Source organism: Streptomyces piniterrae (assembly GCF_005048155.1).
GTDB lineage: Bacteria > Actinomycetota > Actinomycetes > Streptomycetales > Streptomycetaceae > Streptomyces > Streptomyces piniterrae.
Map to the genome: position 1 here is coordinate 517,541 of NZ_SUMB01000001.1, position 57,150 is coordinate 574,690.

The 57,150-nt window shown below is 70.1% G+C and carries 49 protein-coding genes and 1 pseudogene (2 of these 50 only partly in view); 16 read left to right on the plus strand and 34 right to left on the minus strand.

Annotation, left to right across the window (positions count from 1 at the left end; all coding sequences use genetic code 11):
* Positions 1–222 carry the 5' portion of a universal stress protein gene (locus FCH28_RS02170; RefSeq protein ID WP_246102275.1) on the minus strand. It extends 657 nt beyond the left edge of the window, so the window shows 222 of its 879 coding nt (coding positions 1–222); it begins with the start codon at positions 220–222; the stop codon falls past the left edge of the window.
* A 451-nt stretch (positions 223–673) separates the two neighbouring features.
* Between FCH28_RS02170 and FCH28_RS02175 the strand changes: the two genes are divergently transcribed.
* The gene (locus FCH28_RS02175; RefSeq protein ID WP_136737929.1) at positions 674–2,638 is read left to right on the plus strand and encodes an APC family permease; all 1,965 of its coding nucleotides are present in this window, start codon (positions 674–676) and stop codon (positions 2,636–2,638) included.
* Positions 2,639–2,655: 17 nt separating this feature from the next.
* Here the strand turns inward: FCH28_RS02175 and kdpB are convergent, their stop codons facing one another.
* Positions 2,656–4,839, minus strand: a complete 2,184-nt coding sequence (kdpB, locus tag FCH28_RS02180; RefSeq protein WP_136737930.1) for a potassium-transporting ATPase subunit KdpB — start codon at positions 4,837–4,839, stop codon at positions 2,656–2,658.
* A gap of 338 nt (positions 4,840–5,177) precedes the next feature.
* On the opposite strand from kdpB, the gene FCH28_RS02185 reads away from it, so the two are divergent.
* Complete coding sequence (locus tag FCH28_RS02185; protein ID WP_187363754.1) at positions 5,178–5,951, plus strand: VOC family protein; 774 nt, start codon at positions 5,178–5,180, stop codon at positions 5,949–5,951.
* Here the strand turns inward: FCH28_RS02185 and FCH28_RS02190 are convergent.
* On the minus strand, positions 5,929–6,390 hold the full coding sequence (locus FCH28_RS02190) for a DUF5709 domain-containing protein (RefSeq protein ID WP_136737932.1): 462 nt from the start codon (positions 6,388–6,390) through the stop codon (positions 5,929–5,931). The two genes, FCH28_RS02185 and FCH28_RS02190, sit on opposite strands and share 23 nt — an antisense overlap.
* 229 nt (positions 6,391–6,619) lie before the next feature.
* Positions 6,620–7,030 (minus strand): DUF2795 domain-containing protein, encoded by a 411-nt coding sequence (locus FCH28_RS02195; RefSeq protein WP_246102277.1) that lies wholly within the window; start codon positions 7,028–7,030, stop codon positions 6,620–6,622.
* Positions 7,031–7,227: 197 nt separating this feature from the next.
* Here FCH28_RS02195 and crcB (FCH28_RS02200) point away from each other — a divergent pair, with 197 nt between their 5' ends.
* From crcB (FCH28_RS02200) to FCH28_RS02215, 4 genes are all read left to right on the plus strand, one after another.
* The gene (gene crcB / locus FCH28_RS02200) at positions 7,228–7,731 is read left to right on the plus strand and encodes a fluoride efflux transporter CrcB (RefSeq protein ID WP_425471859.1); all 504 of its coding nucleotides are present in this window, start codon (positions 7,228–7,230) and stop codon (positions 7,729–7,731) included.
* Positions 7,728–8,084 (plus strand): DUF190 domain-containing protein, encoded by a 357-nt coding sequence (locus tag FCH28_RS02205; protein WP_136737934.1) that lies wholly within the window; start codon positions 7,728–7,730, stop codon positions 8,082–8,084. The genes crcB (FCH28_RS02200) and FCH28_RS02205 overlap by 4 nt, the downstream gene beginning before the upstream one ends.
* Positions 8,081–8,455 (plus strand): fluoride efflux transporter CrcB, encoded by a 375-nt coding sequence (crcB, locus tag FCH28_RS02210; protein ID WP_136737935.1) that lies wholly within the window; start codon positions 8,081–8,083, stop codon positions 8,453–8,455. Before FCH28_RS02205 ends, crcB (FCH28_RS02210) begins: the two co-directional genes overlap by 4 nt.
* A gap of 217 nt (positions 8,456–8,672) precedes the next feature.
* A complete protein-coding gene (locus tag FCH28_RS02215) occupies positions 8,673–9,281 on the plus strand; it encodes a hypothetical protein (protein ID WP_136737936.1) in 609 nt (202 codons plus the stop codon).
* 54 nt (positions 9,282–9,335) lie between these two features.
* Here FCH28_RS02215 and aspA read toward each other — a convergent pair whose 3' ends face one another.
* The 12 genes from aspA to FCH28_RS02275 all read right to left on the minus strand — a co-directional run bounded on the left by aspA (position 9,336) and on the right by FCH28_RS02275 (position 23,435).
* The gene (gene aspA / locus FCH28_RS02220; RefSeq protein WP_136737937.1) at positions 9,336–10,754 is read right to left on the minus strand and encodes an aspartate ammonia-lyase; all 1,419 of its coding nucleotides are present in this window, start codon (positions 10,752–10,754) and stop codon (positions 9,336–9,338) included.
* Between the two features lie 63 nt (positions 10,755–10,817).
* Positions 10,818–11,831 (minus strand): asparaginase, encoded by a 1,014-nt coding sequence (locus FCH28_RS02225; protein WP_136737938.1) that lies wholly within the window; start codon positions 11,829–11,831, stop codon positions 10,818–10,820.
* Positions 11,832–11,868: 37 nt separating this feature from the next.
* Positions 11,869–13,242 (minus strand): amino acid permease, encoded by a 1,374-nt coding sequence (locus FCH28_RS02230; protein ID WP_425471869.1) that lies wholly within the window; start codon positions 13,240–13,242, stop codon positions 11,869–11,871.
* Positions 13,243–13,373: 131 nt separating this feature from the next.
* Positions 13,374–14,111, minus strand: a complete 738-nt coding sequence (locus FCH28_RS02235) for a FadR/GntR family transcriptional regulator (protein WP_136737939.1) — start codon at positions 14,109–14,111, stop codon at positions 13,374–13,376.
* A gap of 93 nt (positions 14,112–14,204) precedes the next feature.
* Positions 14,205–14,717 carry a mycothiol transferase gene (locus FCH28_RS02240; RefSeq protein ID WP_136737940.1) on the minus strand — a complete coding sequence of 171 codons (513 nt, stop codon included), beginning with the start codon at positions 14,715–14,717 and terminating at the stop codon, positions 14,205–14,207.
* 57 nt (positions 14,718–14,774) lie between these two features.
* Positions 14,775–14,966 carry a DUF6381 family protein gene (locus FCH28_RS02245; RefSeq protein ID WP_169314022.1) on the minus strand — a complete coding sequence of 64 codons (192 nt, stop codon included), beginning with the start codon at positions 14,964–14,966 and terminating at the stop codon, positions 14,775–14,777.
* A 288-nt stretch (positions 14,967–15,254) separates the two neighbouring features.
* Complete coding sequence (locus FCH28_RS02250; protein ID WP_136737941.1) at positions 15,255–16,493, minus strand: sugar ABC transporter permease; 1,239 nt, start codon at positions 16,491–16,493, stop codon at positions 15,255–15,257.
* The gene (locus tag FCH28_RS02255) at positions 16,490–17,269 is read right to left on the minus strand and encodes an ATP-binding cassette domain-containing protein (RefSeq protein WP_136737942.1); all 780 of its coding nucleotides are present in this window, start codon (positions 17,267–17,269) and stop codon (positions 16,490–16,492) included. The genes FCH28_RS02250 and FCH28_RS02255 overlap by 4 nt, the downstream gene beginning before the upstream one ends.
* 11 nt (positions 17,270–17,280) lie before the next feature.
* On the minus strand, positions 17,281–18,381 hold the full coding sequence (locus FCH28_RS02260) for a substrate-binding domain-containing protein (RefSeq protein ID WP_136737943.1): 1,101 nt from the start codon (positions 18,379–18,381) through the stop codon (positions 17,281–17,283).
* A 1-nt stretch (position 18,382) separates the two neighbouring features.
* A complete protein-coding gene (locus FCH28_RS02265) occupies positions 18,383–20,857 on the minus strand; it encodes a SpoIIE family protein phosphatase (protein WP_136738334.1) in 2,475 nt (824 codons plus the stop codon).
* A 242-nt stretch (positions 20,858–21,099) separates the two neighbouring features.
* Complete coding sequence (locus FCH28_RS02270; protein WP_136737944.1) at positions 21,100–21,792, minus strand: response regulator; 693 nt, start codon at positions 21,790–21,792, stop codon at positions 21,100–21,102.
* Entirely contained in the window at positions 21,789–23,435 is a 1,647-nt protein-coding gene (locus tag FCH28_RS02275) for an ATP-binding protein (protein WP_136737945.1), read from the minus strand. The genes FCH28_RS02270 and FCH28_RS02275 overlap by 4 nt, the downstream gene beginning before the upstream one ends.
* 243 nt (positions 23,436–23,678) lie before the next feature.
* Here FCH28_RS02275 and FCH28_RS02280 point away from each other — a divergent pair, with 243 nt between their 5' ends.
* From FCH28_RS02280 to FCH28_RS02290, 3 genes are all read left to right on the plus strand, one after another.
* Positions 23,679–24,494, plus strand: a complete 816-nt coding sequence (locus FCH28_RS02280; protein WP_136737946.1) for an ABC transporter ATP-binding protein — start codon at positions 23,679–23,681, stop codon at positions 24,492–24,494.
* The gene (locus FCH28_RS02285) at positions 24,484–25,365 is read left to right on the plus strand and encodes an ABC transporter permease (RefSeq protein WP_136737947.1); all 882 of its coding nucleotides are present in this window, start codon (positions 24,484–24,486) and stop codon (positions 25,363–25,365) included. The genes FCH28_RS02280 and FCH28_RS02285 overlap by 11 nt, the downstream gene beginning before the upstream one ends.
* A 67-nt stretch (positions 25,366–25,432) precedes the next feature.
* Positions 25,433–26,470, plus strand: coding sequence for an ABC transporter substrate-binding protein (locus FCH28_RS02290; protein WP_136737948.1), 1,038 nt, complete (start codon positions 25,433–25,435; stop codon positions 26,468–26,470).
* Positions 26,471–26,587: 117 nt separating this feature from the next.
* Here FCH28_RS02290 and FCH28_RS02295 read toward each other — a convergent pair whose 3' ends face one another.
* On the minus strand, positions 26,588–28,618 hold the full coding sequence (locus tag FCH28_RS02295) for a M3 family metallopeptidase (protein WP_246102375.1): 2,031 nt from the start codon (positions 28,616–28,618) through the stop codon (positions 26,588–26,590).
* Positions 28,619–28,816: 198 nt separating this feature from the next.
* On the opposite strand from FCH28_RS02295, the pseudogene FCH28_RS02300 reads away from it, so the two are divergent.
* The 3 genes and pseudogenes from FCH28_RS02300 to FCH28_RS02310 all read left to right on the plus strand — a co-directional run bounded on the left by FCH28_RS02300 (position 28,817) and on the right by FCH28_RS02310 (position 30,788).
* Positions 28,817–29,478 (plus strand): annotated as a pseudogene (locus FCH28_RS02300) (DNA polymerase ligase N-terminal domain-containing protein).
* Between the two features lie 13 nt (positions 29,479–29,491).
* Complete coding sequence (locus tag FCH28_RS02305; protein ID WP_136737950.1) at positions 29,492–30,007, plus strand: DUF6328 family protein; 516 nt, start codon at positions 29,492–29,494, stop codon at positions 30,005–30,007.
* Positions 30,000–30,788, plus strand: a complete 789-nt coding sequence (locus FCH28_RS02310; protein ID WP_136737951.1) for an Fpg/Nei family DNA glycosylase — start codon at positions 30,000–30,002, stop codon at positions 30,786–30,788. The genes FCH28_RS02305 and FCH28_RS02310 overlap by 8 nt, the downstream gene beginning before the upstream one ends.
* A 38-nt stretch (positions 30,789–30,826) precedes the next feature.
* Here the strand turns inward: FCH28_RS02310 and FCH28_RS02315 are convergent, their stop codons facing one another.
* From FCH28_RS02315 to FCH28_RS02335, 5 genes are all read right to left on the minus strand, one after another.
* The gene (locus FCH28_RS02315) at positions 30,827–31,633 is read right to left on the minus strand and encodes a uracil-DNA glycosylase (protein ID WP_136737952.1); all 807 of its coding nucleotides are present in this window, start codon (positions 31,631–31,633) and stop codon (positions 30,827–30,829) included.
* Between the two features lie 92 nt (positions 31,634–31,725).
* Positions 31,726–32,157, minus strand: a complete 432-nt coding sequence (locus tag FCH28_RS02320; RefSeq protein ID WP_136737953.1) for an SRPBCC family protein — start codon at positions 32,155–32,157, stop codon at positions 31,726–31,728.
* Between the two features lie 155 nt (positions 32,158–32,312).
* Positions 32,313–34,031 (minus strand): FAD-binding oxidoreductase, encoded by a 1,719-nt coding sequence (locus FCH28_RS02325; protein WP_136737954.1) that lies wholly within the window; start codon positions 34,029–34,031, stop codon positions 32,313–32,315.
* A 264-nt stretch (positions 34,032–34,295) separates the two neighbouring features.
* The gene (locus FCH28_RS02330; RefSeq protein ID WP_136737955.1) at positions 34,296–35,576 is read right to left on the minus strand and encodes an acyl-CoA dehydrogenase family protein; all 1,281 of its coding nucleotides are present in this window, start codon (positions 35,574–35,576) and stop codon (positions 34,296–34,298) included.
* Between the two features lie 431 nt (positions 35,577–36,007).
* The gene (locus tag FCH28_RS02335; protein WP_136737956.1) at positions 36,008–36,466 is read right to left on the minus strand and encodes an RrF2 family transcriptional regulator; all 459 of its coding nucleotides are present in this window, start codon (positions 36,464–36,466) and stop codon (positions 36,008–36,010) included.
* Between the two features lie 454 nt (positions 36,467–36,920).
* Here FCH28_RS02335 and FCH28_RS02340 point away from each other — a divergent pair, with 454 nt between their 5' ends.
* Positions 36,921–37,796: a glutathione S-transferase C-terminal domain-containing protein gene (locus FCH28_RS02340; RefSeq protein ID WP_136737957.1), complete on the plus strand. Its 876-nt coding sequence runs from the start codon at positions 36,921–36,923 to the stop codon at positions 37,794–37,796.
* Between the two features lie 241 nt (positions 37,797–38,037).
* Positions 38,038–38,994 carry an SMP-30/gluconolactonase/LRE family protein gene (locus FCH28_RS02345; RefSeq protein WP_136737958.1) on the plus strand — a complete coding sequence of 319 codons (957 nt, stop codon included), beginning with the start codon at positions 38,038–38,040 and terminating at the stop codon, positions 38,992–38,994.
* A 47-nt stretch (positions 38,995–39,041) separates the two neighbouring features.
* Here FCH28_RS02345 and FCH28_RS02350 read toward each other — a convergent pair whose 3' ends face one another.
* On the minus strand, positions 39,042–40,688 hold the full coding sequence (locus FCH28_RS02350; protein WP_136737959.1) for a glycosyltransferase family 39 protein: 1,647 nt from the start codon (positions 40,686–40,688) through the stop codon (positions 39,042–39,044).
* Positions 40,689–40,886: 198 nt separating this feature from the next.
* On the opposite strand from FCH28_RS02350, the gene FCH28_RS02355 reads away from it, so the two are divergent.
* Positions 40,887–42,953 carry a SpoIIE family protein phosphatase gene (locus FCH28_RS02355; RefSeq protein ID WP_136737960.1) on the plus strand — a complete coding sequence of 689 codons (2,067 nt, stop codon included), beginning with the start codon at positions 40,887–40,889 and terminating at the stop codon, positions 42,951–42,953.
* A gap of 44 nt (positions 42,954–42,997) precedes the next feature.
* Here FCH28_RS02355 and FCH28_RS02360 read toward each other — a convergent pair whose 3' ends face one another.
* The 10 genes from FCH28_RS02360 to FCH28_RS02405 form a co-directional block, all read right to left on the minus strand.
* Positions 42,998–44,071, minus strand: a complete 1,074-nt coding sequence (locus tag FCH28_RS02360; protein ID WP_136737961.1) for a hypothetical protein — start codon at positions 44,069–44,071, stop codon at positions 42,998–43,000.
* Positions 44,072–44,129: 58 nt separating this feature from the next.
* Complete coding sequence (locus tag FCH28_RS02365) at positions 44,130–45,398, minus strand: MFS transporter (RefSeq protein WP_136737962.1); 1,269 nt, start codon at positions 45,396–45,398, stop codon at positions 44,130–44,132.
* A 49-nt stretch (positions 45,399–45,447) separates the two neighbouring features.
* A complete protein-coding gene (locus tag FCH28_RS02370) occupies positions 45,448–46,623 on the minus strand; it encodes an ATP-grasp domain-containing protein (protein WP_169314023.1) in 1,176 nt (391 codons plus the stop codon).
* Positions 46,616–47,782 (minus strand): ATP-grasp domain-containing protein, encoded by a 1,167-nt coding sequence (locus FCH28_RS02375; protein ID WP_136737964.1) that lies wholly within the window; start codon positions 47,780–47,782, stop codon positions 46,616–46,618. The genes FCH28_RS02370 and FCH28_RS02375 overlap by 8 nt, the downstream gene beginning before the upstream one ends.
* Positions 47,770–48,279 carry a GNAT family N-acetyltransferase gene (locus FCH28_RS02380; protein WP_136737965.1) on the minus strand — a complete coding sequence of 170 codons (510 nt, stop codon included), beginning with the start codon at positions 48,277–48,279 and terminating at the stop codon, positions 47,770–47,772. Before FCH28_RS02380 ends, FCH28_RS02375 begins: the two co-directional genes overlap by 13 nt.
* Complete coding sequence (locus tag FCH28_RS02385; RefSeq protein ID WP_136737966.1) at positions 48,276–49,046, minus strand: class I SAM-dependent methyltransferase; 771 nt, start codon at positions 49,044–49,046, stop codon at positions 48,276–48,278. The genes FCH28_RS02380 and FCH28_RS02385 overlap by 4 nt, the downstream gene beginning before the upstream one ends.
* Before the next feature lie 5 nt (positions 49,047–49,051).
* Positions 49,052–50,404 carry an LLM class flavin-dependent oxidoreductase gene (locus FCH28_RS02390; RefSeq protein WP_136737967.1) on the minus strand — a complete coding sequence of 451 codons (1,353 nt, stop codon included), beginning with the start codon at positions 50,402–50,404 and terminating at the stop codon, positions 49,052–49,054.
* 46 nt (positions 50,405–50,450) lie between these two features.
* On the minus strand, positions 50,451–51,284 hold the full coding sequence (locus FCH28_RS02395; RefSeq protein WP_136737968.1) for an isocitrate lyase/phosphoenolpyruvate mutase family protein: 834 nt from the start codon (positions 51,282–51,284) through the stop codon (positions 50,451–50,453).
* Positions 51,285–51,336: 52 nt separating this feature from the next.
* Positions 51,337–54,024, minus strand: a complete 2,688-nt coding sequence (gene acnA / locus FCH28_RS02400) for an aconitate hydratase AcnA (protein WP_136737969.1) — start codon at positions 54,022–54,024, stop codon at positions 51,337–51,339.
* A 105-nt stretch (positions 54,025–54,129) separates the two neighbouring features.
* Positions 54,130–55,269: a homocitrate synthase/isopropylmalate synthase family protein gene (locus tag FCH28_RS02405; RefSeq protein WP_136737970.1), complete on the minus strand. Its 1,140-nt coding sequence runs from the start codon at positions 55,267–55,269 to the stop codon at positions 54,130–54,132.
* 515 nt (positions 55,270–55,784) lie between these two features.
* On the opposite strand from FCH28_RS02405, the gene FCH28_RS02410 reads away from it, so the two are divergent.
* Positions 55,785–56,405, plus strand: a complete 621-nt coding sequence (locus FCH28_RS02410; protein ID WP_136737971.1) for an L-threonylcarbamoyladenylate synthase — start codon at positions 55,785–55,787, stop codon at positions 56,403–56,405.
* A 34-nt stretch (positions 56,406–56,439) separates the two neighbouring features.
* On the opposite strand, the gene FCH28_RS02415 is transcribed toward FCH28_RS02410, so the two are convergent.
* Positions 56,440–57,150, minus strand: partial view of an ABC transporter family substrate-binding protein gene (locus tag FCH28_RS02415; RefSeq protein ID WP_136737972.1) — the final stretch only. The gene runs 1,023 nt beyond the window's last position; the window shows 711 of its 1,734 coding nt (coding positions 1,024–1,734); its start codon lies off the right edge, out of view; it ends in the stop codon at positions 56,440–56,442.

The following is a 57,150-nucleotide window of genomic DNA, read 5'->3' on the forward strand; positions in this document are numbered from 1 at the left end:
GACGGTCTCACGGGCCTGGTTCATGATCCGGTGCGGCCAGTAGTTCTGGTCCTGGTCGTCGGGACGGTGCGCGTCCTCGGGGGCGAGCATCACCCACGCGTGCAGCAGCCGCAGCCGGGCCTGCCGCAACTCGGCCTCGCGCGCCGCCCACAGGACGGCGGACATCGACTCGGGGGAGCCGTCCAGACCGACCGTGATGACGTCCTTCAGGGCCTCGCTCATGGCGTCGCTCCGTTTCTCCCGGCGGCCGTCGCGCAACGGGGAACCTCGGGCGTGCCGGCCTCGGCGGCCACGGGCAGTCGTTTCACATTCTCCCCCGGTGGCAGGCGGGCCGCCTGCCACCGGCACCGCACGGCCCGAGCCATGACGAACGAAGAGTGACGAACACCTCCCGCGGAACCCGCCGCCACCCCTGGTCCGCTACGCCGTGGCAGCCCCTCGCGCCGAGCTCTTAACGCCGCCCCTACGGCCACAGGTCACTTCTTAACGCTTTCTTGACGCCGGCCGGGGCCGAGCGCGACCGAGCGGTCCGAGCGCCTCCGCCGGGTGCTGCCGATCGTCCGACGCCGGGCGGAGCCACAGGCACCCTCCCGCCCTACCGGCGGCCGGAAGTGATGCATACTCGCTCCTCGTTGCCCGAACTCATGACCGACGATTGGCAGGAACCATCCGCATGACCGGCACCACGGCGGACCCCACTCCCGCGCCCCCGACCCGCTCGTGGCGGCGGTGGCTGCTGGGCGGGCTGAGTGAGCACGGCGCACGCCACCCGGGGCCGCACGGCACCCCGCCGGCCGAGCACAAGGGCAACTCCTGGTGGCGCGTGATGTGCCTGACCGGCGTCGACTACTTCTCGACGCTCGGCTACCAGCCGGGCATCGCCGCGCTCGCCGCCGGACTGCTCTCGCCGTTCGCCACGCTCGTCCTGATCGCGCTGACCCTCCTGGGCGCCCTGCCCGTCTACCGCCGCGTCGCCAAGGAGAGCCCGCACGGCGAGGGTTCGATCGCCATGCTGGAGCGTCTGCTGCCCTGGTGGGCCGGGAAACTGCTGGTCCTGGTGCTGCTGGGGTTCGCGGCCACCGACTTCGTCATCACCATGACGCTGTCGGCGGCGGACGCCTCGGCGCACGTGGTGGAGAACCCGTTCGCCCCGGAGCTGCTGCACGGCGCCAACCTGTGGATCACGCTGGTGCTGCTCGCCGCCCTGGGCGCCGTGTTCCTCAAGGGCTTCCGTGAGGCGATCGGCATAGCGGTGGTCCTCGTCGGTGTCTATCTCGTGCTCAACGTCGTCGTCCTGGCCAGCTCCGCCTGGCAGGTGCTGGCCCACCCGGTGGTGGTCGGCGACTGGTGGCAGGCGATGACCGCCCAGCACTCCTCGCCACTGGCGGTCGTCGCCGTGGCGCTGCTGGTCTTCCCCAAGCTGGCGCTGGGCATGTCCGGCTTCGAGACCGGCGTCGCCGTCATGCCGCAGCAGCGCGGCGATGCCACCGACACCTTCGCCAAGCCGACCGGCCGGATCCGCGACACCCGCCGGCTGCTCACCACCGCCGCGCTCATCATGAGCGGCTTCCTGCTGCTGTCCAGCCTGGCGACGTCCCTGCTGATCCCGCAGAAGGAGTTCGAGACCGGCGGCTCGGCCAACGGACGCGCCCTGGCCTACCTCGCCCACGAGCACCTCGGCGAGGCCTTCGGCACCGTCTACGACATCTCGACCATCGCCATCCTCTGGTTCGCCGGCGCCTCGGCGATGGCCGGACTCCTCAACCTCGTACCGCGCTATCTGCCGCGCTACGGCATGGCCCCGGAATGGACTCGTGCGGTGCGCCCGCTGGTGCTCCTCTTCATGGCCATCGCCTTCGCCATCACCGTCATCTTCAACGCCAGCGTGGACGACCAGAGCGGCGCCTACGCGACGGGTGTGCTGGTCCTGATGCTGTCGGCGTCCTTCGCGTCCACCGTCGCCGCCCGCCACCGCCGCCACCGGGGCGCCGCCATCGGCTTCGGCGCGATCACCCTGGTCTTCGCCTACACCCTGGTCGTCAACGTCATCGAGCGCCCGGACGGCCTGAAGATCGCCCTGCTGTTCATCCTCGGCATCCTGCTCACCTCGTTCGCCTCCCGCGTGCACCGCGCCTTCGAACTGCGCGCCGTGGACGTCGTCTTCGACGACACCGCACAGCGGCTGGTGGACACCGCGACGGCGGCCGGACCGCTGCGCGTCATCGCCAACGAACCGCATGAACGGGACGAGGCGGAGTACCGGGAGAAGGAGTACAGCCAGCGCGAGGAGACCCATATCCCCGACGGCCGCCCGGTGTTGTTCCTGGAGGTGACCGTCAAGGACTCCTCCGACTTCACCACGGAGCTGCACGTCCACGGCGAGGAGCGGTACGGCGCGAGCATTCTGCGGGTGGAGGGCGCGGTGGTGGCCAACACCATCGGCGCGGTGCTGATGGAACTGCGCGACCGCACCGGCGAGATCCCGCACGTCTACTTCAACTGGACCGAGGGCCACCCGCTGAGCCATCTGCTGCGCTTCCTGGTCTTCGGTGACGGCGAGGTCGCTCCGGTCACCCGGGAAGTCCTCCGCCGCGCCGAACCCGATCTGGGCCGCCGCCCGCGCGTCCACGTCGGCTGACGCCGGCCGGCCGCACCTCACCCCAGCCCCGGGATCCCCGAGATCAGCACATCGATGAGCTTGATGCCGACGAACGGGGCGATCAGACCGCCCAGTCCGTAGCGGGTGAGGTTGCGGCGCAGCAGGTCATGGGCGGACGACGGGGTGTAGCGCACTCCGCGGAGCGCCAGTGGGATCAGCGCGATGATGATCAGCGCGTTGAAGATGATCGCCGAGGTGATCGCCGAGGTCGGGCTGTGCAGGCCCATGATGTTGAGTGCGGAGAGGCCCGGATAGACGCCGGCGAACATCGCGGGGATGATCGCGAAGTACTTCGCGACGTCGTTGGTGATCGAGAAGGTGGTCAGCGCGCCCCGGGTGATCAGCAGCTGCTTGCCGATCTCGACGACCTCGATGAGCTTGGTCGGGTCGGAGTCCAGGTCCACCATGTTCCCGGCCTCCTTGGCGGCCGAGGTACCGGTGTTCATGGCCACGCCGACATCCGCCTGGGCGAGCGCCGGTGCGTCGTTGGTCCCGTCGCCCGTCATCGCGACCAGCTTGCCGCCCTCCTGCTCCTGCGTGATCAGGGCGAGTTTGTCCTCGGGGGTGGCCTCGGCGAGGTAGTCGTCCACCCCCGCCTCCTGCGCGATGGCCCTGGCCGTCAGCGGATTGTCACCGGTGATCATCACCGTACGGATGCCCATCCGCCGCAGTTCGGCGAAGCGTTCGTGGATGCCGTCCTTGACGACGTCCTTGAGATGGATGACGCCGAGCACCCGCGGCCCGTACCGGTCGTGCACCGCCACCAGCAGCGGGGTGCCGCCGGACGCCGCGATCGCATCGGTGAACAGCCGTGCCTCGGCCGGCACTTCACCCCCGTGCAGCGCCACCCAGTCGATGACCTGGGCGGCCGCGCCCTTGCGGATCGCGACCCCCGATCTGTCGGCCCAGCGCAGATCGACACCGCTCATCCGGGTCAGCGCGCTGAACTCGACATAGTCGGCGTGCTCCAGCTCCCCCTCGGCGGGCTGCCGCAGCCCGTACTTGTTCTTGGCGAGAACGACGACGGAGCGGCCCTCCGGCGTCTCGTCCGCCAGCGACGACAGCTGGGCGGCGTCCGCGAGTTGCAGTTCGTCGAGGCCGGGCAGCGGCACGAACGCCACCGCCTCCCGGTTGCCGAGGGTGATGGTGCCGGTCTTGTCGAGCATCAGGGTGTTGATGTCGCCGGCCGCCTCGACCGCACGGCCCGACATGGCCAGGACGTTGCGCTGCACGAGGCGGTCCATGCCGGCGATGCCGATGGCGGAGAGCAGCGCGCCGATCGTCGTCGGTATCAGCGTGACGAGCAGCGCCACCAGCACCGTCGTCGACTGGACCGCGCCGGCGTACGACGCCATCGGCTGCACCGTGACGACGACCAGGATGAAGACGATGGTGAGCGCGGCGAGCAGGATGTGCAGCGCGATCTCGTTCGGGGTCCGCTGCCGGGTCGCGCCCTCGACCAGCGCGATCATCCGGTCCAGGAAGGACTGCCCGGGGCGCGAGGTGACCCGTACGACCAGGCGGTCGGACAGCACCCGGGTGCCGCCGGTGACGCCGGACCGGTCGCCGCCAGACTCGCGGATGACCGGCGCGGATTCGCCGGTGACCGCCGACTCGTCGACCGCCGCCACCCCGTCGACCACATCGCCGTCCGCCGGGATCACCTCGCCCGCCTCGACCACCACGAAGTCGAAGGGCTGTAGATCAGCGGCGGGCAGCGTCTCGGTCTCGGCGCCGCGGAGGTCGATGCCGACCCGCCAGTTGTTGCGCAGCCGCCGGGCGACGGTGTCCGTACGCGTCCTGCGCAGCGTCTCGGCCTGCGCCCTGCCGCGGCCCTCGGCGACCGCCTCCGCGAGGTTGGCGAAGACCACCGTCAGCCAGAGCCAGCCACTGATCACCCAGGCGAAGACGGACGGGGTGAGGACGGCCGAGAGCGTGGTGAGGACCGCCCCGCAGGCGACGACGAACAGCACCGGCTTGGTGGCCAGCGCCCGCGGATGCAGTTTGCGCAGCGCCTCGGGGAACGACGTCAGCAGCGACTTCGGGTCGAAGAGCCCGCCGGGCCTGCTCCTTCGCCGTCCCCGGCCGCCGGGCGCCGGGGCGCCCCCGTAAGGCGTGGGCGCCGCCGGATCCGTCGAGGGCGTCGGCGCCGGGGAAGCGTGGGGCGGGGCGGGAAGCATGGGGAGACCTTCTGGGAGGGCGGCCGCCGGCCGGTGGGGGCGGCGGGATGGGACGGCGCAACGGAATCTATGACCTGGCAGAGCGGGGAGCGCCGTCCCGGGAGAGGTATTTGCGCGCCCCTTGCGCCTCTCTTGCGGGTCCCTTACGGGGCGCCGCACCCGCCCCGATCACCGGCGCCCGCCCCAGGCGGCCGCATGCGCGGATCCGCGGTCGCTGGCAAAGTGAAGAGGGGTGCGAGCTCAGGAGGCGCATTGCCATGTCGGCCACCGGTTCGGTCACTGCGGTACGCGGCACCGGCACCACTGCGGTACAAGGCGCGCCATGCTGGGTGACCTTGATGACGCACGATCTGCCGGCCGCACAGGCCTTCTACAGCGAGGTCCTCGGCTGGCGCTTCCGGCCCGGCACGCTGGGGGTGGAGTTCTCCATCGCGCTGGCCGACCGGCAGCCGGTCGCCGGGATCGGGGCGCTCTCACCGAGCTGGCGGGTGGCGGTGGCCTGGATGCCGTACTTCGCGGTGACCAGCGCGGACGAGACCGCCGCCCGGATCCTGGAGCGGGGCGCCACGGTCGCCGTCGGACCGCTGGAGGTGGGCGACGGGCGCGCCGCCATAGCCGCCGACCGCGATGGCGCGGTCTTCGGGCTGTGGCAGGGCCAGACCCTGTCCTGGGCCGTCGGGCAGGGTGCCGCGCCGGCCTGCCTGGAACTGCGTACGCGGGACGCCTTCGACGCCGCCATCTTCTACGCGGAGGTGCTGGGCTGGGCTTCCGGCTTGCCGGGCACCTGCGATGTCACCTACGAGCACGACGAGGTGATCGTCCGCGACGGCGAACAGACCGTGGCGGCGCTGCGCGGCGGCGGAGTCGAGACCGCACCGGACCCGCATATCCGGCCCCGCTGGCACGTCCACTTCCCGGTCACGGACATCGAGAGGGTCACCGCGACGGCTGTGGCGGCGGGCGGTGTGGTCATGCCGGTGACGCCGACGGCGGACAGCATGGGATGCCAGGCGGTCATCCGTGACCCGGACGGGGGACTGTTCACGGTCTCCACCCCGCAGGGGCCCGGACTGGTGACGGGCAGGGCCGTCAGTCACCCGGCTCCGGTGTGATGTGCACCGCGGCCTCTTCCGCGGATGCCGCACCGCCGTCGATTCCCACATCGCGCGCGACGATGTCATTGCTGTTGCCCAGCGGGAATCCCTGGTCCGAGCCCACGATCCGGCCGGCCCGCCGGTCGCCGACCTCCTCGTCCACGGGCTCGCCGTCACCGCCGGGCTGGTCGCCGATGCCGTCGCCGTCGGGCACCGCGATGTCCGGCAATTCCTTGGCCAGCCGCTGATCGAGGGTTTCGCCGTCGTGCTGCTCCTGTGCGGTGGTCCCCGGATGATTCACCACGAAGGGTCTCTCGGGTGGTGAGTAGCCTTCGTCCAGAATCTGATCGAGCCCCGGCTCGTCGAGGGCATTTTCCATATCCAGGTCGTCGGGGTAGTCCTGCGGATCGGATCTGGACGGCTGATATACCTCATCGCCCATCGCGTCGTCGGACATGGCCGCTCTCCTTCTGCGGATGTGGGCTCAGACGGTCTGCCGAGTCCGTGCGGAACGCTGAAGACTTCGCGTCCTTCACCTGGTCAACATTCTCGTCCACTTGCCCACCGCGCGGTAATCCGGAGAGCGGCGCGCCCGGCGGAACACGGCCGCGGCCGGTCGTGCCGCGGCGGGACGGCGTCGGCCGCACGGGTGGCGGCCGCGCCGGTCCGCCAGGAGCCCGGAGTCGTCAGCCGCGGCGCTCTTCGGTTCCGAGCCCGAGGGACTCGGCGATGCTCTGCACATTGCCGTAGCGCTCGTTCTTCGGGAGCCGCTCGGCCAGGGCGATCAATTCGTCCGGTGCGTTGTTGCGCCGGAGGGTGGCGATGATGGTGCTCCTGCCCGCCGGGTAGACGCTCCGGCCGAGGTGCTGGGCGAGCTCGGAACGCACACCGACATCCTGCGCGGTCATTCCGCGCGGCGCGGCACCCGTGAACACCGTGTCCGGATTCCAGGGTGTCACCAGCGGTTCTCCGCCCGCCGGTTGGAGATCCCGCTCTTCCTCCGCCCGCACGGACCGGTCTCCCGCGAGTTCTCCCCGCATCAGCTTTTTCAGCACGTCGTCCCGGGCGGGGCCGACCTTCTCCATACCGTGTTCCATGACCATTTCCGCCCTCCAGGGTTGTACGCCCCTACTAGGCCGGACACTCGTTGGGCCGGTCAGGTCGTCGGCCGAGACCGAGTGCCCCTGTATCCCTCTATCGTTCCGCAATAACAGCCGGCCAGCAGAGAATCAACGGCTGGTACCGGACACCGCACGGGCGCACACGGTACGTGACCGCGAAAAGGCCCGGCAGGGTGTCCCGGGCGGGAACCGGATATCGTGGATCACCGCGGTTTCCTGCGGAAAGGAAGAAATTGCTGCGGGGGCAGTGGCCGGTGCTGGGAGTCGTGGCGCTCGGCGGTGCGCTGGGCGCGTCCGCCCGCTACGGCGCGTCGCTGCTGTGGCCGACGGCCGCCGGGGCGTTCCCCTGGACCACCCTGATCGTCAACGCCACCGGGTGCGCCGTGATCGGCGTTTTCATGGTGGTGATCACCGATGTGTGGGCGGCCCACCGCCTGGTACGCCCCTTCTTCGGCACCGGCGTCCTCGGCGGCTTCACCACCTTCTCCACCTACGCGGCCGACATCCAGCAGCTGATGGCGGCGGGCCGGGCCGGGACCGGGCTGGCGTATCTGGCCCTCACCCTGGTCGCGGCGCTGGCGTCCGTGTGGATCGCGGCGTCGCTCACCCGCCGTGCCGTCGAGCGGCGCCGGCACACCGAGCCGCATCGGCACCTCGTCGAGTGGAGGCAGAAGTGAAGACCACCGGACCGGCCCTGCGCGCGACGATCTACGTCGGCGAGAACGACACCTGGCACCACAAGCCCCTGTTCTCCGAGATCGTGCACCGTGCGCACCAGGCCGGGCTGTCCGGGGCCTCGGTCTTCCGCGGCATCGAGGGATTCGGCGCCTCATCCGTGATTCACACCAGCCGGCTGCTCTCGCTGAGCGAGGACCTCCCGGTCGCCGTCGTCCTCGTCGACAGCGAGGAGCGGATCCGCGGCTTCCTCCCGCTGCTGGACGAACTGCTGGGGGACGGCCGGCGGGACGGCCTGGTGGTCCTCGACGCCTGCGAGACCATCCGGTACGGGCGCGACAAGGGGACGCGGTGAACTGGCTGTTGGTCATCGCCGGGGCGGCGGTCGGCGCGCCGCTGCGCTATCTCACCGACCGCGCCGTCCAGGCCCGGCACGACACGGTCTTCCCCTGGGGCACCTTCACCGTCAATGTCGTGGGGTGCCTGGTCCTCGGCCTGACAACCGGCGCGCTGACCTACGGGGCGGCCTCCTCGCACGTCCAACTGCTCCTGGGCACCGGCCTCTGCGGGGCCCTGACGACCTACTCCACCTTCTCGTACGAGACTCTCCGGCTGGCCGAGGACGGTGCGCGCTTCCTCGCCGCGGCGAATGTCGCCGCGAGCCTGGTGGCCGGGCTCGGCGCCGCCTTCGCGGGCGCGGCGCTGGCGGAAGCGGTGTGGGGATAGGCGGAAACGGTGTGGGGATAGGCGGACGCCGCATCGGGCGGGCCCCCGCCCACCCCCTCGGCCTCGCCGTCCGTATCGGCCTCACGTACCACCCGACTTCCGCCGCGCGGCGGAGCGCGACCGGCCTGAGGGGCGATGTGCCGGTGTGGTCGCGGACGGCACCGTGGTGAGCGGCCGGGGATCCCCGGCCACGACGCCACTTCCACTGGAGGAAGCCATGTCCCGGGTTCGCCTGCGCCGTCCCCTCGTCGCCGCCGCCACGGCCCTCACCGTCGGCGCGGCGGCCGCGCTGACCCTCGGTACGACGGGCGCGGCCACCGCGGCCGGAGCCGGCACCCAGGCCGCCCCGCACACCACCCCGCACACCGCCGACGGACCGCTGCTCAAGGGCTCCGCCAAGCTCGAGCGCCAGCCGGGCGACAACGTCCACTTCACGTTCGACGCCCATGGCTTCGCCGACAAGGCGCGCGGCACCTTCTACGTCAGCCACTACGTCGGCAAGAACTGGGGCGGCTACATGAAGGGCCGTATCGACTGCCTGCTGACGGGCGGCCCGGTCGCCGTCGCCACCGGCATCGTGACCGAGTCGCGCTTCAAGAACACACCCGGGATGCCGGAAGTCGGCGACCTCAAGGGCAAGCGGTTCGGCTTCACCGTGCTCGACGACGGCAAGAAGGACCGGCTGGGCTACAGCTGGGCCATGGACGGCCTGCCGACGGACAGCGTCGGCAAGTGCCTGGGCTCCGCCCCCATCGAGACGCTGGAGAAGGGGGACTACAAGGTGCACCACTGGATGCCGTCACGCGAGGCCGCCGTCAAGCACTGAGCCGAAGGCCCAGGGCCTGTCCGACGGGCCATGGCCGGACAGGCCCTGGTGGGCTCAGGCCTTGGTCATCTCGCCGCCCGTGCCCGCGATTTCCTCCGGCCGCAGCAGGGCGGCGAGCCGGTCGGCCGGCAACAGGCCCTGTTCCAGGACGAGTTCGGCGACGCCACGCCCGGTGGCCAGGGCTTCCTGGGCGATGGCGGTCGCGGCGGTGTAGCCGATGTGCGGGTTCAGGGCGGTGACCAGGCCGATGGAGTTCTCCACCGTCGCGCGGAGCGTCTCGGTGTTGGCGGTGATGCCGGAGACGCACCGTTCGGCGAGGGTGCGGCAGGCCGCCCCGAGGTGGGTGATGCTCTCCGAGAGGGAGTGCAGGATGACCGGCTCGAAGGCGTTCAGCTGGAGCTGGCCCGCCTCGGCGGCCATGGTGATGGTGACGTCGTTGCCGATCACCTCGAAGGCGACCTGGTTGACGACCTCGGGGATCACCGGGTTGACCTTGCCTGGCATGATGCTCGAACCCGCCTGCACCGGCGGCAGGTTGATCTCGGCGAGCCCGGCGCGCGGACCGGAGGACAGCAGCCGCAGGTCGTTGCAGCTCTTGGAGAGCTTGACGGCGATCCGCTTGAGCACGCCGGAGAGGTGGACGAAGGCCCCGCAGTCCTGGGTGGCCTCGACGAGGTTGGCTGCGGTCACCAGCGGGAGGCCGGTGATCGCGGCGAGATGGCGGCGGGCCGCTTCGGCGTAGCCCTTGGGGGCGTTGAGACCGGTGCCGATGGCGGTGGCGCCGAGGTTGATCTCGTGGATCAGTTCCATGGACTCGGCGAGCCGGCTGCGGTCCTCCTCCAGCATCACCGCATACGCCGAGAACTCCTGGCCGAGCGTCATCGGCACGGCGTCCTGGAGCTGCGTACGGCCCATCTTCAGTACATCGCGGAATTCGATGGCCTTGGCGGCGAAGGACTCCTGGAGCACGGCCATGGACTTCAGCAGCCCGTGCACCGCATAGACCGTGGCGATCTTGACGGCGGTCGGGTAGACGTCGTTCGTCGACTGGCTGAGGTTGACGTCCTCATTGGGGTGCAGCCGGCTGTAGTCGCCCTTGTCGTGGCCGAGGATCTCCAGCGCCCGATTGGCGATCACCTCGTTGGCGTTCATGTTCGTCGAGGTCCCGGCGCCGCCCTGGATGACATCGACCACGAACTGGTCGTGCAGCCGGCCGTCCTCGCGGATCTCCCGGCAGGCGGCGGCGATGGCGGCGGCCTTCTCGGGGGCGAGCAGCCCGAGGTCCTCGTTGGCGCGGGTGGCGGCTTCCTTGACCGCCGCCAGGGCGTTGATCAGATGCGGGTACGCCGATATCGGGGTTCCGGTGATGGGGAAGTTCTCCGTCGCGCGCAGGGTGTGGACGCCCCAGTACGCGTCGGCGGGGATGTCGCGGTCGCCGAGCAGGTCGTGTTCGCGGCGGTGGCCGGCAGTCATGACGCGGGTGTTCCTTTGTGAGGTGGTGCGTGGGTGGTGGTTCGTGGATCCGGGGAGGCGGTGTTACGTGGCGAGTGCGCCGGCCGCCCGCAGGGTGCCGACCGGCCGGCCGCCCCCGATGACCGGGGTGGTGGCGAACTCGGCGAGGAGCTGCGGATCGACTCCGCACCGGGCGAGGGCGGCCGCGGTCACCGGCATCCGGGCCCGGTCGGCGCCGTCGGCGATCTTCACGCCGACCGCCCGCCCGTCCGGCAGCGCCGCGATCTGCACGCCCTCGAAGCCGTCCTTGGCCACCAGGCCGGGCAGCGCCCGCACCAGCCGGGCGACATCGCGCCCGCTTCCGGAAACCATCTCCGGGTGCTTGCGCATCGCCTGCCCGACCCGGCCCTCCTCGGTGTCGGGGGCGGCCGTGGCGATCCGGGCGGCGGCTCGGGTCAGGCCGTGCAACGACACCGAGAACAGCGGCGCGCCGCAGCCGTCGACGGTCACCCGGGCGATGCCCTGGCCGGTGAGGTCCGCCACGGCGGCGGCTATCTCCCGCTGCAACGGGTGGTCGGGGTCGAGATAGTCGTCCAGGCTCCAGCCCCGGGCCCGAGCCGTCATCAACATGGCGGCGTGCTTGCCCGAACAGTTCTGGGCGAGCCGGCTCGGGCCGAGGCCGTGCCGCAGCCACTCCTCCCGTTCCGCGACGCCGTACGGCAGATCGGGGACATTGCGCAGATCGCGCTCGGCCAGCCCGGCGGTGTCCAGGATCCGCCGGGCCGTCGCCAGGTGCGGCGCCTCGCCGGAGTGGCTGGCCGCGACGAGCGCCAGCGCCGCGTCGTCCAGCGGCGGCAGGCCCGCGCGCAGCAGGCCCACCGCCTGGACCGGCTTGAGCGCCGAGCGCGGATAGCACGCGGCCTCGATGTCGCCGGCCTGGAACGCCACGCTGCCGTCCGCGGCCAGTACGACGACCGAGCCGTGGTGGACGCCCTCGACGACGCCTCCGCGCACGACATGGGCGACCGGCACATGGGCCGGTTCGCGGATGACGGGCGGCTCGCCCGGGACGCGGATCGGCAGAGTGGTGTGACTCATCTTCAACTTCCGGTTTTCTGCTGGGTGTTGCTCGGGTCTACTTGGTGGTGGTGCTGTCGGTGCCGTCGGCCCGGTCGTACGCCGCCGCGTCCCGCAGGACCCCCACCCGGCGCCGGACCACGAACCAGCCGCCGACCAGCGCGGCCACGATCGCCGGCAGGCACAGCACGGTCGTCCGGCCGGCCCCGCCGTCGGCCCACATCAGCACCAGCACCGAGGCGAGGAAGACCAGCGTCACGATCTCGGTCCACGGGGAGCCGGGGAGCCGGTAGCTCGGGCGGACCGCCAGACCGGCCTGCGTCTTCCGCCAGAACAGCAGATGACAGACCATGATCATGGCCCAGGTGCTGAGAATGCCGATCGCCGCGAAGTTCAGCACGATCTCGAACGCCTCGCTCGGCACGACGTAGTTGAGCCCCACGCCCAGCACACAGACGCCCGAGGTGAGCAGGATGCCGCCGTACGGGACCTGGCTGCGGCTCATCACGCCGGTGAACCGCGGCGCGGATCCGGACATCGCCATGGAGCGCAGGATCCGGCCGGTCGAGTAGAGGCCGGAGTTGAGGCTGGACATCGCGGCGGTCAGGACCACCAGGTTCATCACACCGCCGGCCGCGGGCACCCCGACGTTCGACAGCACGGTCACGAACGGCGACTGGTCGGCCGAGTACTCGTTCCAGGGCAGCAGCATCGCCAGCAGGACCACCGAACCGACGTAGAAGACGGCCACCCGCCACATGATGGAGTTGATCGCCTTGGGCATGATCTTCTCCGGCTCCGCGGTCTCGCCCGCGGTGACACCGACCAGCTCGACCGAGGCGTAGGCGAAGACCACGCCCTGGATGACCAGCAGCATCGCCAGCGTGCCGGTCGGGAAGACACCGCCGTTGTCGGTGATCAGCGACGGGCCGGGGGAGTGGCCGGCCACCGGGTGCTGGGTGACCAGCAGGAAGATGCCGATCAGCATGAAGACGACCAGCGCACCGACCTTGACGATCGCGAACCAGAACTCCAGCTCACCGAAGATCTTCACCGATATGAGGTTCACGGTCAGCACGACCGCCAGCGCGATCAGCGCGATCACCCACTGCGGGATGTCGGAGAACATGCCCCAGTAGTGCGTGTACGTCGCCACCGCCGTGATGTCCGCGATTCCGGTGGTCGCCCAGTTCAGGAAGTACATCCAGCCCGCGACGAACGCCCCCTTCTCGCCGAGGAACTCCCGCGCGTACGACACGAACGCCCCGGAGGACGGCCGGTGCAGCACCAGCTCGCCCAGCGCGCGGACCACGAGAAAGGCGAAGATGCCGCAGACCGCGTACGCCACCGCCAGCGACGGACCGGCGCCGGCGAGCCGGCCGCCCGCGCCGAGGAACAGCCCGGTGCCGATGGCCCCGCCGATCGCGATCATGTTGACGTGCCGGGACTTCAGGGACTTGCTGTAGCCGGCGTCCCCCGCGTCGACATGCCCCCCGGGCCGCTGTCCGTTCGGATGACCTTCCTGATCTTGATGACGCTCCGCCTGCTGGAGGGATCGCTCGCTCACGCTTGGTGCTCGCCTTCTTCGGAGGGGTCCGTGCGCGGTGCCGGCCGCACGATGGTGGTCAGCGTCGACTCGACGCGGGCCAGGTGGTGTGTCATGGCGTCGACCGCGTCCTGCTCGGAACGGTCGATCAGCGCCTCGACGATCGCCCGGTGTTCCCGGTTGGACTGCTCACGCCGTCCGCCCAGCTCATTGAGGAACGCCGACTGGCGGGCCAGTGCGTCGCGGATCTCCTCGATGACCCTGCGGAAGACCGGGTTCCGGGCCGCCTGCGCGACAGCCAGATGGAAGAGGGTGTCCATCGCCACCCATGCGGTGGTGTCGGTCTCCCGCTCCATCCGCTCCACCAGGTGGGTGAGGTGGTCGAGATCCTCGGGCGTACGGCGCAGTGCCGCGTACCCGGCCACCGGAATCTCCACATGCCGGCGGACCTCCAGGAGGTCGCTGGCCGCGTAGTCGCCGAAGGTCGGATCCTCGGACGGGCCCTGGGACACGACGAAGGTGCCCTTGCCGGTACGGGAGACCGTGAGCCCCATCGTCTGCAGGGCGCGCAGCGCCTCACGGAGCACCGGGCGGCTCACTTCGAGTCGGCGGCAGAGCTCCGCCTCCGAGGGCAGCTTGTCGCCGACCGCGTACTCGCCCCGCTCGATGGCGCCGCGCAGATGGGTCAGTACCGCTTCCATCGCACTGATCCGCCGGGGCATCTCACCAGCTGTCTGGCTGTCTGACAGGTTCACCCGGGGATAGTCAGCTGCCCGGGGGAGCGGTGTCAAGGGGTGCGACGCAGCGGAAACGCGTCGGGGGAGCCCAGGTAGGTGCGGCCGCAGCGCCTAGCCGCCCAGCAGCACGCCCCGGACGAAGGCGGCCTGCCCGGCGTGCTGGAGATCGTCGGCGATCACACTGACCAGCCGGACGCCCAGCGTCACCGGCGGCGTCCACGCCCGGTCGACGACGCGCTCCAGATCCTTGTCCTCGACCCCTGCGAGGTACTGCACGGTGTGGTCGTGCACGGCTTCGTGGTAGCCGGCCAGCAACTGCTCGCTCAGGTCCCGCACCGCCGCCACGTCCTCGGCGGAGTGGCCGTATCCGGTGTCGTCGTCCGGGAACGGCAGCCCGAACCGCTCGGACCAGTCCTGCGACGTCCAGATCTGCTCGGTGCCGGCCACTCCGGCGATGTGATCGTCCTGGATCCGGGTGAGATGCCAGACCAGCCAGCCGATCGAATTCACCTCGTCATCGATACGGGCGGCCAGCTCCTCGGGACCGAGCCCTTCGACCGCTTCCTCCACGGCCTCCCTGACCCGCCCGAAGGCATCGACGAGCAGGTCCCTTCCGGCGGTCATACGGGTTCCTTTTCGGGCGGTGGGGATGGACGACTAAAGGGATCCGCTGGGCGGTCCTCACAGCGTGGGATAGATGTCTCCGCTCCCCATGCCGCTCTCCTGCTCGCTCTGGCTCTGGAGTTTGCGTGCCTTTTCCTGGAGCCGCTTCTTCTCTTCGGGATTGTTGGTCCGCTCCGCCGCCTCTTTGAGCTGCTGGGCCTTTTCCCGCATCTGCTGGATTCGCTCGAGTGACTCGTCTTTCGGGCTCATGACCATTCATTCCTTCGAGGAGGGAGTGAGAGCTGGTCCCCTCAGCCAACCAGGCTCCCGCCCGCACGGCATCTTGAGCGGCAACGCTCTGTGACGGCTCATGCGAGACGACGGCAATCCGGGTCGCCGGCACGGCAGTTGATGCCTGGTGTCGTCATCGCGGCGACACGTATGGCCGACGGGGAATCGCGCTTTCCGTAAGAAATTCCCTCCGAGGGACAGGGGCCATTTCCGGCGGCCGCGAATCATGGCAACACCCGCTATGAGCCCTGTGGCGACGACCCCGGCCTACACCCGGCCGTGCGACTTCTGTGCGCGCCGCGACAGCGAGTCGATGACCACGGCGATGAGCAGGACACCGCCCGTGATCATGAACTGGACGGCGGTCTGGATGCCCATCAGTGCCACGCCGGAGGCGATCGACTGGATGACGAGGACGCCCAGCAGCGCGGACCAGGTCCGGCCCCGGCCGCCGAACATGCTGGTGCCGCCGATGACCGCCGCGGCGATGGCGTCCATCAGCAGGTTGCCGGAGCCCGAGGTCTGACTGGCCGAGGTGACCCGCGAGGCCAGGAACAGACCGCCCATCGCGGCCATCGTCCCGGACACCATGAAGACCGAGATCCGCACCAGATCCACGTTCAGACCGGTACGCCGGGCGGTCTCGACGCTGCCGCCCAGCGCGAAGATCATCCGCCCGTAGGAGGTGCGGCGCAGGACGAAGTCCAGGCCGACCAGGATGACGAGGAAGATCAGCAGGGCGAGCGGCAGCCCCAGGAACTGGTTGAGGACATAGGCCGCGGCCAGCGTGATCGCCGCCAGTACGGCGGTCCGGACGATGATCTCGCTCAGCGGCCGGGACGGCACCCCGGCGGCCCGGCGGCGCCGCGCGTCCTGGTAGGAGGCGAGGAAGTAGCCGGCCGTGCCGAGCGCCGCCAGCCCGTAGGCGGCGGCGACATCGTTGAAGTAGAAGTTGGTCAGGCCGGCGAGCAGGCCCTTGTCGTCGAGGTTGATGGTGCCGCTGGTACCCAGGATGTAGAGCATCAGACCGTTCCAGCCCAGCAGGCCGGCGAGGGTGACCACGAACGCGGGCACCCCGACCTTGGCGAAGAAGAATCCCTGTACCGCTCCGACCGCCGTGCCGCAGAGGATCGCGAGGAGGAGGGCGGGCCCTTCGGCCATGCCCTGGTTCACGTTCAGCACCGCGAATGCGGCCGCCGCGAGACCGCTCACCGAGCCGACCGAGAGATCGATCTCGCCCAGCAGCAGCACGAAGACGACGCCGATGGAGATCAGTCCGACGCCGACGATGTCCACGCTGAGGTTGGACAGATTGCGCGGCGACAGGAAGTTCTCGTTGAGGGACTCGAAGATCAGCCACACCACGACGAGGCCGAGGGCCACCGGGAGCGAACCGAGCTCACCGCCGCGGAACCGGCGTTTGAACGTGTCGAAATAGCTCTCCACGCCACCTCCGCCGGCCCGCTCGTCGGGGCGGGCCTTCTCGACGGCCGGCGGTCTGCTCACAGCTCCACCTCCCGCTCGTACGCCCTGCGGCGGGTCACGGCGTTGTCCGTGGCCCCGGTGATGGAGGAGATGATCTGTTCGTGGGACGTGGTCGTCACATCGAAGAAGCCGTTGTTGCGGCCCAGCCGCAGGACCGCGATCCAGTCCGCGACCGCCTTGACGTCACCCATGTTGTGGCTGATCAGCAGCACCCCGTGGCCGCGTTCCCGCAGCTGCTCCACGAGGTCGAGGACCTGGGCGGTCTGCTCGATGCCCAGCGCCGCGGTGGGCTCGTCGAGGAGCAGGAGTTTGGGCTCGCCGAGGAGCGAGCGGGAGATCGCCACGGTCTGCCGCTGGCCGCCGGACAGCGAGGCGACCGGCAGGCGCACACTGGGCATCCGGATGGCGAGGGTGTCGAGCAGCCCCAGGGTGAGCCGCTCCATCTCCACCTCGTCGAGGACCCCGAATCTGCGGATCTCCCGGCCGAGGAAGAGATTGCCGACCACGTCGAGGTTGTCGCACAGGGCGAGGTCCTGGAAGACGGTGGCGATTCCCAGGTCCCGCGCTTCGTGCGGACGGGTGATCTGGACGCTCCGGCCCTCCCACTCGACCGCGCCCGCGTCGGCCGGTGCGACCCCGGAGATCACCTTGACCAGCGTGGACTTGCCGGCGCCGTTGTCGCCCACCAGCGCGACGACCTCCCCGGCGTGTATCTCCAGCTCGACGTCCGCAAGCGCCTGGACCGCGCCGAACCGCTTGAAGATTCCGTGCAGCGCCAGCAAGGGAGGTGCCGACATATGAACCCGCCTTACCTGGTGAGCCCCGCCTTCTCGCAGGCGGACGCGAATTTCGGGGTGCAGATCTGGTCGATCGTGTACATGCCGTCCTTGACGACGGTGTTCTTGATGTTGCCGGCGGTCACCGAGATCGGGGTGAGCAGTACGGCGGGGATGTCGCGGGTGGTCGCGCTGTTGATCCGGTCCTTCGCTATGCCGTCGAGCCGCTCACCGCGCACCAGCGCCACGGCCATGGTCGCGGCCGTGTACGCCTCGGGTTTGAAGGGCTTGTAGACGCTCATGTACTGCTCACCCTTGACGATCCGCTGCATGGCCGCGAGTTCGGCGTCCTGCCCGGTGACCGGCGGCAGCGGTTCGATCTTGGCGGCCTTCAGGGCGGAGATGATGCCCGAGGCCAGGCCGTCGTTGGCGGAGTACACGCCGTCGATACGGTCCGCGCCGAGGGCCGCGATGGCGCCGGACATGTTGATGTTGGCGTTCGCCGGCCGCCAGCCCACGGTCTCGTAGGACTTCCCGATCCGCACCTTGCTCTTGAGCGCGGCCAGCGCGCCCTTCTCGAACCAAGCGGCGTTGGGGTCCGTGGAAGAGCCGTTCATCATGACGATCTGGCCGCCGTGCGCCTTGGCGCCGAGCGCCTTGAGCAGCGCCTCGCCCTGGAGCCTGCCGACCCGCTCGCCGTCGAACGAGACAAAGCCCGAGATCGGCCCCTCCGCGAGCCGGTCGTAGGCGATGACCTCGGTGCCCGCCCGTCGTGCGCTGTCGACCGAGGAGCGCAGCGACTTGGAGTCGACGGCGTCGAGGATCAGCACCTTGGCCCGCTTGGTGATCATCGCATCCATCTGCTGCTGTTGGGTGGCCACGTCATGCTGCGCGCTGACGGCCTCCACCGAGCAGCTGGGGCACAGCTCATGGATCTTCTTCTCGATCAGCGGCCGGTCGAAGTTGTAGAAGCGGGCGGTGCTGTCCGGGAGAAGTACGCCGATGTCCACGCCGTTGCCGGAGGCAGGACCGCCCGCCCGCTCCGCTTCCTTGGCCTTCCCGCATGCGGCCGACCCGGTGGCCACACACAGCGCGACCAGGAGGACGGCGGCTCCCTGAAGGCGGACGTTCATGTCAGGGGACCTCCTCGCCCCGTGCCCCGGGCTCCGCGTCCGCCGCCCGGAACCGCTCCCGCGGCGGCAGCGCGACCTCGCTCCACACCTGCTTGCCACCGCTCAGCGGCAGCGACCCCCAGGACGCCGACATCGCCTCGACGAGCAGCAGCCCGCGGCCGCCGGTCGACTCCCAGTCCACCGACGCCGGCTTGACGGGGGTGCGCGGCGAGGTGTCGTTGACGGCGATACGCAGATGTTCCGCGGTCAGCGTCAGATCCAGCCGCACCTCCCCCTGGGTGTGCACGATCGCGTTGGTGACCAGCTCCGACACCACCAGCAGCGCCACGTCCACCTCGTCCGTCACCTGCCACGCGCGCAGCTTCCGCGCGGTGAAGCGGCGGGCGTGCATCACCGCGTCGGGGAGCCGCCACACCGCCCAGCGGGCCCGGATCGGCTGCACCCGCATCCCGTCGTAGCGCAGCACCAGCACCGCGACATCGTCGTCCCGCCGGGTCGCGCTGCCGAGCAGATCGTCGGCCACCCGCCCGGCGTCGGCCGGATCGGTACGGGCCAGCACCTCGCGCACCCGGCGGATGCCGTCCTCCAGGGGCAGGTCGGCCGATTCGGCGAGGCCGTCCGTGAGCAGGGTGAGCACCGTGCCGGGGGCAAGACCGACCTCGGTCATCGGGAACTCCGCCTCCATGACCACGCCCAGCGGGGGCCCGCCCTCGACCGCCACCTCCTCGGTGCTGCCGTCGGGATGCCGCAGCAACGGCGGCAGATGCCCGGCCCGGACGAACCAGGCGATGCCTTCCACCATGTCCAGGTCGACATAGCAGCAGGTGGCGAAGAGATCGGTCTCCATGCCGACGAGCAGCCGGTTGGTGTGGGCGACCACGACGTCCGGCGGGTGGCCCTCCACCGCGTAGGCCCGGATGGCCGTGCGCATCTGCCCCATGATCGTGGCGGCTCCCGCGCTGTGCCCCTGCACATCGCCGATGACCAGCGCCACATGGCCTTCGGTGAGGGGAATGACGTCGTACCAGTCGCCGCCGACCTCCAGCCCCACCGTGGCCGGCAGATAGCGGGCGACGGCCACCCCGCCGGGCAGCTGAGGCAGCTTGCGGGGCAGCAGACTGCGCTGCAGCATCGTGGCCAGCTCGTGCCCGGCGTCCAGTGCGTGGGCGCGCACCAGGGCCTGTCCGACCAGACCGGCCGTCGCGGTCAGCAGGGAGCGTTCCTCAGGACCGAACCGGTGCTCCTGGTCCCATCCGACCAGGCACACCCCGACCATCCGGCCCTCGGCCGGCAGCGGCAGCACCGCGAGACCACCGGGGCCGATGCCCTCCAGTCCGGGCTCCAGCTCGGCCCCCGGAGGCCACAGGGCCACATGCCCGGCACGCAGCGCGCCCTCCAGGCTGGGCATGGTGTGGCAGGACGCGTCGGGCCACTCGGAACGCCACTCGGACCGCCACGCCGTGGGCCAGGCATCCGGTTCCGGGGGGTCGAGGACCGTGACCACGAACCGGTCGGCCTCGACCTCGGCGACCGCCACCCGGCTGGCGTCCAGCGGCACCCGCAGCGCGGCGACCACCACCCGGCTGACGTCCCGGATCGTCGTCGCGCCGGCCAGCGCGGCGGACAGCCGCTGCACGATGGAGACCTCGTCGGCGCTGGAACGCAGATACGAGGCGTCGGCGACCACGCCCAGGACGCGCTGCGGTGAGCCGTCGGCGGCCAGCTGCACCCGGCAGCGCAGGCTCAGCCAGCGCAGCGCGCCATCGGGCCGGCGGATACGGAACGCCAGCTCATGGCCGGTGGGGGCCAGCCGGCCCGGCTCCACGATCGACATCAGCGCGGGCACATCGTCCGGGACGGTGTGCTCCAGCAGGGTCTCCACCCGCTCGTCGAAGTCGTCGCGGCCGATCCCGAACAGGTCCAGGACCTGCGCTTCCGCCTCGATCCGCCCGGTGCGCAGCGCCAGCGTGAACCCGCCGCCCCGGAGGGTGTCCAGACCGGGCCCGAGCAGCATCCGCCGCTCCGCCCACCCCTCGCCCGGCCAGCCCTCCCGTTCCTCCGCCGGTTCACGAGCCGGACGCTTCTCCGGCGCGATGGTGCGCTCCGCGACGGCCTCAAGACCCGCGGCCACCTGGTCGGCATGCAGCTCCAGAAGGCTGCGGCGGTCGGCGTCGAAGGCGTTCGCCGACTCGTCCACGACGACCAGGCAGCCCAGCCGCTTGGTGTCGTCGCCCAGCGGCAGCACGCCCAGGGAGACATCGGCCGCGTGTTCCTCCGGGCTCAGCCACAGGGGCAGCCCGGTACGGAAGGCCGCCGCCACGGGGGAGTCGCCGGACAGGTCATAGCGCGTCGGCAGCCCGTAGGTGACGCCGGAACCGCCGACCATCTCGGCCAGCTGAAGCTCGCCGTCTGCTGCGGTCGGCACATAGACGGCGGTCAGCTCGGCCCCGGAAGATCCATGGACCCGCGCGGTCACTGCCTGCACCGCCTCCGTACGCGGGAAGCCGTCGTCGTAAGCCACGGTCGCCGTATCCGCCCTCGGTGCCGAGGCGTCCGCCCCGGCACCCCACTATCGGATATTTCGTCATTTAACGTCTCCACCCCATGATGCGGCATCCAGGGAGGCACGAGCCAGTCCGGCACCGGCCCGCCGGGCGGTGTGTGCGGCCGACCGGGTGACGGTGCCAGGGCTTGTCCGACGGGGGCAGGGCCTGGCGGTCAGTGCGCCGTGGCCCAGGCGTACCGGTGCTCGGGGCGGCCGGTGTCGCCGTATTTCAGCGTCAGGCTGATGTGCCCGGCCCGTTCGAGGTGCTTGAGGTAGCGCTGGGCCGTGGAGCGGCTGACGCCGGCGCGTTCGGCGACCTCATGGGCGGAGAGCGGGCGTTGGGCCTCGCCCAGGACACGCCGCATCAGGTCGACGGTCGCCGCGGAATGTCCCTTGGGGAGCTCCGAGTGCGGGGTGTCGGTGGTCCGGAACGCGCCGAAGATACGGTCCACCTGCTCCTGGCCCGCCTCGCCGCGCCCCCCGACGCCCTCGACGGTGCGGCGCAGCGCCGCATAGCCGTCGAGCCTGGCGCGCAGCCCGGCGAAGCCGAACGGCTTGACCAGGTACTGCAGCGCGCCGTACCGCATCGCGGCCTGCACGGTGGCGACATCGCGGGCCGCCGTCACCATGATCACGTCGGCGTGGTGGCCGAGCTGCCGCAGCCGCCGCACCAGCGTGAGACCGGTTTCGTCCGGCAGATAGTGGTCGAGCAGGACCAGGTCGACCGGGGTGCGTTCCAGAGTGGCCAGCGCCTGGGCCGCGGTGTGCGCGCGGGCGACGACGCGGAAGCCGGGCACCTGGGCCACATACGCGGCATTGATCTCGGCCACGCGGAAGTCGTCGTCCACCACCAGGACATCGATCATCTGGACCCTCCTGCGGCCGTGAGCCGGCGCTCGCGCGCGCCGTCCTCGGGGGCGAGTGCCTCGGGCAGTACGACGGTGAACACCGCGCCGCCGCCCGCGCGGGCGGTCACCCGGGCCATGCCGCCGTAACGCTCGGCGAGCCGGCGCACCAGGGCGAGACCGAGCCCCCGGCCGCGGCGCGCCGGCGCGCCCGTGGCGCCCTTGGTGGACCAGCCCTCGGCGAAGATCTGCCGGCGCCTCCCGGGCGGCACACCGGGCCCGGTGTCACAGACCCGCAGCACGGCGGTGGTGTGCTCGGCCCGCAGTTCCACCTCCACGAACGGCTCGTCGCAGCGGCGCTCCGCGACGGCGTCCAGCGCGTTGTCGATGAGATTGCCGAGCACGGTCACCAGGTCGCGCGGATCAACGACCGTGTCGGGCAGCAGCGTTGAGGCCGAAACCCGCAGCGCCACACCGCGCTCGGCCGCGACGGCCGCCTTCCCGACCAGAAGCGCGGAGAGCAGCGGATCACGCACCCGCTCGGAGATCTGTTCCGCCGACGCCCGGTGCGCGTCGGCCACTTCGGCGACGAACTCCACCGCCTTGTCGTGCAGGCCGAGTTCCAGCAGCCCGAGCACCGTGTGCAGCCGGTTGGCGTGTTCGTGGTCCTGGGCCCGCAACGCGTCCAAGAGGCCCTGGGTGCTGTCCAGTTCACGGCCGAGCAGCTCCAGTTCGGTACGGTCCCGCAGGGTCACCACGCCCCCGCCGTCCCGCGTGGGCAGCCGGTTGGCGACCAGCACCCGGCCCCCGCTGACGGTCAGCAGATCCGCCCCGTCCACCCGCCCCGCCAGCACGTCCGTCGTCCGCCCCGGGGGCAGCACCTCGTCCAGGGCGCGGCCTGCGGCATCCGGGCCGAGGCCGAGCAGCCGCCCGGCCTCGTCGTTGACGAGGCGGATCCGGCCGTCCCGGTCGAAGGCCACCACGCCCTCGCGGATCCCGTGCAGCATCGCCTCCCGCTCGTCGAGCAGCGCGGAGATATCGGCGAAGGCGACCCCGTGCGTACGCCGGCGGAGCCTGCGGGACAGCCCGATCGCGGCCAGTACGCCCACGAACAGCGCGGCGCCCGCGTACAGCAGCAGCTCGGGGATGGTGCTCAGCAGCCGCGCCCGGACGCTGTCGTAGGCGATGCCGACCGAGACCGCGCCGACGATCGCCCCGCGGCCGTCGCGCAGCGGCACCTTGGCGCGGGCGGAGGGCCCCAGCGTGCCGGTGTCGATCTGCCGGACCTCCCGGCCGGCGAGGGTCAGGCTCGGGTCGGTCGAGACATGCTGCCCGATTTCGACGGTATGCGTATGGGACCAGCGCACGCCCCGGGTGTCCATCACGACGACGTACAGCGCACCGGTGGCCCGGCGGATCCGCTCGGCGTCGCGTTGCACCGGCCCGCCCGCGCTGGGCCGGCTGGTGACCAGGTCCCGGGCCAGCCCCGGATCGGCCGCGGTGGTCTGTGCGATGGACAGCGCCCGGCGCATCGCCTGGTCGTCCAGCTCGGAGCTGAACGGGGCGAGGAACAGACTGGTGGCCAGGACCGTCACTCCGGTGGTGAGGGCCAGCTGCACGGCCAGGACCTGCGCGGAGACGCGCCGGGGCCAGCGGATCCGCATACCGCCTCCCTTGTCTCCGGCCGCCCGCAGCAAAACGGAAGCGGCACTTCTTTGTGATGTCGCAGCCATGTGACGTTGTGGTGCACGCAACGTAAGCGGCCGGGGCGGAATCGCCCAGCCCCGGGTCGTGCATGTGACGTTGTAGCGTGAGCAAAACGAGCACAACAGGGTTTGCGCGCAGAAAGGCAGCTTGCGCCCACAAGGCTGCCGCAGTGGCCCGGGTCACTCCTAGCCTCCCGGGTCATGAACAGCCAAACGAGCCCCGCCATCGAACTCCGGGGTACGAGCAAGGCATTCCGCACCCCGTCGGGGGCGCTGCACACCGCCGTCCGTGACCTGGACCTGACCGTCCGACGTGGCGAGTTCGTCGCCGTGGTCGGCCCCACCGGATGCGGAAAGTCCACCACCCTCACCCTGGTCAGCGGGCTGGAAGAGCCCACCGAAGGCGAGGTGCTGGTCGCCGGTGAGCCGGTCCGCGGCATCGGCGACAAGGTCGGCTTCGTCTTCCAGCAGGACGCCGTCTTCCCCTGGCGCACCGTGCTCTCGAACGTGATGGCCGGCCCCCGCTTCCGCGGCGTACCCAAGGCCGAGGCCAGGGAACGGGCCCGCGAATGGCTCGACCGGGTCGGACTCGCGTCCTTCGAGGACCGCTACCCGCACCAGCTGTCGGGCGGCCAGCGCAAGCGCGTCGCCCTCGCCGCGACCTTCGTCAACGACCCCGAGATCCTGCTCATGGACGAGCCGTTCTCCGCCCTCGACGTCCAGACCCGGGCACTGATGTCGGACGAGCTCCTCGAATTGTGGTCGGGGACCGGCGCCTCCGTCGTCTTCGTCACCCACGACCTGGAGGAGTCGATCGCCCTGGCCGACAAGGTCGTCGTCATGACGGCAGGCCCTGCGACCGTCAAGGAGGTCTTCGAAGTCGACCTGCCGCGGCCCCGCAAGGTGGAGTCGGTGCGGCTGGAGCCCCGGTTCATCGAGATCTACCGGGAGATCTGGTCCTCGCTCGGCGAAGAGGTCCGGATCACCCGCGAGAGGGGTGCCGCAGATGCCGCCTGAGACCACGACCACCACCGCGCCGGCCACGATGGCCAAGGCCGCCACCGCCGGGGCCCGTACGCAGGCCAGGGCACGGGCCGCCCGGAACCACAAGATCCTCGTCTACGGCACCCGGGTGCTGCTGCTCATCGGCCTGATCGGGCTGTGGGAAGGGCTGGCGCGGGCCGCCGTCATCGACCCCTTCAACTTCTCGATGCCCTCGAAGATCTGGGACCAGATGACCCAGTGGGCCCTCAACGGCACCCCGCAGGGCTCGCTGTGGGAGCAGATCTGGTACACGCTCTACGAGGCGCTCCTCGGCTGGGTCATCGGCGTCATCGGCGGTGTGGTGCTGGGCATCGCGCTCGGCCGGATCCGCTTCCTCGCCGATGTCCTCGGCCCGTACATCAAGGTCCTCAACGCGCTGCCGCGGATCGTCCTCGCCCCCATCTTCCTCATCTGGTTCGGCCTCGGACCGGCCTCGAAGGTCGCCTCGGCGGTCGTCCTGGTCTTCTTCCCGGTGTTCTTCAACGCCTTCCAGGGCGCACGGGAGGTGGACCGCAACCTGGTCGCCAACTCCCGCATCCTCGGCGCCAGCAGCCGCCAGGTCACCCTCCAGGTCGTGATCCCCTCCGCCACCTCATGGATCTTCACCAGCCTGCATGTCAGCTTCGGCTTCGCGCTGATCGGCGCGATCGTCGGCGAGTACATCGGCGCGACCAAGGGCCTCGGCCTGCTGGTCTCCGCCTCGCAGGGCACCTTCAACGCCGCCGGTGTGTACGCCGCGATGGTGATCCTCGCAGTCGTCGCACTGCTCGCCGAAGGGCTGCTGGCCTTTCTCGAAAAGCGGCTCTTCCGCTGGAAGCCGGCCGACGCCTCCGCCGACCGCTGAACCCCGCAGGGCCTGTACGGACAGGCCCTGGGCCCCTCCCCGCTCTCTCCTCACAAGGACGTGACCCATGCGCACCCCGCTCAAGATCTCGGCAGCCCTGGCCACCGCGACGCTCGCCCTCACCACCCTCACCGCCTGTGGCGGCAACTCCCCGGCCGCGGCCTCCGGTGACGACGACGGCAAGGTGAAGATCATGGTCGGCGGCCTCGACAAGGTCATCTACCTGCCCGCCAGACTCACCCAGCAACTCGGCTACTTCAAGGACGAGGGCGTCGACGTCACCCTGCTCACCGAACCGGCCGGTGTGCAGGCCACCACCTCGCTGGTCTCCGGCGACGTACAAGGAGTCGTCGGCTTCTACGACCACACCCTCGATCTTCAGGTCAAGGGCAAGCAGGTGGAGTCCGTCGTCCAGTTCTCGCACGCCCCCGGCGAGGTCGAAGTGGTCTCCAACAAGGCGGCGGGCGAGATCACTTCCCCCAAGGACTTCAAGGGCAAGAAGCTCGGCGTCACCGGCCTCGGCTCGTCCACCGACTTCCTCACCAAGTACCTCGCGGTCCACGACGGCGTGCAGACCAACGAGTTCACGCCGGTGGCGGTCGGCGCCGGCCAGACCTTCATCTCCGCCCTCCAACAGGGCTCGATCCAGGGCGGGATGACCACCGACCCGACCGTGGCGCAGATCGTGGACAAGAAGCTCGGCAAGGTCCTCATCGACATGCGGACCCCCGAGGGCTCGAAGAAGGCGCTCGGCGGCCCCTACCCCTCGTCCAGCCTCTACATGAACACCGACTGGGTGAACGGCCACAAGGAGACCGTGCAGAAACTGGCCAACGCCTTCGTGAAAACCCTCAAGTGGATGTCCACGCACACCCCCGAGGAGATCGCCGCGAAGATGCCCGCCGACTACGCCGAGGGCGGCAAGGAGCTCTACGCCCAGTCGATCAAGGACACCCTGCCGATGTTCACCGAGGACGGTGTGATGCCCGCCGACGGCCCGGCGACCGTCGAGCGCGTCCTGAAGGCCTTCAACCCCAACCTCAAGAACGCCACGCTGGACCTGAAGAAGACGTACACCACGGAGTTCGTGAACAAGGCGGGCTGACGGACCTCGCGAATCGCCCCTCGGGAATCGCTCGTCCCTCAGGAAATGCTCGTTCGTTGGCTGTTCCGCCGCCGGGTGCGAGGCCTTGACGGGCCCCGCACCCGGCCGGCGTCCGGCTCAGGGCTTGTCGAGGGCACGGCGGGCCAGCAGCGGCCCGATGTCCGGGTCACGCCCGACCACGGCGCGGAACGCCGCGGCCGGGTCGACGCTGTTGCCCTTGCTGAGCAGCTCCCGCCGGAAGATCTCGCCGCTCTCCCGAATGGTCTTCCCGTTCTCCCGGAACCAGCGCACGGTGTCCGCGTCCAGCACCTCCGACCAGCGGTAGCCGTAGTAGCCGGCCGCATAGCCGCCGGCGAAGACATGGGCGAAATAGCCGCTGCGGTAGCGCGGCGGGATCGCGGGCAGGGCCAGACCGTGCCGCTCCAGGGCGGCGGCCTCGAACGCCTCGGCACCGTCCGCGTCCGGCAGGTCGCCATCGGCGGAAAGGGTGTGCCAGGCCCAGTCGAGCACCGCAGCGGCCAGATGCTCCACGCTCCGGAAGCCCTCGCCGAAGCTCTCCGCCTCACGCAGCCGTGCCGGCAACTCGGCCGGCATCGGCTCGCCGGTGACATGGTGCCTGGCGTAGTGGGCCAGCACCTCGGGCCACTCGGCCCACATCTCGTTGACCTGGGACGGGAACTCGACGAAGTCGCGAGGCACCTGGGTGCCGGCCAGCGTCGGGTAGCGGACGTCGGAGAACAGTCCGTGCAGCGCGTGCCCGAACTCGTGGAACAGCGTGGTGACCTCGTCCCAGGTCAGCAGCACCGGCTCGCCCGCCGGCGGCTTGGCGATGTTCAGGTTGTTGACCACCACCGGCTGCTGGCCGAGCAGGCGCGACTGCACCACCAGATGGTTCATCCACGCCCCACCGCGCTTGGACCCGCGCGCGTGGAAGTCGCCGAGGTAGAGCCCGAGCGGGCTCCCGTCGGCATCGTGCACCTCGAAGACCCGGGCATCCGGGTGGTACGCGACCAGGTCGGGGCGCTCGGTGAAGGTGACCCCGTAGACCAGCCCGGCGGCGTGGAAGACACCGTCGCGCAGTACCGTCTCCAGCTCCAGATACGGCCGCAGCGCCGCCGCGTCGAGCTCGAACCGTTCCCTGCGGACCCGTTCGGAGTAGTACTGCCAGTCCGCCGCCCGCACCTCCGCGACACCGGCGGCCTCGGCCAGCGCCGCCCCCTCGCGCTCCGCGTGAGCCAGGGCAGGCCCGATCAGCCGGCCGAGCATGTCCTCGACGGCACCGGTGGAGCCGGCGGTCTGGTCGGCGACCGCCCAGGCGGCATGGCTGACATGGCCGAGCAGGGCGGCCCGCTCGGCGCGCAGGGTGGCCAGGGCGACCGCGATCGGGCCGTTGCTGTCGGCGCCGCGCCCGAGCGAGGCGGCGAGCAGACGCTCGCGCAGCGCCGGGTCCTCCAGCGCGGCGAGCTGGGTCTGGTTGGAGAAGTTCTTCAGGCCGAGCACATACCCGCCGTCGTGCCCGAGCGCCCTGGCCGTCTCGGCGGCCGCGGCGATCTCGTCCGCCGGCAGCCCCGCCAGCTCCTCGGCACGGTCCAGCACCAGCGCGGCGGAGGCGGTGGCGGTCCGCAGGTTCTGCTGGAACTCGGTGCACCGGGCGGCGATCTCGGCGTTCAGCTCGCGCAGGCGCCGCTGCTGCTCAGGGGCGAGCCGCGCACCGGCCCTTACCCGGCGGGTGTGATGCCGCTCCAGCAGTCTTAACTGCTCACTGTCCAGGGAGAGTTGGTCGCTCCGCTCGAACAGCGCGTCCAGCCGGGCGAACAGCGCGGTATCGAGCAGCAGCGCGTCCTCGTGGGCGGCCAGCCGCGGAGCGATCTCCGCCTCCAGCTCCTGGAACGCGGCATCGGTGTCCGAAGACGACTTGTTGTGGAACACGAGCCCCACCCGGCGCAGCAGCGCGCCGCTGCGCTCCAGCGCCTCCACGGTGTTCTCGAAGGTCGGGGGCGCGGCGCGGGCACCTATCTCCGCCACCTCGGCCAGCTGCTCGGACATTCCGCGCTCGAACGCGGGCAGAAAGTGCTCCTGCCGGATCCGCGCGAAAGGCGGCAGCTCGTACGGCAGATCGCTTGCCTTGAAGAAGGGGTTCGACGTCAGAGAAGTCACAGTGGCCGACCCTACGCCCGGGGGCGGCGCCCGGTCCGGGAGTTGTGAACTGCGGCCGAATCGGAGCTCCGCCGTCCGGCACCCACCAGCACGGCACTCACCCGAACGGCAGGACATACGAGGGCGGCCACCGGTTGAAGCCCGCCGCCCATCCCGTTTTGCTGGTCTTATGACTCTTCGTCGAGGGGAATGTCAGTGGCTGACGATGACCGGAACGGCCTGTCGGAGTACCGCCGCAAGCGGCATTTCGACCGCACCGACGAGCCCCGCGGCGCCGGGAACGCCGGCGGCGACGAGCCGTGCTTCGTCGTACAGATCCATGACGCGAGCACCCTGCACTTCGCCCCTCTTTTTCAGTCATGGGCCGGCTGGAGGTCGACGGCGTACTGAAGTCGTAGTCCGTGCCCAAAGGCCCATCCGACGACCCGCACGACAAACGGCTCGCCATGCCGACCGAGGACCACCCGCTGGAGTACCGGGAATTCGAAGGGGTCATCGCGCGGGGAGAGTACGGCGCGGGCACCGTGATCGTCTGGGACGAGGGCACCTACCGTCCTCTGCCCGGCAAGGGGAAGCGCCGGTCCGTCGGATTCGGCGAGGCCCTGGAGAACGGGCACGCCTCCTTCTGGCTGGACGGGAGCAAGCTGCACGGCGGCTATGCACTGACCCGGTTCCGCGGCGGCGGCGAGTCGGGCGAGCGGGAGTCCTGGCTGCTGGTGAAGGAGAACGACGCGCGTGCGTCCGGGCACGGCACCCCGGATCCGGTACGCGCCCGGTCGGTACGCAGCGGGCGCACCCTCAAGCAGGTGTCCGCCGAGGTGTCCGCCGAGGCGTCCGGCGAGGCGAGCTGACCAGGAGGTCGTGATGGAGGAGTCTTCGGATCCGCGTCCGTACGAGGGCGGCTCGCGGGGCCGTCACGAGACACCGGAGGAGCGTGCCGACCGCCGCTGGAACGAGCTGCTGCAAGAAGTGCGCGTCACCCAGACCGGCGTCCAGATCCTCTTCGGCTTTCTGCTGACCGTCGTCTTCACCCCCGTGTTCACCACCCTCTCCCATGCCGACAAGATCATCTACGTGATCACCGTCCTCCTCGGCGCTGCCACCACGGGCACGCTCATCGGGCCTGTCACCTTTCACCGGATGGTCACCGGCCGCCGGATCAAGCCGGAGACGGTCGTCTGGGCGTCCCGACTGACCTTCCTGGGGACCCTTCTGCTGCTGGCCACCGTCGCCTCCGTGCTGTTGCTCATCCTGCGCGTCGCGATGGACGACACCGTGGTGCCCTGGATCGTCGCCGGTGCCGTCGTGTGGTTCGCGCTCTGCTGGTTCGTGCTGCCGATCTGGGCCCGCCACCGTTACGGATCCAGACGCGATGCCTGAGCTGCCGGACGTCGAGGCGTTCCGGAAGGTCCTCGCCTCCTGCGCGCAGGGGCGGCGGATCCAGCGGGTCGAGGTGCGTGACGCCGGCGTCCTGCACGGGGTGAGCGCGGCGCGGCTGCGACGCGAACTTGCCGGACGGAGCTTCACCGCGGCCGAGCGGCACGGGAAATGGCTGCTCGCCCGCACCGACGACGGGCCCACGCTGATGATGCACTTCGGTATGACGGGGGAGCTGGTGTGCGCCGACGCCGCCGACCCGCCCGATCCCCACGACCGTGTCGTGTTCACCGTGGGCCGCGAGCGTCAGCTGCGCTACCGCGACCAGCGCAAACTCAAGGGTCTCTGGCTGGCGGACGAATCCGGCGTGGCACGGACCCTGGACCGACAGGGGCCGGACGCGATGACGGTGGACCGTACCGGCTTCGACGCGGCGCTGTCCGCGCGGCGCGGCGGCGTCAAGTCGGCCCTCCTCGACCAGTCGGTGCTGGCCGGTCTCGGCAACCTGCTGGCCGACGAGATCCTGTGGCGGGCACGGCTGCATCCCGCGCGCCGGGTCCGCGATCTCACCGACGGCGAGCGCGGCCGGCTGTACCGGGCCATGCGCGGCACCCTGCGCCCGGCCGTGGCCGCGGGGCACGTACCGCCGCGTCGGTCCTGGCTCACCGGCCGCCGCGACGACACCGACGCGGTATGCCCCCGCTGCGCCGAGCCGCTGCGCAGGGGCCGTATCGCCGGGCGCGGCACCGTGTGGTGCCCCGGCTGCCAGCCGGACGCGTCCTGAGCGGGCCACTCGGCAATCTGAAGGCGATGGGTCGGGCCCTAGCCGCTGGATCCCTCCGGCCCCCGCAGCCCTGCCGCCTCTGCCGCGCGATCGAGCACCTCCACCAGCATGTCGAAGGTGAGACGCCCCGTGAACGTGTTGCGCTGGCTGGGGTGGTAGCTGCCGAGGATCTCCAGGTCCGGCCGTCCGTCGGCGGCTGGCAGCGTCACCCGGGCGCCGTGCCCGAAGACCGGCAGGGGACGGGGCACCCGCCAGCCCGCGGCGCCGAGCGCGGGCAGCAGCGCCTGCCAGCTGAAGGCGCCCAGGGCAACCACCGCACGCAGGCCGGGGGCGAGGATGCCCAGCTCCGCCGTCAGCCACGGCCGGCAGGTGTCCCGTTCCCCGGGCGTGGGCCTGTTCTGCGGCGGAGCGCAGTGGACCGGCGCGGTCACCCGCACCCCGTACAGCTCCAGCCCGTCGTCCCGGTGCGTCGCCGTGGGCCGGGAGGCGAGCCCCACGGCGTGCAGCGCGGCGAACAGGAAGTCACCGGAGGCGTCTCCGGTGAACATCCGGCCGGTGCGGTTGCCGCCGTGCGCTGCGGGTGCCAGGCCGACGATGGCCAGCGAGGCATCCGGCGGTCCGAAGCCGGGGACCGGCCGCGCCCAGTACTCCCAGTCCTGGAACGCCGGGCGGCGGTTGGCGGCGACCTGTTCCCGCCAGGCCACCAGCCGGGGGCAGGCCCGGCACTGCGTCAGGTACGCATCGAGCTCGCCCAGCCCCCGGGAGCGCCCCGCGCAAAAGCTCGGATAGGTGTCTTCGCCGCTGTTCGGCGGGGTCGGCGGGTCCGCCCCACCCGTCACGTCCATTCCCTCACGCTAGCCGAGGGGCATCGGCGCCCGCCGCATCGCCGACGGGCCCGGCCAGCTCGATGCCGCGCAGGCGCGAACCGCGCCGTCGGCTACCGTTTCCGCTCCCGCTCCACCAGCTCCTTGAACTGCTGGAGGTCACTGCGTACGCCCCGCTCGATCGCGGCGTGCTGGGCGAATCCCTTCGGGCCGCCGAACGCCTCCGTGATGGTGTCCGGCTCGTACTCGAACCGGGCCTGGACGCGGGTGTGCTCCCGGTCGATGGGCAGCAGCGAAACGGTGCCGGCCAGGTCGGGGCCGCTGGTGGTCTTCCAGGCGAGTTCCTTGCCGCGGTCGGTGGTCTCGACGTCCAGCCCGCGCGTCCGGCCGCCCGCCTCGACGTCCAGATGTGTCCGGCGCTCACCCGCGGAGCGGGCCTCGCGCACGCCGCCCACGCACCGCGTATAGGTATCCGCGCGGTGCAGCGTCTCCCAGGCCTTGTCGAGCGGAACGTCGATGTCGATGTGTTCTTCGAGAGTGCTCATAGGGCACCTCACAGCTCGGTTCACGGCAACACGGTCACCCTCCAGGGTGCTCCGGGCGGGAGCCGGAGGCGACCCGAGTGGCCGCCTGCACGGCAGGGCCGACCGCGGGGTACGGCAGGGCCGACCGCGGGCCGGTTCACCTCAGCGGCATCAGATCACCGGGTGAACGGTTGGATGGACTGGGCGTGACGGAAGACGTTCCGGGGGTCCCAGCGTTCCTTGACCTCCTGCAGACGCTGGTAGTTGTCGCCGTAGTAGAGGAGGTGTGAGGGCTGGCCCGACCGGTTCCACTCGGGGTCGTCGAGATCGGTGTCGGGGTAGTTGATGTAGCACCCGTCGGTCACGACATCCGGTACCTCGTCACCAGTGGTGCCGCCCGTACCGTCTCCGGCGCCCGTGGTGTAGCCGCCGCCGGAGCCGTCCGCGTCATCCGGCGAAAGAATCGGCACACCACCCGTTTCCTTGTAGACATCACGGTAGAACTCGCGGATCCAGGTCAGATGCGGCGCTGCGATCGACGGGTCGACGGCGGCGTCGAGATAGTCCGTGACTCCGTCCTTGTTGGCGTCCTTCTTCCAGCTCCAGTACGTCTGATACTGGAGCTTCAGCACAGAACTCCGCTGGTAGACCGCGGTGTCACCGCTTTCGGGAAGGTTCATCGCGCCGCCGTAGGAGTCGACCTGGAGCAGCGCCTGCGGGTTCTCGTAATCCTTGCGGGTGAGGTGATGGTAAATGGCGGTCAGCTGCGGCTCCGTGAATCCTCGTGTCATATACGCCGACTTGTACTTGCCGCACTGGTTGTCACCGGAGCCGTTGAGCGTCTGGGTGGCGGTGAGCCAGGGCAGCCGGGTCGGCACATGCAGCCCGCCCATCGGCGCGTGCTCGCCCATCCTCCGGTCCAGAGGGGTGGGTTCTGCGTCCAGGTCCTGGGTGATCCAGTCGAGGAAGGCGTTCAGCCGTTGCACGCTGTCCGGCCTGGTGGCGTCGAGCTGGGTGATCAGACCGACCTTGCCGTTCTTCCAGTGGGTCAGCTTCAGCAGGGTGAACATATCGCTGAAGTCACCGCGGAGCTCCTCCGGCAGCTCGGTGGTGTTCTCGTACTCGAAGAACAGCCCGTAATTGCGCACCAGCGATTTGAACTGTTCCGGTTCGTCCTTGAGGTCGTCCCAAGGCCACGCCACGGCATGCAGCAGCACCTGGGGCGGGGGCTTGGGCAGCCCCTTGAACCAGTACCGGGTGACCACACCGAAGTTCCCGCCGCCGCCACCGGTGTGGGCCCACCACAGGTCCCGCAACTCCGGGTCGGGCGAGTCGCGACGCGCGACCACCGCCTCCGCATGCTGCCCGTCGCGGACGACGACGACCTCCACCGCGTACAGATAGTCGACGGTGAGCCCATGCTGCCGGGACAGCAGTCCGTACCCGCCTCCGGAGACATGGCCGCCGGCGGCGACGGAGTAGCACGACCCGCCGGGGAGAGCGACGCCGAACGGGGCGTAGAGATGGGTGGCGACATGCCAGTTGTTCGCCCCGGCCTCGACGCAGTACGCGCCCATCTCCTGGTCCAGATAGGCCCGGTCCATCTGTCCGAGGTCGAGGATCACGCCCACATCGTCACCGCAGACGAAGTTCTCGTAGCAGTGGCCGCCCGACCGGACCGTGAGCCGCCTTTCGAGAGCCTCGTCGGGACCGAAGCCCGCCAGGTATTTGTTGAGTGCGGCGACGACCTCGGCGGTCGAGCCGACCACCGACACATAGTCGGGCGTCGCGATGAAGCGCTGGTTGAACCCCCTCCTCAGGGCCTCGTAACGGGCGTCCCCCGGAACCACCTCGGTACCGCATTCGGTGCCGGCGATGGTCTGTTCCGCAGCCATGAACTCTCCCCACGCAGATGTATGACGGCCGATGGCCTACGACGGTCTATGACGACCTTCAGTAGTCAAACACCTACTGTGAGTGATTGGTTGCATGCGTGGGAAGAGCCGGCAGGTGTCGGGCGCACATGCCCGGGTTGACGATCGCCCCACTCGACGCGCAGGGACCATCGGTTACCGACCGGACCGACCGGACCGATCAGTACACGGCACGCGGGCCACGGCACGGGGGACACGGCACACCGCAGAACGCTGACCCGGAAGTCAGATCCGCAGCGTCGAGGGCGGGCGGGTGCCGTTCAGGAAGTGGTCGCCGATGTCGCGGAGCCGGTGGGTGGGCGAGCCCTGTCCCGTCAGGACGCGTGCGTTGCGCCAGAACCTGTCGAACCCCGGACCGTCGGTGGGGGAGTCGGCGCCGCCCGTGAGTTCCAGGATGCGCGTCGTGATGTGCATGACGGACCTGCTGGTGACGGCCTCGGCCGCGGCCACGAGGACGGCGATGTCGGCGTGCTCGTCATCGCTCAGTTCCCGCCCCCTGGCGAGCCCCCTCGCCAGCGCTTCCGTCGCCGGTTCGACGACCGCCGCGGCGGTGTGGGCGGCGGCCACCAACTCCCCGTAGGCGAGGAGGAGATAGGGGTCCCGGCCCGGATGCTCCGCGTACCCGCCGTGGTCCGACCCCGCCGGCCAGGTGCGCGGCGTGGCGCGGCTGACGTCCCGTGCCTCGGCCAGCGCTCCCTCGGCGATCCCCAGGCCGACGTGGACGAGGGCGAGCCGGAGCGCCAGTGGGGCGAGCGTGGCGAAGGGGGAGGCGTCGTGCTCGTCGTGCGGGACGGTGCCGAGTATGTGGTCCGCGGGCACCGGGACGTTTTCGAAGTCGATGCTGCCGGCTCCGGTGAGCCGCTGTCCGAGCCGGTCGTGCGCCGGGTCGGTCGTGACGCCAGGACGGGCCGGGTCCACGAGCACGATCAGGGGCTCGTCGGTCGAGGTGCAGACGGCGCCGAGCACCAGCCGGTCGGCGACGGCGACACCGGCGGCGAACGCCCGGCGCCCGTTGAGTACGTACCCGCCCGCCTCCGGTGTGAGAGTGAGCTCGGGACCCCGCTCCGACTCCGGTTCCGCCCCCGGGATGTCGGTACTCCCGGCCCACAGCCACTGCTCGGCCGCCGCCCGGAGTTCGAGCGCTTCGGCCGTCTCCGGGGGGCCGAAGAACCGGGCGCTCCATGACAGGACGTAGTGCCGGGCGAGCAGTTCGCCGATGGAGCTGTCGGCCGCCGAGATCTCCCGGATGACCGCACAGGCCGTCCGCCAGTCACTGCCCCTCCGAAGCGGGCCCGGCGGCACCAGCAGGGCCGGCAGCCCGGCTTCGCGCAGCCGGGAGATCTCGTCGAACGGGGGCTTGCCGGCCCGGTCGCGGGCGAGTGCGTCCACGGCGAGATCCTCCGCGAGCTCACGGGTGACGCACGGCCATATCGGGTCCTCCGGCGGGAGGTTGACCTCCGGGTCGGCGGTTCCTGCTACGGACTTCTGCGGCACGACGCCGTTCACCGTCCCCTCCCGGAACCAGGGAACCCGGCGCTTCCCTAGCTTTCCCACTGGATTAGTAGGAATAAGAATGCGTCCGGACTGCGCGAGCAGCAAGGGCCGTTCAAGGGATGGACAACAGCGTCTTGAATTCCGGACTGCGTCGGGGCGGCCCGATACTCCTCGCGGCTGTCGGGTACTCCTCTGCTCTTCTACTCCTCTACTCCTCGCGAAGCAGTCCGGTGCTCCGCGCGTCTGCGTCCGCGAACGCCGGGAGCGCTGAGAACACCGCGAACGCTGGGAACGCTGGGAACGCCAGGAATGCCGTCCCGCGCCCCGGCGTTGTGGCCTGCAAGGGGCCCGCGCAACCCCTAGGGGATCCGTTCGAACGCCCCTTAAGGGTCCGGCTCAAGGGTCCCCGCCTCAAGGGCCCGTCCGCTTACGGGTTCGTCCCCTCAAGGGTTCGTCCACGAAGCGGGATCCTCGGCCAGCGCGGTCACCCGGGTGGGCAACTCGGCGGCGGCGACATCCGCCAGTGAGACGCCGTCGAGAATCTGGCGCACGTTGGCGCGCAAGGCGACCCACACCGGGAGCAGTGACTCGGCGGGGCCGGTGTACGACAATTCGGGCGGACGGACGCCCCGTACCGCCACCAGGGGGCCGTCCACGACACGGATGACGTCCGCGATGCTGATGGCCTCGGGGGCCTTGGCCAGCCGGTAGCCGCCGTTGCCGCCGCGCTGGCTGAGGACCAGTCCGCCCCGGCGCATATCGTTCAGGATGCCTTCGAGGAACTTGTGCGGAATGTCCTGTGCGTCGGCGATCGCCTCGGCCTTGAGCGGCCCCGCCTCCCGGGCGTCAGCGAGTTGCAGCGCGGCACGCACCGCATAGTCCGCTCTGGCTGAAATCCGCATGCCGGCATTATCCCTCAGCGCGGCGGCACGACTGCTCCGGTTCGGGCACCCATCAGCGGGGAAGGAGGAAGCGGAGTGCGGCGTCGCAGACCTCTTGACGCGGTTCGGTGCCGGATCGACACTCAAGGGCGGAAACCCCGGCGAACGGGTGGGATTCATGGGGCGTGCAGGGCTGGACACCGACCGCGCGGTCCGCGCGGCCCAGCAGCTTCCCCTTCTGACCTCGCGCCGGCACATCGATCTCCTGCGCGTCTGCAGCGCGGCGAGTCTTCCTTTCTGAGGCGTAGCGGCCCGCCGCCTTCGGAGCCGTACGCCCCGGCCACCCCCCTCACCTGCTCCGCGCCGAAACCTCTTCGGATCCGGCCCTGTCGGCCTGCGCCGACGGCGCCTGCTGCCCGCTGCCCGTCGTACGCCCGCCCGTACGTCCACGACGTGCCCGTCTCCAGGGAGTCATATGTCCCCCCTTTCCGCGTCCACCGCGTCCCAGACCGCCGTCCCGTCCCTCCGGGGCAGGATCGGCTGTGATGTGCGCAGCGGCCATTACGTCGTGCCGCATCGCTACCGGCTGCACCTCTCGCCCGCTTGTCCGCACTGTCTGGGAATCGCCGTCACCCACAGCCTGCTGGGCCTCGGTGACACTCTGCCGGTGACGTTGCTGCCCGCCGTCCCCGACGCCCCGGACGGCGGGTACTCCGCGCTGCACGCGCTGTACGAGGCCAGCTCGCACCAGCACCCCGGACCGGCCGCCGCGCCGGTGCTCAGCGACGGATGGACGGGGCGGATCGTCAGTACGCACACCCCCGACATCCTGCGTGACCTGGCCGAACGGTTCGGTGAACACGGTCCCGTGCTCTTTCCGCGCCATGCCGGGGAGGACATCGAGGCGATCGGCCGGCTCTGCGAGCAGCACATCGACGAGGCAGCGCAGCGTGCCGGCCGGCTGGGGATCGGCAGCGCGGACCACGAGACCGCGCTGGCCACCCTGCTCCGCGCGCTGGACTCGCTGGAGCGACGACTGGCCGGCCGTGAGTATGTACTGGGCGGTGAACTCACCTTCGCCGACGTCCAGTTGTGGGTGACTCTGGTGCAGCTCGACACCGTGCACCGCTGGCATCTGGACGCCGCGGCGGTACACCGCATCGCCGAGCACCGGCGGTTGTGGTCGTATGCGCGCCGACTGGCGGCTCTTCCCGCCTTCGGCTCGCACCTCGACCTGGACGCCATCGCCCGTCGGCATCACGCACGCTGCCAGGGGCAGGAGGCCGCGGGAGCGGCGGTGCAGATCGTGGACTGGACGGCGGCGCATACGCCTGGTCGCGTTACGCCGTAACGGCGTCGACGGTGCGGGGTGGACGCGGAACGCCGTTCGGAGCGGATGTTCTGGACGCACCGGCGGTCTTCGGCCTGCTTCGGCCTGATCTGCGGAAAAGCCAGGGACGGGAGCGGCTTCCACGGCACTCTGGGGACCTGTGGATCAGGGCGAGGAGAGGTGGCGTGGCGGAATGGCGATAGGTGGATGGGTGAGCGGGCGGACAGGCAGGCGGTTACGTGGACATGGTGCCGCTGTTGCGGTGGGGGTGTCGGCGACGCTGCTGGTCGGCGGTGTGCAGACGCCGGTGGCGGCATCGGGGATGCACAGGACGCCCGCCACGCAGAAGGCGCGGGGCACGGAGCCGTCGGTGACCACGGCCCTGGCGCGGTGCCAGGAGCGGGCGAGTGTCGAGGTGTTCCGGGAGGGGGGCGTACCGCTCCTGGACTGGCGCGAAAACCTCGAGTTCGACGGGCGCGGCACCATGTGGGTCGCGCATGTCACCAAGCACAGGGTCGAGGGTTACGCCCCGGACGGCACGCTCAGGACCACCTTCCCCGTGAACGGACCGGGCGGCATCCGGCGCGGCCCGGACGGCATGATGTATGTCAACTCCGGTGTGAATCCGCTGACTTCGGGTCTGGGCAGCGGCGTCATGCGCTTCGATCCGACGGCCGCCCGGCCCAAGGCCCAGAAGGTCGTGGACGGGGTTTCCGGCATCAACGGCCTCGCCATCGACTCCGCCGGCAACTTCTACCTCAGCCGCGAACTGGCCACCGGCATCCTCAAGATCCGCCCCGACGGAACGAAGGACGAGCGGTGGACGCGGGCCGCCGCCGTCTTCGGCACCAACGGCCTGGAGATCGTCGGCGATCAGCTCTACGCGAGCGTCATCACCAGCACCGCCTCGCCGGTCGTCCGCGTTCCCCTGAACGACCCTGCGCACCACACCACCGTCACCGAACTCAGCCCCAACCCCTTGGACGCCAAGCTCCTCGACGACCTCACCTCCTTCGACGGAGATCTGGTGGTCGCCAGTTTCCGGGACGGCCAACTCATCCGGGTGGACCCGAGGACCGGCCGGTCCTGCGTACTGGCCACCGGTCTGCGCATGCCGTGCAGCGTCCGCCTCCCGCGCGCTTTCGGCGGCCACGATCCGCGGCGCGAACTGTTCGTCGTCGAAGCCTCAGGGCGCATTGTGAAAGTGACGGTGGGCTGACGGCGGGGCTCGTCGAGGGGCGCGGCGAGGCTCGCGTTCCGTTCGTTTCAGCGCGTCCGCACGTACACCAGGACCCGGCGTCCTCCTGCCTCGGCGGACGAGGTGAGGGTGAAGTGCTGGGCGAGGGTGGCGAGTTTGGCCCGGTCGCGGGGTGTGGCGGGCGCCGGGGTGGAGCCGATGTCGGTGACGACGACGATGCGTTTCCGGGCCAGCATCGCCGCCCGTATGCGAGGGGGTGCGGCCTCGACGCCGTACAGCGTCCCGGAGGCGACCGGGCTCTCGGCCAGCGCGAGATCGTGGAGTCCGCGGAACGAGGAGGGGGTGACGAGTGCGGCGTCACGCCGCTGGTCGGGTACGAAGACGATGCCGTCGCCGGGACGGGCGAGCGCCGCGACCCTGTCGGCCGTCACCCGCACGTCATCCGTCCGGCTCGCCGGGGTCCGCAGGCTCAGCTCCAGGGGGAGCAGCGCCGCGAACACGACCGCCACGACCCCGGCGAGCAGCGCCTCGCCCGGTATTCGCCGCCAACTCCGGCCTCCGGTCCGGCCGTACGACACCGCCGCCCGCACCGCCCGGGCGACGGCGGGGCCGACGAGCAGCGCCAGCCCGGTGTAGGCGAAGAGCACATAGCGGTCGACGTAGAGAGGCTTGACGAGCCAGGAGGCCAGCAGCAGCACGCTTTGCGGAACGGCGAGCAGCGGCAGCCCCACCGCGACATGAGACAGCTCCGTACGCTCGCTCCGGGGGTGCTGCGAGGGTATTCCCTGCTGAGGTATTCGGTGCGGCGGTATTCGGCTGTGCGATATCCGGTGCCGCGGTACCCGGGCGCATATCAGGGCGACGACGAGCATCGCGGTCACTCCCAGCAGGGTGACGCCCGAGGCGGGCGGTATCCATGCCACCTGATCCACTTGCCGACGGCTGGCGAGGATGAGCGGCAGCGTCCCCGACACGATCACCGCAGCGGCCGCCAACCACCTTGCGAGCAGCGGGCGTTGGCCCGCGCGCCAGGCGATGAGCACGGTCACACCGTGGGCGGCCAGTGCGAGGAGGGAGAGCCAGTTGAGGAGTGCGGTGGTGAGCATGACCGCCGTGTAGGCGCCCCAGCGCCAGGCCCACGCCCACTCGCCTCGCCGCTCGCGACCGTCGGGCGATGTCCCGGACCTCTCCGGGCACACCGCGCCCACCAGCAGCCAGGTCGCCACCACCACCCCCGCCGACACCAGCGCGAAGGCGCGCCCCTCCTGCGCGTAACGCTGCATCACCGGCAGCAGCGCCAGCACCAGCCCGGCCGAGAGGCCGCCCATGGGCCCGGTGAGCCGGCGACCGGTCGCCGCGGTGGCCGCCGCGGCGATCACCGCGCCCAGCACCGAGGGCAGCCGCAGCGCCGCCAGGCCCGGCCCGAACACCTCGAAGACGGTGTGTATGAGGAGGTAGTAGAGGCAGTGGACGACATCCACCTGCCCGATCATGTGCCATATCTCGGGTACGGACCGCTGGGCCGCCTCCCAGGTCGCGGCCTCGTCCCGCCACAGGGCGCCCTGCCGGGGCAGGCCCCACAGGCCCAGCGCGAGCGCGAGCAGCGCGGGCGCCCCGGGAACCACCCAGCCCGGCAGGCGGTGCGCTCCGACGGGGGCCCGGGCGGCCCCGCGTCCGGTGACGGGAGTGGCTCCGGAATCGAGATCAAGAGACATGGTGCGAACTATATATGCGACGTATACATTGGGCGCATAGATGTGCTTTTGTCCCGATGGGCGGCTCCCGGCCACCGCGTCGGGCCCGCCGGTCGCCGCTCGCCTCCGCCCCGCCCGCCCGCCGAAGTGTCCGCAGCTGAGCGACGAGCGCAGAATTGAGAGAGCTGTTCCGCAAGAGGGCTGCCGAAGGGGAGGCCGGTGCCGTCAGATCGGCCGAGTGACGGGAAGGCTCGTGGTCCGCTCTGGTCCGAGCCCGGCTCCCTGCTGGAGCACGTGCCCGTCGCCGTATTCGGCATCGACGACGACAACCGGATCTGCTACTGGGGCCCCGGCGCCCAGGACCTCTTCGGATACGACGCCGCCGAGGTGCTGTCGAAGCCCAGCGCCGTCCTCTTCGCGAGGCCCCCCGAAGACGGTCCCGACGTCGGCTCCCGCCTGGCCGAGCGGGGCCGGGCCGAGGGGTACTGGCGGGGCCGCCTGTCCGCCGCGCATCAGGACGGCACGGTCTTCCCCTGCGGGTTCCGGGTCTTCCCGGTGACCGGCCCCGAGGGGCACTCGGTGGTCATGGCCCTGGCGAGCCGCAGCGACGAGCTGGACCGGGTGAAGACCAACCTCGCCTTCCTCGACGCGCTCTTCGAGACCTGCCCGATCGGCCTGGCCATGCTCGACGAGGACCTGCGCTACCGCCACCTCAACCAGGCCCTCGCCGAGATGAACGGGCTCCCCATCGAGGAACACCTGGGTCGGCGCATCACGGAGATCATGATCGCCTCGGACAGCGGCGAGTACGAGCGCATGCTGCGCTCCGTCGCCGTGGAGGGCAAGCCCGTCGCCGGGGTGCTGGTGGGCACCCGCACCCGCGGCCACCCGGACCGGGACAAGGTGCTGTCGGTGAGCTTCTTCCCGCTCACCCAGGCGGTCGGCACCCTCCCCGGAGTGGGCGGCCTGGTGGTGGATGTGACCGACCGGGAGCAGGCCATCGTGGAGGCGACCGCCACCCGTCAGCGGCTTGCCCTGCTCAACCGGGCCTCCGCCCGGATCGGCACCACCCTGGACGTGGCCGCCACCGCCGAGGAACTGGTCGCCGCCGCGGTTCCGGACTTCTCCGACGGAGCCGTGGTCGAGCTCGTGGAATGGATGGACGAGCATGCGCCGTTCGACCCCGCGCTGCCGGTGATCACCCGCCGCATCGCCTCCGGCACCATCCTGCCTCCTCCGGCCACGGACCTGGTGAGCGGACCGGAAGTCGTGCACTACCCACCGGGCTCCGCCATCCACCAGATGCTCCGCACCGGCCGGCCGATCTCCGTGCCGGTCAACGAGGAGTTCATGGTGCGGACGATCCTGGACGACACCCGCGCCCGGCTGATGGCCGACAGCGGTCTGACCCATCTCCTCCTCGCCCCGCTCATCGCCCGCGGAACCGTCCAGGGACTCGCCACCTTCGGCCGGTCCGCGGCCCGCCCGACCTTCACCGAGCAGGACCTCGACCTGGCCGGCGAGCTCGCCTCCCGTGCCGCGCTGTGCCTGGACAACGCGCGCCTTTACAGCCGCGAGCGGAACATCGCGCTCACCCTCCAACGGGCGCTGCTCCCCAGCTCGTTGGCGACCAGCCCGTACCTGCGCATCGCACACCGCTACCTGCCCGGCGGCCGGGTCACCGAGGTCGGCGGCGACTGGTACGACGTGATCGCCCTGCCCGAAAACCGGGTGGCACTGGTCGTCGGCGACGTCATGGGGCACGGCGTCTCGGCCGCCGCGGCGATGGGCAGGCTGCGTATCACCGCCAAGACGCTGGCCCGGCACGACCAGGCACCGGACCAACTGCTCGTCGAACTCGACAACTGCTCCCAAGAGGCCGGCATCGAACTCGCGACCTGCCTCTACGTCCGCTACGACCCCGCCACCGGACACACCCTGATCGCCAGCGCCGGCCACCCGCCGCCCCTCGTCCGCCACCCGGACGGCCGGATCGAGCTCATCGACGAAGTCCTCGGCGTCCCGCTCGGCGTCGGCGGCTCGCCTTTCCGCACGACGGCGATCGACCTGCCCGACGACGCCACTCTCGTCCTGTACACCGACGGCCTCATCGAGGCGCGGGGCCACGACATCGACGAGGGTCTGAACGCCCTTCGCGCGGAACTGGGCCGGAGCTCCGACTCGTTGGAGGACGCGGCGGACCGTATCCTCGCCCGCCTCGTGCCGAGCTCCCCGGCCGATGACACGGTCCTGCTCCTTGCCCGGGTGCGCCGGCTGGGGGAGTGACCGCCGCCCCTCCACGTAGCCGTCCGCCCACGTCCCGCGTGCCGTTACCCGAAGGGGTCCATCGCGTCGGCGAACCCGCCGTGTTCCGCCACGGCCATCCCCTGTGAGTACCCGATATCGGCGGCTTCCAGAGCAGCCGCGACCGCGGGCGAGGGACGGACGCAGGCGAGGTAGTCGATGCCGTCGGGCAGTCGCAGCAACTCCGGGGCGGCGAGCGGCAATCCGGTCGCCCGGTTCGTAGCGGAAATCCGCTCGGTGATATCGCTCCAGTACCCCGCCATCTTCGCCCCGCCTACGACACCGGTGACGCCGAGCAGGGCGAGCAGCGCGATATTCGAGGAATTGTCGAAGACGAATGCCTCCGCGACGGTCTCCGACTCCTCGAGCCTGCCTGTGCCGTTGATTCTCCGGGCGCCGGTCCGCCTGCCGAGCAGGCTCGACAACCACCGTTCGTACGCGGTGGGTTCGTGGGAGGCCGCGCCCGGATGCGTCGCGCCCGGATGTCGCTCACGGAAGAACGCCACCAGCAGGTCGAGCGGCAGGTACAGGGTCCGACCGGGCTCGGCAAGACCGGCCGCGCGCTCGACCGCCGACATCACCAGCATGTAGGAGACGGCACGGTTGGCCCCGCGCAGCGCGCTTTCCCCGGCTCGGCGGTCAACGCCGTGCGCACGCCCGGGAATACCGCCCAGGGGGCCTTGGCTGGCGACGACCACATGCTTGGCTTTTTTGTTCCGGGTGAAGAGCGTCTCCCGGGTCAGCTGCTTTTCCTCGTCGAGAAACCACCACGCATAGGGCCGCCAGCCCAGGTCCGAGAAGTTCACATGCGTCAGTACGACCCGCAGATGAAAGGCCGACGGGTCCGCCCGCTGCACATGCCGCACGAACCAGGAGACCCCGACCCGCGGAAAGAACACATTGGGGCTGGCGTGCGGGAGGCTGACCACCACCTGGCGTGCCTCCTCGAAGGCCCGTAGGCCGTCGTCATCCAGGCCAAGGGCGGTGAGTGCGTCCGGCCCCGTGCCGTCACCGGCACACTCGTCGTCGACGAGCGTCCTCCGCCTCTCCCGCAGCCAGGCCACGAAATCAGCTCGGACGTGCGTGGTGTCGAAGGCCATTGCGCTGTCTCCCTCCGGAGGGTTGCCGTGCGGTCGTTGCGGTTGATGCCGTCGCCTGTCAGTCGTCCAGTGCCGTGGCGATGTGCCGTTCGGGCCGCATGACCAGCCACACCACCGTGAACAGCGCCGTGGAGGCGGCGAGCACGGCATAGGGGACGGTGATCCCGTACAGCCCGGCGAGGGTTCCCGCGGCAAGTGCGAAACCCGCCTTGGCCAGCGACGCCACCACGTTGCGGACGATCGCGAACTGACCGACCTCGTGATCCTGCGGCACCTGGTTCGTCAGCACCTGCATGGTGATCACATGGCAGGTGGCGACGAGCGAGAGGAGGAAGGCGATGACGGCCACCCCGTACGCGAGGTCGAGCAGGCCCAGTGCCGGCGCCAGTACGGTCGCCACCGGCAGCGCCCAGCGCAGCACCCGTCTCGATCCGACCAGGCCCGTCGACAGCACGATGCCGGCGAGGAAACCACCCGCGCTGGTCACGATGTTCAGCAGCGCGTAGTACGAGGGCTGGCCCGGCGAGACGCTCTTCGCCAGCGGAACCAGCAGCGTGCTCAGGAACGGCAGCGCGCCGCTGCTGGGGACGGAGAAGAGGAGGACCGTCACCAGGCCGCGGTTCCACCGGATGGCCTGCGGTTTCCTGGTGGCAGGCGAGGGCGCCTCCGCGGCCCCGCCACTGCTCGCGGCCGCACCGCCCGGGTACCCCTTGGTCCCGAGCGCCAGGGAACCGGCACTGGCGGCATAGGAGAGCGCGGCACAGAGCAGCCCCGCGGTGATCCAGCCCTGCGCGAGGGCCATACCGGCCAGCCCCGTGCCGATGACCTGCCCGATCAGCGAGGCGGACTGGGAGGCGGCCAGCAGGCGCTTGGCGTCCTCTTTGCCGAACGCACCCCGGACCAGCCGGTTCAGGGCCGCCTTGTTGAACATCTTCGCAAAGGACAGCACGATCTGGCTGGCCGCGATGACCGTGATGGAGAGCGGGATGTTGTCACCGGTGGAGAAATGCTGGATCGCCAGGAGCAGGGAGACCAGGGACAACGTCAGATTGGTGCTGCGCGCCACCACGTTCGCGCGGCCACGGTCGGCGAACCTCTTGAACAGCAGTCCGGCCACCGCGGCGGGCAGATAGCTCAGCACCACCATCACGCCGATGAGGAACGCATTGCTCGTCAACGCATAGGTGAGCCAGAGCAGCACGGCGTTCTGCCCGCCCTCGGCAAAGGACGAGAGCGTGTAGAAGAGTGTGAAGAACAGCCGTGAATTCCGGCGAGGGGGAGAGGGGGAGGGCGGGTGCAGCTGTTTCGGTGGCGTGGAGGACAGCATGGGAAGACCTGTCGTGATCGGAAGGAAGTCGTGCGCCCCTCATGGGGAGTTACGAGGCGGGTAGGCGGGAGAGGCGTTCGATGTTCGCCACCGTCTCGCGCACGGCCCGCACATCGGCGAGAGTGAAGAACGCGAACTGGGCGAAGCCGCAGGAACTTCCCAGCCTGACTTCCGTCTCGGCGCTCGGGCTTCCCTGGGTGACTCTTATGACGCCGGGCAGTGCGAGCAGTTCGGCCGCCGCGGGAATGCGACGTTCGCTCCCCGGGGCGGACGCGACCACCTTGATGACTCCGCATATGTCCCGCGGCCCGGCCCCCAGCGGTGGCCGGACGCCGGACGGCTTCTCCAACTGGAGCCGCACATACTCGTCCCAGAGATCGACGTCGTGGAAGTGCCGTAGCGAATCGGCGATTCCGCCTCCCGCCGGACGCAGACCGATCTCGTTGAACAGCAAGGTGCCGTCCGTTTCCAGCAGTTCGAGATGGAACACGAAATCGGGGATGCCGAGGGCGGCGGTGATCCGTCCGGCCGCCTCCAGTGCGGGCGTATGGCGCGGATCGTCCAGCGGCAGATGCATACTGACCCGGGTGCTGCCCACGGCGCTCAGCACCGGCCGGTCGTACACCGATGCCAGTGCCACCCGGAGTTCGCCATCCCGCACCACGCCGTCGACATGCAATTCGGCATCGGCGTCGATGGCCTCCTCGACGAGAAACAGTTCGGTGCCCTCGGCGGCCAGGCTCAGCGCCTCGTCGACGGGAATCCGCCGCACGCCCTTGCAGGAGGAGCCCGTCAGCGGTTTCACCACCACTTCAGCGGGGAGCGCGAGCCGCCCGCCGGCCGCGGCGAAATCGCCGGAGAGCCAGCAGCGCGGGGCGGGAAAGGCTGCCTTCCCGACCCGCTGCTTCATCCGCCACTTGTTGGTGGCCACCAGCGCCTGGTCGTATCCCATTCCGGGGAGTCCGTACCGGCTGCGCAGGAAAGCGGCGAATCCGAGATTGCTCTCCGAGGTGGCCAGAATGTGCTGAAAGGGCCGTCTGGCCATGAGCCGGTCGGTGATCTCCAGTGTTTTCCGGTGATGGTCGAAGGACGGGACGGTGACCTCCGGGTCGCCTTCATCGGCCACCCGGAGGTCCAGGAACTCGATCTCGTCGGCGAACCTGGCGCGGGCCGCTTCGAACAGCGGCTTCCGGCTGCTGAGTACGAGGGCGCGGGCGTCAGACACGGCCGGTCTCATTGAACGAAGCCATCCGCGCGATCAGTTCACTCAATTGCGCATTGTCGGGAGCGGAGACGAAGGCATGGCCGACCCGGCCGTACATACCGGCAGGGCCTCTGCCGTGGTCCGGATAGTCCAGCTCGTGGAACGGGAAGTGCTCGGCGAAGTCGGCTCGGGTCAGCTCGATTCCGTCGAATCGCCGCAGATAGACGCAGGCGTAGTATTCCTCGGGTGTTTTTGGCACCAGCGTCGCCGACGGGTCCTCGCCGAGCGCCAGGCTCACCGAGGCGTCGTACAGGTTGACGCCGTGGGTCAGCTCGACGATCTCGGGCATATGGGTGCCGGAAACGCGCAGCGCGCACTCGCCGAACACCAGATTCCCGCCGCGCACATAGGCTTCCAGGTGGAAGACGCAGTCCGGTGCGTCGAGCCCTTTCAGCGCCTGCTCGGCCAGTTCCGTCGCACCGTCCAGAACGCCGGCGTTCTCCGCCCTCGACAGAACCTGGGTGGCCAGGACCACACCGTCGTTCCATTTCATCGGCGGCTCGTTGTACTGGGCGACCGAATTCCACAGCACTCGGCCGCCGTACCACACACCATCGATATGGATCTCCCGGCCGTGCACAAAGGACTCCGCCACACAGGCGATGTCCGAGCCGCCCAGATGCGGCTCCAGGTGCCGGGTGAACTCCTGTTCCGAGCCGACGGCGACGGTGCCGACCGCGCCCGCCCCGTTGGCCGGTTTGACGATGAACGGCGTCCCGAGCGCGGCGGCCAACTCGCCGTAGGAAGTGGCCGAGTCGATGGGCCGGCAGCGCGCCCGCTCGACGCCGGCCGGCAGTGCGGACTTCTGGAGGTACTTGTCGCGGAAGCGCAGCGCCCCGGCGTAGTCCCGGTTTCCGGGAAGCCCCAGATGCTCGCGGAGCAGCGCCGCGGTGAAGACACCCCGGTCGTGGCCGGTGACCACGCCGACGACATCCGGAATGTCGGCGATCAGCACCGCCCGGAGAATTTCCTGCGCGTTCTCCAGGTCGCCGATCTTCATATACCGGGTTCCGGCGAGCGCCTTCTTGTGTTTCGCGACCACATGGAACGCGTTCAGGCCCCGGCGTTCGATGGCCTCCGCCAGGCCCTTCCGGTACCCGAGGACGATCACCGTGCCCATGAGTGCGCCTCCAGTCCTAACTCATATACGTCGTGGGTGTCCGGCAGGAACGGCGCACCGCGCCGGAACCCCCACTTCTCGAAAAACGCGATGTTGCGGGTCAGCGTCCGCCGCAGCACGATCTGTACCTCCTGGCAGCCGCGCGCACGCGCCCGGCGGAGCACCTCGTCCACCAGCGCCGAGCCATGGCCGCGGCGCCGGTGTCCGGGCATCGTCGCCAGAAAACTGAAGGTGTGCGGGCCGTTGTCCGGATAGTGCTTCACACAGCTGGTCAGCCGGCCCTCGTGCCGCAGGACCAGCCAGCTGGAGAGGTCCCGGCGAATGGCATCCGGGCTCTGTTTCAGCGCCGTGGGGCGGAATTCCGTGGTGAACGGTGCGTACGCGGCGGCCAGCACGGCGAGGATCTCCGGAACGTCCGCCTCCGCCGCGTCGGCCACGGTGATTCCGGTGTCCGCGTCGGCCACGGTCATATCGATATCAGCATCGGCCATGGTCATGTCGGCGTCCGGGCGGTGAAGAGTTCGCTGTGGTACGGAAGGGCGACCGCGCCGTCCCGGGCATGGGAGTCGACCAGAGCCATCAGCCGGTCCAGAAACACCTCACCGTGCGCGGCCAGGCCGCGCTGCACCTGCGTCGAGGACTTCGCCATGCCGATGAAATCCTCTGCCGCCATGGACCGGCTCCAGTCTGCCGTCGCCACCTCGACGGCGCCGCCACCGGGCGCGAAGACCTCCCGGAGCTCGGCGGCGAAATCGAAGGAGCGGTAGTGCCGGCTGTATCCCGGGCTGAGTTCCTCCAGAAGCCCCTCGTACGCGTCCAGGAACGCGCTCGCGGAGAAATCCCGGTTGTTCTGCAGAATCGCGACCACACCACCGGGGTTCAGGCATTCCCTGGCCGCGCGCAGGAAACGCGGACGGTCCATCCACTGGAAGGACTGGGCGGCGACGATCAGATCGACTCCGGACGCGCCCTCCATGAAGGGCTCGGCCTCGCCGACCGACCAGGTCACCTCGGGGAACTTGGACCGTCCCCTCGCCACCATGCCGGACGACACATCGACCGCGGCGTACCGGCAGTCCTCGCCGAGCAGCGGAACGAGCCCCTCCAGGGCGATGCCCGTGCCCGCTCCGGCATCGACGACATACGGCCGCCGCCGGTGCGACACCAACGCGGCGATCTTCCCCAGCAGCTCGTCGGGATAGCGGGGCCGATAACGCTCGTAGTCCTCGGAGAGCGCGTCGAATTTCTGCTGCTTCGCTGCCATGGTCCTCACCCGTTTCCTTTCTGCGACGCGGCCGCGTACCGGCTCGGCGGCCGGGGCAGGCCGAGCTTCTCGCGGAGCGTCCCCGCTCGGTAACTCTCCTTGTACACCCCGAGCTTCTGCAGTTCCGGCACCACGTGGTCGACGAATTCCGTCAGCGAGCCCGGGAGATACGGCGGCATGATATTGAAACCGTCCGCGGCCCCCGATGCCAGCCATTCCGCCATGGTCTCGGCCACCCGCCGGTACGAGCCGACCACCACGAGATGACCGCGGGCGACGGTCATCCGCTCGTAGAGCTGACGGATCGTGAGCCCCTCCGCCGCCAGCTTCTCGATCAGCCGCCGCCGGCTCTGGTTGCCGTTCGACGGCGGCAGCGCGGGCAGCGGCCCGTCGACGTCGTGTTCCGAGAGATCGAACCCACCGACCAGGTCCGACAACATGGCGACGCCCAGCCCGGGGTGAATGAGGCGCTGCAACTCCGCGAACTTCTCCTGGGCCTCCTCGTCCGTGGCGCCGATGAACGGGCACAGCCCCGGCATCACCAGGATGTCGTCGTGCGGACGGTCGTAGGCCGGCAGCCGCCGCTTGAGGTCCTGGCTGAAGGCGCGCGCGGCCGCCCGTTCCGGCTGCGCGGTGAACACCACCTCGGCGGTGCGCGCCGCCAGCTCCCTGCCGTCCTCCGACGAACCCGCCTGGACCATCAGCGGATGGCCCTGCGGTGGCCGGGAGATGTTCAGTTCGCCGCGCACCCGGAAGTGTGCTCCCTCGTGGCCCAGCACATGCCGGGCCGCGGGGTCGTAGAAGACACCGCGCTCCTTGTCCCGGAGCAGTGCGTCGTCGTCCCAGCTGTCCCACAGCCCGGTGACCACCTCGAAGAACTCGGCGGCCCGGCGGTAGCGGTCGGGGTGCGCCGGGTGCGCCTCCAGCCCGAAGTTGTACGCCGCGTCGCTCTTGGACGACGTCACCAGATTCCATCCCGCGCGGCCGCCGCTCAGCAGATCGAGGGAGGCGAACTCACGGGCGACGTTGTAGGGCTCCTTGTACGTCGTCGAGGCGGTGGCGACCAGGCCGAGATGAGTGGTCTCCATGGCCAGCGCGGACAGCAGCGTCATCGGCTCGAAGACGACGACCCTGCTGCCGTAGCCGCCCTGGTCGTCGTTGAAGACGGAGGGCGTGTCCGACAGGAACATGAAGTCGAACAGGCCGCGTTCCGCGGTCCGTGCGAGGTCGACGTAGTGGCCGATGTTCTGCGCGCCGTCGGCCACGGCGTCGGGATGCCGCCAGGCGGCGGCATGGTGCCCCGTCCCGTAGGACAGATAGGCGCCCAGCACCAGTGTGCGGCCCTCGGGTGTACTCATGGGAGAGCGTCCTCCTTTCGTCACAAGGCGACCGGTCCGGCGCTGGTCAGCTCTGCAGCTGGAAGACCTCGCGCAGCTCGGCGATCTCGCCCTCCAGCTCGCTGGTGGAGCCGTGCCGCGTGATGTGCGCGAGGCTCTGCCGCATTGCCGTGATCGAGGCGCGCAGGGCCTGGTTCGCGTAGATGGCGAGCGAGAAGCCGGCCGCGCGGAGTTGCTCGGCGTCGACGTCGGGATAGGTGGTGGGCACGGCGATCAGCGGTACGTCCGTGCGCTGCCAGCTCCTGCCGAAGTCCAGGATCTCCCGGCCGTCCCGCGACTTCGAGTGGATGAGCACCGCGTCCGCACCGGCTTCGACATAGGCGTCGGCCCGGCGGATCGCGTCCTCCTTGCTGCCGCCGGCGATGAAGGTCTCGATCCGCGCGACGACGACGAAGTCGTCCGTCTGCTGGGCCTTCTTGGCCGTCCTGATCTTCGTGCAGAAGCCTTCCACGGTCTCCTGGTCCTGGGACCCGTCACCGAGCGAATTCCGCTTGGGAAAGACCTTGTCCTCGATGCAGACGCCCGCGATGCCGGCCCGCTCGTACTGGTCGACCATACGCGCCACATTCTGTGCGTCACCGAATCCGGTGTCACAGTCCGCGAGCACCGGCAGATCGGTCGCGTCGTTCATCGCACGGGCCGCGTTGAGGAATTCCGTCATGGTGAGAATGCTGTCGTCGGGAACCGCATAGGAAGCGGAGATGCCCAGTCCGCTGGCCCACAGCACATGGAAGCCGCTGTCCTGCGCGATACGTGCGCTCAGTCCGTCGTGCACACCCGCGGCCAGGGAGAGTTTGCCGCCCCGGGAAATCGCCTCGCGTAACAGGGACCGCTTGTTCATGTCTTCTCCTCGAGAAAGCGCGAATAAGGAACAGATGAGAAGGGGCGCGATGTCACGGCGCGTCCAGCAACGGGGCCGCCACCGCCCGCAGAAAACCGCCCCGGCGCAGGTAGTCCAGCTCGCGGGCGGTGTCCACGCGAGCGCGCATCCGCCACGCCCCGACGAGTCCGCCGCCGGCGTCACTGGCCCGCACCGTGACCTCGCCGCGCGGCGACAGTCCGTCCAGCCCGGTGATCTCGAACGTTTCACGGCCGGTGAGACCGAGCGGGCCCGCGCCCTGACCGGGCAGGAATTCGAGCGGGTGGATGCCCATGCCGATCAGGTTGCTCCGGTGGATCCGCTCAAAACTCTCGGCCAGCACGGCCCGTACGCCCAACAGCGCCGGGCCCTTCGCCGCCCAGTCACGGGAGCTGCCGAACCCGTAGTCCCTGCCCGCCAGAATGACGACGGGGGTCTCCTCGGCCTTGTAGCGAGCGGCCGCGTCGTAGACGCTCATCGGCTCGCCGCTCGGCATATGGAGGGTGCGGCTGCCGCCTTCCGAAGGAGTCAGCCGGTTGCGGAAGTTGGGGTTGGCGAAGGCGCCCCGCACCAGCACCTCGTGATTGGCGCGCCGACAGCCGTAGGAGTTGTAGTCGGCGGGTGCGACCCCCGCCTGCGACAGATGACGGCCGGCCGGTGAACCCTCGGCGATGGAGCCGGCGGGGGAGATGTGGTCGGTGGTGGTCGAGTCCCCGGCGAACACGAGGACCCGCGCGCCGCGCAGATCGGCCGTCCGGGTTCTGCCCTCGTCGTCGAAGAAGGGCGACCGCACCAGATAGGTGGAGTCGGCGGGCCAGTCGTAGACCGGGCCTTCCGGGAAGTCCAGGTTCTGCCAGTCCGGACCGCCCTCGAACAGCACCTCCTTCTCCTCCCGGAAGTGCTCGGCCGCCACATGGCCGACCGCCCGGGCGATCTCGTCGGGTGCCGGCCACAGGTCGGTGAGCCGCACCTCGTCGCCGTTCGCGTCGATGCCGATCGGGTCGGAGCTCAGGTCGGTCCGTACCGTACCGGCCAGCGCGAACGCCACCACCAGCGCCGGGGACGCGAGATAGGCGGCGGCGACGTCACGGTGTATCCGGCCCTCGAAGTTGCGGTTACCGGAGAGCACGGCCGCCAGACGCGTTCCCCTGGTCCGTACGGCCTCCTCGGCGAGCGGCGCGAGCCCGCCGGAGTTGCCGATGCAGGTGGTGCACCCGAAACCGGCCACACCGAACCCCAGTTTCTCCAGGTGGGTGAGGAGTCCGGCGGCCTGGAGATAGTGCGTCACCGCACGCGATCCCGGTGCCAGGGTGGTCTTGACCCAGGCCGGCACCGCCAGCCCACGTTCCACTGCCTTACGGGCCACCAGCCCCGCGATGACCATGGACTCGGGGTTGGAGGTGTTGGTGCAACTGGTGATGGCGGCGAGGGCCACGGCACCGTCGGGCAATGCCGGCGCGCCCTCGGAATCGCCGGCGGGGGCCTGCCCGCGACCGTCCCGGGGGAAGCTGTCCGGCACAGCGGCGAGCGCCAGTCGTTCCTGAGGGCGACGGGGTCCCGCGACGGCGGGCTCGACCCGCGACAGATCGAACTCGACGGTCCGCGCGCAGAGGGGATCCGCCGGACGGTCCACCGCACCGTTCACGGCACTGTCCACGGCGTCTTCCACGGATACGAACAGGCCCTGTTCCTTGGTGTATTCCTCGACGCGGGCGATGTCCTCGGCCGTACGGCCGGTGAGTCGGAGGTAGTCGAGCGTCACCTCGTCGACGGGGAAGAACGCCACAGTGCAGCCGTACTCGGGCGCCATGTTGGACAACGTCGCCCGGTCAGGGACGGAGAGCGAGCGCACTCCGGGGCCGAAGAACTCCACGAACTGCCCGACGACACCGGTCTCCCGCAGGAACTCCGTCATGGCCAGCGCCAGATCCGTGGCGGTGCCGCCCACCGGCAGTTCGCCGGTGAGCCGCACACCGAGCACCGGGGGGCTCAGCAGCGAAACGGAGTGCCCCAGCAGCGCGGTCTCGGCCTCGATGCCGCCCACTCCCCAGCCGAGCACACCCAGCGCACCCACCATCGGGGTGTGTGAATCGGTGCCGAGCACCAGGTCGGGGGCGAGCAGACCGCCGGCGTCCGGCATGACGACCCTGGCGAGGTGCTCCAGGTTCATCTGATGGACGATGCCCCGGCCGGGCGGGACGACGCGCAGCCCGCTGATCGCCTGCTGGGCCCAGCGCAGGAACCGGTAGCGCTCATGGTTGAGGTCGTACTCGCGGGACATGTTGAGGCTCAGCGCCTCGGGCCTCGCCCAGGCATGCACCTCCACCGAGTGGTCCACGACGATGTCCACGGGCAGCGCGGGCCGGGCTCGGCGCGGGTCGAGGCCCCGCTCGGCCATCAGTGACCGCAGGGACGCGAGGTCCGACAGCACCGGGATGCCCGTGTGGTCCTGAAGGATCAGCCGGGTCGGCCGGAAGGCGATCTCCTCCGCGGGGCCGGAGCCCGCGCAGGCGGAGATCAGCGCGGCGGCCGAGTCCATGGCCCGGCCGACGGCGGCCTCGTCGCCGCTCGTCACGGCGGCCCGCAGGACGTTCTCCACGAGGATCCGGACACTTCGGGGCGCCGTCCGCAGCCCCGTGAGCCCATGGGCCTCGGCCGCGGCCAGACTGACGTAACGGCCCGCTTCCGGCCCCGAGCCCAGTGAGCGCAGCAACTCGTGCATTCGTACTCGACCCTTCTCGCTTCTCGCTTCGCGTGGTCTCGCATCGTGAGGTCTGCCGGCCCGGCGCCGGCGGAAGGCCGCCGGGCCGGCAGCGGAGCGGAAGGGTCAGACGCCGGCCTCGGCGAGCGCCTTCTTGTAGATATCGGCCAGGTCCTCCTGGGACACCGCGCCACCGGTACGGATGGACTGCGCCCGCACCTCGTCGAGGCAGCGGCCCAGCAGGTCCTCCTGCGGCTCGATGCCCTGCTGTTCCAGGGCCCATTCGACGAGTGCCCGCCCGGAGTGCTTGCCGAGCACATAGCGGCGCTCGCCGCCGACATGCTCCGGCGGGAAGGGCTCGAAGGTGGAGGTGTCGCGCAGCATGCCGTTGGCGTGGATACCGGACTCGTGGGCGAAGACGTTGTCGCCGATGACCGGCTGCCAGGGCAGCACCGGATGCCTGGCCGCTCGCGAGACCAGCAGGCTGAGTTCCTTGAGCTTGGTCAGGTCGATGCCCAGGTCCCGGTCGTACAGCTTCTTCAGCGCCACGACGACCTGCGCGAGATCCGCCATGCCGGCCCGCTCGCCGATGGCGTTGACCGTCACATGGAAGTAGCGGGCGCCGGCCTTGAGCCCCGCCAGTGTGTTGGCGGTGGCCAGGCCGAAGTCGTTGTGGGCATGGCACTGGGTGTCGATGGGGGCGGCCGATCCGACCGCCGCGACCCGCTCGCCGTAGGCCTCCGGGCCCAGCAGTCCCACGGTGTCCGAGAGCCGCAACCGGTCGGCGCCCGCCTCGTGGACCACGCCGGCGTACTCCTGGAGGAAGGAGATCTCGGTGCGGGCGATGTCCTCCGCGCTGATGGAGACGAACGCCCCACGGTCCTTCGCCATCTTGACGAGGTCGGTGGCGGTCGCCAGCAGCCAGGAACGGTCCTTGCGGACGCTTGCCTTCAAGTGTCCCTTGGACGTGGGCAGCCCGATGTGCACGGCCTTGAACCCCATGTCCAATGAGCTCTCGACATCGGCCCGGACGCCGCGGTGCCACACGACCAGCCGGGCCTCATCCTGCCGGTCCACACAGGACCTGATGAATTCCAATTCCTCCCCGCCCATTGCGGGGATACCGATTTCGACCGAGCCCACACCCGCGGCTAACAGCGCGTCGAGAATCTTTGTCTTGGTTTCCTTGGAAAAGGCGACGCCCGGTGTCTGCTCACCGTCTCGCAGTGTGGTGTCTTCGAGAACGAGGTCGTTGCGGATAGGCATGATGAGTCTTCAACCCTTTCTAGGCAAGGTGACGTTGAGGTGCTCTTGCAAGGGGGCGCGGGGTTACCGCGGAGATGAAGAATGCATGAACCAAACCAGGAACGACCGTGAATCACAACGGAGTTATCGGGGATGTGACGTGGATCATGGTGGGGTGCATTCGGTGGTGGCCGCATGATCCATAAAGATCAACATGACATGCCGTTATGCGTCGGCCGCGCACCGTCGCCATTTTCCCGGCGGGCAAATTTTTCACCAAGGAACCGTATGTCCACTCGCAATGACAGGGCATCGCGAAATGAAATCACCAACTCCCCTGGTTCGTGCCCTGTCCGGCTGTCCCTTTGCCCTGAGGTATGGCCGAGATAAGTAGGCGCAGGTCGAACAGGGGGGATCAAGGAAACGTAAATATCGCCACGGGGGAGTCAAGTGGAATGTTCTCGTCGGTCGCGTCCGGCCCGGCCCCGCCGACCCGGTCACGTGAGCGTGCCGGCCTGATCACCTAGACTCGGCGGATGGCGAAGTATTTCGACGTACACCCAGAGAATCCTCAGCGGCGCACGATCAGCAGCGTTGCGGACAGCATCCGCTCCGGCGGGCTCGTCGTGTATCCGACGGACTCCTGTTTCGCGCTGGGATGCCAGCTGGGCAGCCGTGACGGCATCGGCCGGATCCGCTCGATCCGGGACCTCGACGACCGTCACCACTTCACCCTGGTGTGCCAGAACTTCGCGCAGCTGGGGCAGTTCGTGCAGATCGACAACGACGTGTTCCGCGCGATCAAGGCGGCCACGCCGGGCAGTTACACCTTCATCCTCCCCGCGACGAGGGAGGTGCCGCGCCAGCTGCTGCACCCGAAGAAGAAGACGGTCGGCGTCCGGATCCCCGACCACGCCGTCGCCCAGGCCCTGCTCGCCGAACTGGGTGAGCCGCTGCTCTCCAGCACCCTGCTGCTGCCCGACGAGGACGAGCCGATGACTCAGGGCTGGGAGATCAAGGAGCGGCTCGACCACGTGGTGGACGCCGTGGTCGACTCGGGCGACTGCGGCACCGAGCCGACCACGGTCCTCGATTTCTCCAGCGGCGAGCTGGAGATCGTACGCCGAGGGGCAGGCGACACCGCGCGGTTCGAATAGGCCACCGGCGCGAGGGCGCGTGCCCCTCGGCGGGCTACTTGGTGAAGCCGATGTGCTCGTAGACCACGTCGGTCATGCCGAGGGCGCCCATGTTGGCGAGGTCCTTCTTGATCGCCGCGATGTCGGGCCGCTGGTAGAGCGGCAGGACCCCGGCGAGCTGCCAGGCCTCGGCGTCGGCCTGGTTGACCTGCTTGAGCGAGTCGGCCGGGTCGGCGGCGTTGCCGCTGGCCGCGTGCAGGAGGTCGTCCAGCTTCTTGTTGCCGACCTTGGCGTTGTTGTTGCCGCCCTTGGCGGTGTAGATGTTCGCGGGGCCGCTCGCGGGGAACGGCGTGCCGATCAGGGTGTAGGGCGAGATGTCGAAGTCGCCCGGGGTGATGTACTTGTCGAAGAAGTCGTTCACCGGCACCGTCTGGACCTGGAGCTTGACGCCGACCTGCTGGTACATCTGCGTCAGCATCGACCCCTCGTTGGTGGACGCGGGCGTGCTCGACGGGATGACGAACCGCAGCGACAGCTCCTGGCCGCCCTTCTTGCGGACCTTGCCGCTGAGCTTCCAGCCGGCCTCGTCGAGCAGCTTCCCGGCCGCCTTCGGGTCGTACGTGCCGAGCTTGCCCGAGTTGTCCTGGTACCCCTTCTGGTTGGCGACCAGGAGGTGGTTGTTCATCGTGGCGGGCTTCCAGCCCAGGCCCTTGAGATCCGACTTGGCTATCGTCTCGCGGTCGGTGGCCATGAAGAGCGCCTGGCG

Excerpts from the sequence above, each read along its gene's own strand:
- FCH28_RS02185 (WP_187363754.1), top strand. The coding sequence starts at position 5,178 with ATGACGCACGATCTGCCGGCCGCACAGGCCTTCTACAGCGAGGTCCTC.
- FCH28_RS02405 (WP_136737970.1), bottom strand. The coding sequence starts at position 55,269 with ATGCCTATCCGCAACGACCTCGTTCTCGAAGACACCACACTGCGAGAC.
- FCH28_RS02360 (WP_136737961.1), bottom strand. The coding sequence starts at position 44,071 with ATGGCCTTCGACACCACGCACGTCCGAGCTGATTTCGTGGCCTGGCTG.
- FCH28_RS02240 (WP_136737940.1), bottom strand. The coding sequence starts at position 14,717 with ATGACCGCCGGAAGGGACCTGCTCGTCGATGCCTTCGGGCGGGTCAGG.
- acnA (WP_136737969.1), bottom strand. The coding sequence starts at position 54,024 with ATGCACGAGTTGCTGCGCTCACTGGGCTCGGGGCCGGAAGCGGGCCGT.
- FCH28_RS02340 (WP_136737957.1), top strand. The coding sequence starts at position 36,921 with ATGTCCCCCCTTTCCGCGTCCACCGCGTCCCAGACCGCCGTCCCGTCC.
- FCH28_RS02315 (WP_136737952.1), bottom strand. The coding sequence starts at position 31,633 with ATGGACGTGACGGGTGGGGCGGACCCGCCGACCCCGCCGAACAGCGGC.
- FCH28_RS02380 (WP_136737965.1), bottom strand. The coding sequence starts at position 48,279 with ATGACCATGGCCGATGCTGATATCGATATGACCGTGGCCGACGCGGAC.
- FCH28_RS02215 (WP_136737936.1), top strand. The coding sequence starts at position 8,673 with ATGTCCCGGGTTCGCCTGCGCCGTCCCCTCGTCGCCGCCGCCACGGCC.
- FCH28_RS02320 (WP_136737953.1), bottom strand. The coding sequence starts at position 32,157 with ATGAGCACTCTCGAAGAACACATCGACATCGACGTTCCGCTCGACAAG.
- kdpB (WP_136737930.1), bottom strand. The coding sequence starts at position 4,839 with ATGCTTCCCGCCCCGCCCCACGCTTCCCCGGCGCCGACGCCCTCGACG.
- FCH28_RS02305 (WP_136737950.1), top strand. The coding sequence starts at position 29,492 with ATGGAGGAGTCTTCGGATCCGCGTCCGTACGAGGGCGGCTCGCGGGGC.
- FCH28_RS02260 (WP_136737943.1), bottom strand. The coding sequence starts at position 18,381 with ATGAACGTCCGCCTTCAGGGAGCCGCCGTCCTCCTGGTCGCGCTGTGT.
- FCH28_RS02230 (WP_425471869.1), bottom strand. The coding sequence starts at position 13,242 with ATGATCGCGATCGGCGGGGCCATCGGCACCGGGCTGTTCCTCGGCGCG.
- FCH28_RS02285 (WP_136737947.1), top strand. The coding sequence starts at position 24,484 with ATGCCGCCTGAGACCACGACCACCACCGCGCCGGCCACGATGGCCAAG.
- FCH28_RS02175 (WP_136737929.1), top strand. The coding sequence starts at position 674 with ATGACCGGCACCACGGCGGACCCCACTCCCGCGCCCCCGACCCGCTCG.
- FCH28_RS02395 (WP_136737968.1), bottom strand. The coding sequence starts at position 51,284 with ATGAACAAGCGGTCCCTGTTACGCGAGGCGATTTCCCGGGGCGGCAAA.
- FCH28_RS02385 (WP_136737966.1), bottom strand. The coding sequence starts at position 49,046 with ATGGCAGCGAAGCAGCAGAAATTCGACGCGCTCTCCGAGGACTACGAG.
- FCH28_RS02195 (WP_246102277.1), bottom strand. The coding sequence starts at position 7,030 with ATGGAACACGGTATGGAGAAGGTCGGCCCCGCCCGGGACGACGTGCTG.
- FCH28_RS02350 (WP_136737959.1), bottom strand. The coding sequence starts at position 40,688 with ATGTCTCTTGATCTCGATTCCGGAGCCACTCCCGTCACCGGACGCGGG.
- FCH28_RS02390 (WP_136737967.1), bottom strand. The coding sequence starts at position 50,404 with ATGAGTACACCCGAGGGCCGCACACTGGTGCTGGGCGCCTATCTGTCC.
- FCH28_RS02225 (WP_136737938.1), bottom strand. The coding sequence starts at position 11,831 with ATGAGTCACACCACTCTGCCGATCCGCGTCCCGGGCGAGCCGCCCGTC.
- FCH28_RS02255 (WP_136737942.1), bottom strand. The coding sequence starts at position 17,269 with ATGTCGGCACCTCCCTTGCTGGCGCTGCACGGAATCTTCAAGCGGTTC.
- FCH28_RS02365 (WP_136737962.1), bottom strand. The coding sequence starts at position 45,398 with ATGCTGTCCTCCACGCCACCGAAACAGCTGCACCCGCCCTCCCCCTCT.
- FCH28_RS02375 (WP_136737964.1), bottom strand. The coding sequence starts at position 47,782 with ATGGGCACGGTGATCGTCCTCGGGTACCGGAAGGGCCTGGCGGAGGCC.
- FCH28_RS02275 (WP_136737945.1), bottom strand. The coding sequence starts at position 23,435 with ATGCGGATCCGCTGGCCCCGGCGCGTCTCCGCGCAGGTCCTGGCCGTG.
- FCH28_RS02335 (WP_136737956.1), bottom strand. The coding sequence starts at position 36,466 with ATGCGGATTTCAGCCAGAGCGGACTATGCGGTGCGTGCCGCGCTGCAA.
- FCH28_RS02325 (WP_136737954.1), bottom strand. The coding sequence starts at position 34,031 with ATGGCTGCGGAACAGACCATCGCCGGCACCGAATGCGGTACCGAGGTG.
- FCH28_RS02410 (WP_136737971.1), top strand. The coding sequence starts at position 55,785 with ATGGCGAAGTATTTCGACGTACACCCAGAGAATCCTCAGCGGCGCACG.
- FCH28_RS02270 (WP_136737944.1), bottom strand. The coding sequence starts at position 21,792 with ATGATCGATGTCCTGGTGGTGGACGACGACTTCCGCGTGGCCGAGATC.
- FCH28_RS02280 (WP_136737946.1), top strand. The coding sequence starts at position 23,679 with ATGAACAGCCAAACGAGCCCCGCCATCGAACTCCGGGGTACGAGCAAG.
- FCH28_RS02245 (WP_169314022.1), bottom strand. The coding sequence starts at position 14,966 with ATGAGCCCGAAAGACGAGTCACTCGAGCGAATCCAGCAGATGCGGGAA.
- FCH28_RS02190 (WP_136737932.1), bottom strand. The coding sequence starts at position 6,390 with ATGTCCGACGACGCGATGGGCGATGAGGTATATCAGCCGTCCAGATCC.
- FCH28_RS02310 (WP_136737951.1), top strand. The coding sequence starts at position 30,000 with ATGCCTGAGCTGCCGGACGTCGAGGCGTTCCGGAAGGTCCTCGCCTCC.
- FCH28_RS02290 (WP_136737948.1), top strand. The coding sequence starts at position 25,433 with ATGCGCACCCCGCTCAAGATCTCGGCAGCCCTGGCCACCGCGACGCTC.
- aspA (WP_136737937.1), bottom strand. The coding sequence starts at position 10,754 with ATGACTGCCGGCCACCGCCGCGAACACGACCTGCTCGGCGACCGCGAC.